52 protein-coding genes (1 of these 52 cut by a window edge) are annotated in these 56,514 nt (G+C 66.6%); 27 read left to right on the forward strand and 25 right to left on the reverse strand.

Annotated elements, in window-relative coordinates; translation table 11 throughout:
• Positions 1–582 carry the end of an FAD-binding and (Fe-S)-binding domain-containing protein gene (locus AUR65_RS17105; RefSeq protein WP_058568099.1) on the forward strand. It extends 2,559 nt beyond the left edge of the window, so the window shows 582 of its 3,141 coding nt (coding positions 2,560–3,141); the start codon falls outside the window, past its left edge; the stop codon is at positions 580–582.
• Between the two features lie 57 nt (positions 583–639).
• Here the strand turns inward: AUR65_RS17105 and gdhB are convergent, their stop codons facing one another.
• Positions 640–1,947, reverse strand: a complete 1,308-nt coding sequence (gene gdhB / locus AUR65_RS17110) for a glutamate dehydrogenase GdhB (RefSeq protein ID WP_058568100.1) — start codon at positions 1,945–1,947, stop codon at positions 640–642.
• Between the two features lie 26 nt (positions 1,948–1,973).
• Positions 1,974–3,152, reverse strand: a complete 1,179-nt coding sequence (locus tag AUR65_RS17115; RefSeq protein WP_058568101.1) for a M24 family metallopeptidase — start codon at positions 3,150–3,152, stop codon at positions 1,974–1,976.
• A gap of 356 nt (positions 3,153–3,508) precedes the next feature.
• On the opposite strand from AUR65_RS17115, the gene AUR65_RS17120 reads away from it, so the two are divergent.
• Together AUR65_RS17120 and AUR65_RS17125 are read left to right on the forward strand one after the other, a co-directional pair.
• The gene (locus AUR65_RS17120; RefSeq protein ID WP_058568102.1) at positions 3,509–4,531 is read left to right on the forward strand and encodes an LLM class flavin-dependent oxidoreductase; all 1,023 of its coding nucleotides are present in this window, start codon (positions 3,509–3,511) and stop codon (positions 4,529–4,531) included.
• A 66-nt stretch (positions 4,532–4,597) separates the two neighbouring features.
• Positions 4,598–4,954, forward strand: a complete 357-nt coding sequence (locus AUR65_RS17125) for a hypothetical protein (RefSeq protein WP_058568103.1) — start codon at positions 4,598–4,600, stop codon at positions 4,952–4,954.
• A gap of 27 nt (positions 4,955–4,981) precedes the next feature.
• Here AUR65_RS17125 and AUR65_RS17130 read toward each other — a convergent pair whose 3' ends face one another.
• The 5 genes from AUR65_RS17130 to AUR65_RS17150 form a co-directional block, all read right to left on the reverse strand.
• Complete coding sequence (locus tag AUR65_RS17130) at positions 4,982–6,868, reverse strand: hypothetical protein (RefSeq protein ID WP_058568104.1); 1,887 nt, start codon at positions 6,866–6,868, stop codon at positions 4,982–4,984.
• Between the two features lie 7 nt (positions 6,869–6,875).
• Positions 6,876–7,652 carry a signal peptidase I gene (locus AUR65_RS17135; protein ID WP_058568105.1) on the reverse strand — a complete coding sequence of 259 codons (777 nt, stop codon included), beginning with the start codon at positions 7,650–7,652 and terminating at the stop codon, positions 6,876–6,878.
• A complete protein-coding gene (locus AUR65_RS17140) occupies positions 7,649–9,295 on the reverse strand; it encodes a TasA family protein (RefSeq protein ID WP_058568106.1) in 1,647 nt (548 codons plus the stop codon). Before AUR65_RS17140 ends, AUR65_RS17135 begins: the two co-directional genes overlap by 4 nt.
• Before the next feature lie 106 nt (positions 9,296–9,401).
• Complete coding sequence (locus AUR65_RS17145) at positions 9,402–10,025, reverse strand: TasA family protein (protein WP_058568107.1); 624 nt, start codon at positions 10,023–10,025, stop codon at positions 9,402–9,404.
• Between the two features lie 208 nt (positions 10,026–10,233).
• Entirely contained in the window at positions 10,234–12,195 is a 1,962-nt protein-coding gene (locus tag AUR65_RS17150; protein WP_058568108.1) for a helix-turn-helix domain-containing protein, read from the reverse strand.
• 201 nt (positions 12,196–12,396) lie between these two features.
• Between AUR65_RS17150 and AUR65_RS17155 the strand changes: the two genes are divergently transcribed.
• From AUR65_RS17155 to AUR65_RS17160, 3 genes are read left to right on the forward strand one after another with little or no spacing between them, the layout of a single operon-like run.
• Positions 12,397–14,103, forward strand: a complete 1,707-nt coding sequence (locus AUR65_RS17155) for a histidine kinase N-terminal 7TM domain-containing protein (protein ID WP_058568109.1) — start codon at positions 12,397–12,399, stop codon at positions 14,101–14,103.
• A gap of 54 nt (positions 14,104–14,157) precedes the next feature.
• Positions 14,158–14,295 (forward strand): hypothetical protein, encoded by a 138-nt coding sequence (locus tag AUR65_RS20085; protein ID WP_199180632.1) that lies wholly within the window; start codon positions 14,158–14,160, stop codon positions 14,293–14,295.
• A complete protein-coding gene (locus AUR65_RS17160) occupies positions 14,292–14,690 on the forward strand; it encodes a hypothetical protein (RefSeq protein ID WP_058568110.1) in 399 nt (132 codons plus the stop codon). The genes AUR65_RS20085 and AUR65_RS17160 overlap by 4 nt, the downstream gene beginning before the upstream one ends.
• 257 nt (positions 14,691–14,947) lie before the next feature.
• Here AUR65_RS17160 and AUR65_RS17165 read toward each other — a convergent pair whose 3' ends face one another.
• Complete coding sequence (locus AUR65_RS17165) at positions 14,948–15,919, reverse strand: DMT family transporter (protein ID WP_058568111.1); 972 nt, start codon at positions 15,917–15,919, stop codon at positions 14,948–14,950.
• A gap of 200 nt (positions 15,920–16,119) precedes the next feature.
• Between AUR65_RS17165 and AUR65_RS17170 the strand changes: the two genes are divergently transcribed.
• Together AUR65_RS17170 and AUR65_RS17180 are read left to right on the forward strand one after the other, a co-directional pair.
• On the forward strand, positions 16,120–16,908 hold the full coding sequence (locus AUR65_RS17170) for a helix-turn-helix transcriptional regulator (RefSeq protein ID WP_058568112.1): 789 nt from the start codon (positions 16,120–16,122) through the stop codon (positions 16,906–16,908).
• A gap of 297 nt (positions 16,909–17,205) precedes the next feature.
• Positions 17,206–18,207 (forward strand): outer membrane protein assembly factor BamB family protein, encoded by a 1,002-nt coding sequence (locus AUR65_RS17180; protein ID WP_058568114.1) that lies wholly within the window; start codon positions 17,206–17,208, stop codon positions 18,205–18,207.
• 114 nt (positions 18,208–18,321) lie between these two features.
• On the opposite strand, the gene AUR65_RS20090 is transcribed toward AUR65_RS17180, so the two are convergent.
• The 3 genes from AUR65_RS20090 to AUR65_RS17190 all read right to left on the reverse strand — a co-directional run bounded on the left by AUR65_RS20090 (position 18,322) and on the right by AUR65_RS17190 (position 19,934).
• Positions 18,322–18,483, reverse strand: coding sequence for a hypothetical protein (locus AUR65_RS20090; protein ID WP_004971617.1), 162 nt, complete (start codon positions 18,481–18,483; stop codon positions 18,322–18,324).
• 68 nt (positions 18,484–18,551) lie between these two features.
• A complete protein-coding gene (locus AUR65_RS17185; protein WP_058568115.1) occupies positions 18,552–19,169 on the reverse strand; it encodes a class I SAM-dependent methyltransferase in 618 nt (205 codons plus the stop codon).
• A 363-nt stretch (positions 19,170–19,532) separates the two neighbouring features.
• Positions 19,533–19,934 (reverse strand): hypothetical protein, encoded by a 402-nt coding sequence (locus tag AUR65_RS17190; protein ID WP_058568116.1) that lies wholly within the window; start codon positions 19,932–19,934, stop codon positions 19,533–19,535.
• A gap of 442 nt (positions 19,935–20,376) precedes the next feature.
• Between AUR65_RS17190 and AUR65_RS17195 the strand changes: the two genes are divergently transcribed.
• From AUR65_RS17195 to AUR65_RS17230, 8 genes are all read left to right on the forward strand, one after another.
• A complete protein-coding gene (locus AUR65_RS17195; protein ID WP_058568117.1) occupies positions 20,377–21,951 on the forward strand; it encodes a helix-turn-helix transcriptional regulator in 1,575 nt (524 codons plus the stop codon).
• A gap of 109 nt (positions 21,952–22,060) precedes the next feature.
• The gene (locus AUR65_RS17200; RefSeq protein ID WP_004971611.1) at positions 22,061–22,834 is read left to right on the forward strand and encodes a helix-turn-helix domain-containing protein; all 774 of its coding nucleotides are present in this window, start codon (positions 22,061–22,063) and stop codon (positions 22,832–22,834) included.
• Positions 22,835–22,931: 97 nt separating this feature from the next.
• Positions 22,932–23,237 (forward strand): SUI1 family translation initiation factor, encoded by a 306-nt coding sequence (locus AUR65_RS17205; RefSeq protein ID WP_058568118.1) that lies wholly within the window; start codon positions 22,932–22,934, stop codon positions 23,235–23,237.
• A gap of 193 nt (positions 23,238–23,430) precedes the next feature.
• On the forward strand, positions 23,431–24,615 hold the full coding sequence (locus AUR65_RS17210) for a COG1361 S-layer family protein (protein ID WP_058568119.1): 1,185 nt from the start codon (positions 23,431–23,433) through the stop codon (positions 24,613–24,615).
• Positions 24,616–24,621: 6 nt separating this feature from the next.
• The gene (locus AUR65_RS17215; RefSeq protein WP_199180633.1) at positions 24,622–25,416 is read left to right on the forward strand and encodes an ABC transporter ATP-binding protein; all 795 of its coding nucleotides are present in this window, start codon (positions 24,622–24,624) and stop codon (positions 25,414–25,416) included.
• A gap of 49 nt (positions 25,417–25,465) precedes the next feature.
• Positions 25,466–26,662 (forward strand): ABC transporter permease, encoded by a 1,197-nt coding sequence (locus tag AUR65_RS17220; RefSeq protein WP_058568120.1) that lies wholly within the window; start codon positions 25,466–25,468, stop codon positions 26,660–26,662.
• Between the two features lie 22 nt (positions 26,663–26,684).
• The gene (locus tag AUR65_RS17225) at positions 26,685–27,857 is read left to right on the forward strand and encodes an ABC transporter permease (RefSeq protein WP_058568121.1); all 1,173 of its coding nucleotides are present in this window, start codon (positions 26,685–26,687) and stop codon (positions 27,855–27,857) included.
• 102 nt (positions 27,858–27,959) lie between these two features.
• Positions 27,960–28,988: a transcription initiation factor IIB gene (locus AUR65_RS17230; RefSeq protein ID WP_084816519.1), complete on the forward strand. Its 1,029-nt coding sequence runs from the start codon at positions 27,960–27,962 to the stop codon at positions 28,986–28,988.
• Positions 28,989–29,145: 157 nt separating this feature from the next.
• Here AUR65_RS17230 and AUR65_RS17235 read toward each other — a convergent pair whose 3' ends face one another.
• The gene (locus AUR65_RS17235) at positions 29,146–29,583 is read right to left on the reverse strand and encodes a hypothetical protein (RefSeq protein WP_058568122.1); all 438 of its coding nucleotides are present in this window, start codon (positions 29,581–29,583) and stop codon (positions 29,146–29,148) included.
• A 94-nt stretch (positions 29,584–29,677) separates the two neighbouring features.
• The gene (locus tag AUR65_RS17240; RefSeq protein ID WP_058568123.1) at positions 29,678–30,172 is read right to left on the reverse strand and encodes a TRAM domain-containing protein; all 495 of its coding nucleotides are present in this window, start codon (positions 30,170–30,172) and stop codon (positions 29,678–29,680) included.
• Positions 30,173–30,338: 166 nt separating this feature from the next.
• Here AUR65_RS17240 and AUR65_RS17245 point away from each other — a divergent pair, with 166 nt between their 5' ends.
• Both AUR65_RS17245 and AUR65_RS17250 read left to right on the forward strand, forming a co-directional pair.
• On the forward strand, positions 30,339–30,719 hold the full coding sequence (locus tag AUR65_RS17245; protein ID WP_058568124.1) for a cupin domain-containing protein: 381 nt from the start codon (positions 30,339–30,341) through the stop codon (positions 30,717–30,719).
• A gap of 196 nt (positions 30,720–30,915) precedes the next feature.
• The gene (locus AUR65_RS17250) at positions 30,916–31,113 is read left to right on the forward strand and encodes a hypothetical protein (RefSeq protein ID WP_058568125.1); all 198 of its coding nucleotides are present in this window, start codon (positions 30,916–30,918) and stop codon (positions 31,111–31,113) included.
• A 26-nt stretch (positions 31,114–31,139) separates the two neighbouring features.
• On the opposite strand, the gene AUR65_RS17255 is transcribed toward AUR65_RS17250, so the two are convergent.
• The 3 genes from AUR65_RS17255 to AUR65_RS17265 form a co-directional block, all read right to left on the reverse strand.
• Positions 31,140–31,667: a phage tail protein gene (locus AUR65_RS17255; protein WP_058568126.1), complete on the reverse strand. Its 528-nt coding sequence runs from the start codon at positions 31,665–31,667 to the stop codon at positions 31,140–31,142.
• Complete coding sequence (locus AUR65_RS17260; RefSeq protein ID WP_058568127.1) at positions 31,664–32,287, reverse strand: phage tail protein; 624 nt, start codon at positions 32,285–32,287, stop codon at positions 31,664–31,666. The genes AUR65_RS17255 and AUR65_RS17260 overlap by 4 nt, the downstream gene beginning before the upstream one ends.
• A gap of 199 nt (positions 32,288–32,486) precedes the next feature.
• A complete protein-coding gene (locus AUR65_RS17265; protein ID WP_058568128.1) occupies positions 32,487–34,619 on the reverse strand; it encodes a beta-glucosidase family protein in 2,133 nt (710 codons plus the stop codon).
• Between the two features lie 165 nt (positions 34,620–34,784).
• Between AUR65_RS17265 and bioB the strand changes: the two genes are divergently transcribed.
• Positions 34,785–35,843 (forward strand): biotin synthase BioB, encoded by a 1,059-nt coding sequence (bioB, locus tag AUR65_RS17270; RefSeq protein ID WP_058568129.1) that lies wholly within the window; start codon positions 34,785–34,787, stop codon positions 35,841–35,843.
• A gap of 87 nt (positions 35,844–35,930) precedes the next feature.
• Here bioB and AUR65_RS17280 read toward each other — a convergent pair whose 3' ends face one another.
• Positions 35,931–36,695: an inositol monophosphatase family protein gene (locus AUR65_RS17280; protein WP_058568130.1), complete on the reverse strand. Its 765-nt coding sequence runs from the start codon at positions 36,693–36,695 to the stop codon at positions 35,931–35,933.
• 114 nt (positions 36,696–36,809) lie between these two features.
• On the opposite strand from AUR65_RS17280, the gene AUR65_RS17285 reads away from it, so the two are divergent.
• From AUR65_RS17285 to AUR65_RS17305, 5 genes are all read left to right on the forward strand, one after another.
• The gene (locus tag AUR65_RS17285) at positions 36,810–37,487 is read left to right on the forward strand and encodes a glycerophosphodiester phosphodiesterase (RefSeq protein ID WP_058568131.1); all 678 of its coding nucleotides are present in this window, start codon (positions 36,810–36,812) and stop codon (positions 37,485–37,487) included.
• Positions 37,488–37,618: 131 nt separating this feature from the next.
• Positions 37,619–39,097, forward strand: coding sequence for an ABC transporter substrate-binding protein (locus AUR65_RS17290; RefSeq protein WP_058568152.1), 1,479 nt, complete (start codon positions 37,619–37,621; stop codon positions 39,095–39,097).
• A 22-nt stretch (positions 39,098–39,119) separates the two neighbouring features.
• Positions 39,120–40,013 (forward strand): carbohydrate ABC transporter permease, encoded by an 894-nt coding sequence (locus AUR65_RS17295; RefSeq protein WP_049904871.1) that lies wholly within the window; start codon positions 39,120–39,122, stop codon positions 40,011–40,013.
• Positions 40,014–40,017: 4 nt separating this feature from the next.
• Positions 40,018–40,884, forward strand: coding sequence for a carbohydrate ABC transporter permease (locus tag AUR65_RS17300; RefSeq protein ID WP_004971572.1), 867 nt, complete (start codon positions 40,018–40,020; stop codon positions 40,882–40,884).
• A gap of 10 nt (positions 40,885–40,894) precedes the next feature.
• A complete protein-coding gene (locus tag AUR65_RS17305; protein WP_058568132.1) occupies positions 40,895–42,028 on the forward strand; it encodes an ABC transporter ATP-binding protein in 1,134 nt (377 codons plus the stop codon).
• A 29-nt stretch (positions 42,029–42,057) separates the two neighbouring features.
• Here the strand turns inward: AUR65_RS17305 and AUR65_RS17310 are convergent, their stop codons facing one another.
• The 5 genes from AUR65_RS17310 to AUR65_RS17330 form a co-directional block, all read right to left on the reverse strand.
• Positions 42,058–42,459 carry a hypothetical protein gene (locus AUR65_RS17310; protein WP_058568133.1) on the reverse strand — a complete coding sequence of 134 codons (402 nt, stop codon included), beginning with the start codon at positions 42,457–42,459 and terminating at the stop codon, positions 42,058–42,060.
• Positions 42,460–42,574: 115 nt separating this feature from the next.
• The gene (locus AUR65_RS17315; protein ID WP_004971567.1) at positions 42,575–42,760 is read right to left on the reverse strand and encodes a hypothetical protein; all 186 of its coding nucleotides are present in this window, start codon (positions 42,758–42,760) and stop codon (positions 42,575–42,577) included.
• A 684-nt stretch (positions 42,761–43,444) separates the two neighbouring features.
• A complete protein-coding gene (locus tag AUR65_RS17320) occupies positions 43,445–44,212 on the reverse strand; it encodes an IclR family transcriptional regulator (protein ID WP_004971565.1) in 768 nt (255 codons plus the stop codon).
• Between the two features lie 99 nt (positions 44,213–44,311).
• Positions 44,312–45,418, reverse strand: coding sequence for a Gfo/Idh/MocA family protein (locus AUR65_RS17325; RefSeq protein ID WP_058568134.1), 1,107 nt, complete (start codon positions 45,416–45,418; stop codon positions 44,312–44,314).
• Positions 45,419–45,502: 84 nt separating this feature from the next.
• Positions 45,503–47,602 (reverse strand): DUF1349 domain-containing protein, encoded by a 2,100-nt coding sequence (locus AUR65_RS17330; RefSeq protein WP_199180634.1) that lies wholly within the window; start codon positions 47,600–47,602, stop codon positions 45,503–45,505.
• 377 nt (positions 47,603–47,979) lie between these two features.
• On the opposite strand from AUR65_RS17330, the gene AUR65_RS17335 reads away from it, so the two are divergent.
• Positions 47,980–49,128: a Gfo/Idh/MocA family protein gene (locus AUR65_RS17335; protein WP_058568135.1), complete on the forward strand. Its 1,149-nt coding sequence runs from the start codon at positions 47,980–47,982 to the stop codon at positions 49,126–49,128.
• A gap of 24 nt (positions 49,129–49,152) precedes the next feature.
• A complete protein-coding gene (locus AUR65_RS17340; protein WP_058568136.1) occupies positions 49,153–50,529 on the forward strand; it encodes a DUF362 domain-containing protein in 1,377 nt (458 codons plus the stop codon).
• Positions 50,530–50,577: 48 nt separating this feature from the next.
• Here AUR65_RS17340 and AUR65_RS17345 read toward each other — a convergent pair whose 3' ends face one another.
• The 3 genes from AUR65_RS17345 to AUR65_RS17355 all read right to left on the reverse strand — a co-directional run bounded on the left by AUR65_RS17345 (position 50,578) and on the right by AUR65_RS17355 (position 54,071).
• Positions 50,578–52,116: a glycoside hydrolase family 28 protein gene (locus AUR65_RS17345; protein WP_058568137.1), complete on the reverse strand. Its 1,539-nt coding sequence runs from the start codon at positions 52,114–52,116 to the stop codon at positions 50,578–50,580.
• 111 nt (positions 52,117–52,227) lie between these two features.
• Positions 52,228–53,292: an alpha/beta hydrolase family protein gene (locus tag AUR65_RS17350; protein WP_058568154.1), complete on the reverse strand. Its 1,065-nt coding sequence runs from the start codon at positions 53,290–53,292 to the stop codon at positions 52,228–52,230.
• Positions 53,293–53,828: 536 nt separating this feature from the next.
• Positions 53,829–54,071: a hypothetical protein gene (locus AUR65_RS17355; protein WP_233194414.1), complete on the reverse strand. Its 243-nt coding sequence runs from the start codon at positions 54,069–54,071 to the stop codon at positions 53,829–53,831.
• 163 nt (positions 54,072–54,234) lie between these two features.
• Between AUR65_RS17355 and AUR65_RS17360 the strand changes: the two genes are divergently transcribed.
• Entirely contained in the window at positions 54,235–56,325 is a 2,091-nt protein-coding gene (locus AUR65_RS17360) for an ABC transporter substrate-binding protein (RefSeq protein ID WP_058568139.1), read from the forward strand.
• Positions 56,326–56,514 lie beyond the last annotated feature (189 nt).

Raw genomic sequence — 56,514 nt, forward strand, 5'->3', positions numbered from 1 at the left:
CACTCGAAGGGCTTCCTCGACCGCTCGCGTTCGCGTGCCGAGACGAACGTCGACGCGCTCGCGCCCCGCGTCGAAGCCGGCTGGAGCGTCGTCCTCGTCGAGCCCTCCGACGCGGTCATGCTCCAGTCGGACTACCTCGACCTACTTTCGAGCGACGCGGCCGAGACTGTCGCCGCCGAGACCTACGGCATCATGGAGTACCTCGACGCGAAGCGTCTCGTGGAGGACCTCGACGCCGCAGCGTCGACGGGCGACGAGACGCTGACGTACCACGGTCACTGCCACCAGAAGGCGACGCGCAAGGACCACCACGCGGTGGGCGTCCTCCGGCGCGCCGGCTACGACGTGGACCCGCTCGACTCCGGCTGTTGCGGCATGGCCGGGAGCTTCGGCTACGAGGCCGAACACCACTCGCTGTCGAAGGCCATCGGCGGCATCCTGTCCGACCAACTCGGTGAAAGCCGCGGCGATACCGTCGTCGCGCCCGGCGCGTCCTGTCGGACGCAACTGGAGGACATGGACGGCGCGGCCGACGACCCGCCGCACCCGATAGAGAAGGTCGCCGAAGCGGTCGCTGACTGAGAAGCGCGCCGAAAAAGAACCGCGGGTCGCTTCGAATTTCGCCCGACGCTCAGCGACTCAGGGCCAGAGGCCCCGCGTCTCCTTCGCGCCGCCGATGCGAGAGAGCGCGACGACGTACGCCGCGTCGCGCCACGTCAGGTCGCGTTCTTCGACGTGTTCGCGGACCGCGTTCCACGCCTTGAGCATCTCCGCTTCGAGTTCCTCGTGGACGCGTTCGAGCGACCACTGACGGCGGTTGATGTCCTGCAGCCACTCGAAGTACGAGACGGTGACGCCGCCGGCGTTGGCGAGGATGTCGGGGACGACCGGAATCCCGCGCTCTTCGAGGACGGCGTCGGCCGCGAACGTCGTCGGCCCGTTCGCGCCCTCGACGACCATGTCCGCCGAGATGGCATCGACGTTCTCGGTCGTAATGACGTTCCCGATGGCCGCCGGGATGAGCACGTCCACGTCGAGTTCGAGCAGTTCCTCGTTCGAGAGCGACTCGGGGGCGTCGTAGCCCGACACCATGCCGGGGCGCTCGTCGTGGCCCTCGACGTCCTGCGTGTCGAGGCCGTCGGGGTCGTAGATGGCCCCGTCCACGTCGGAGACGGCGACCACCTTTGCGCCCCACTCGTCGAGGAGGCGGGCGGCGTTCGCACCGACGGAACCGAACCCCTGGACCGCGACGGTGGTGTCTTCGATGTCCCAGTCGTAGAAGTCGATGGCTTCGCGGGTGACGATGGCGACGGAGCGACCGGGGGCCTCCTCGCGGCCGTACGACCCGCCGATGACCGGCGGCTTGCCCGTCACGACGCCGGGCGTCGTCTCGCCCTGCTGCATCGAGTAGGCGTCCATGAACCACGCCATCTCCTGCGGACCGGTGCCCATGTCGGGCGCGGGAACGTCTTTCTTCGGTCCGACGACGTTGCGAATCTCCTCGGCGAAGCGGCGCGTGAGTCGCTCGCGCTCCTCGTCGGAGAGTGTCTTCGGGTCCACCGCGACGCCGCCCTTGCCGCCGCCGAAGGGCAGGTCCATCACGGCGCACTTCCACGTCATCCACATCGAGAGCCCGATGCACTCGTCGGCGGTCACTTCCGGGTGGTAGCGGAGACCGCCTTTGTACGGCCCGCGCACGTCGTCGTGCTGGGCGCGGAAGCCCGTGAACACGTCGAGGGAGCCGTCGTCGCGGCGGAGCGGAACCGACACCTGCTGGACTCGGGTCGGGTGCTTCAGACGCGCGACGACGCCGTCGTCCACGTCGGCGTGACTCGCCGCACGTTCGAGTTGCCTGCGCGCCGTCGCCAGCGCCGTCTCGGGTTCGGACCCCGACCCGCCGTCGGTGACCGCCTCGCCGTTTCGATTTTTGCCATCTTCGTTCATCATATGAGGGCTGTGACCCGGAGTCATAATTAGGTTGTGAATAGCCGGCGGGGGAAGTCGGCCAGCGGCTCCGCCCCGTCGGACGTGACGACGAACGTCTCGCTGAGTTCGACGCCGAAGTCGTCGAACCAGAGGCCGGGGATGGTGTGGAACGTCATGTTCTCTTCGAGGACGGTCTCGTCGCCTGGGCGGAGGCTCGCCGTGTGTTCGCCCCAGTCCGGCGGGTAGCCCAGCCCCATCGAGTAGCCGATGCGGTCTTTCTTCTCGATGCCGTACTCGGCGATGGTGTCGCGCCACGCCTTCTCGACGGCCTCGCAGGTCACGCCGGGTTCGACCGCGTCGAGCGCGGCTTCCATCCCCTCGACGACGATGTCTGCCCGCCGGGACAGCTCTTCGGGCGGGTCGCCGACGAACGTCGTCCGCGCGAGCGGCGAGTGGTAGCGGTGTCGACAGCCCGAGAGTTCGATGATGACCGGGTCGCCGTCCTCGAACTCGCGGTCGGTCCACGTGAGGTGCGGCGTGCCGGTGTGGTCGCCCGAGGGCATCAGCGGGACGATAGACGGGTAGTCGCCGCCGTAGTCGTCGGTGCCCTCGATGAGCGCCGAGTAGATGGCCTCGGCGGCCTCGTACTCGGGGACGCCCTCCTCGATAACGTCGAGGCCGGCCTGCATCGCGTTCTCGGAGATGCGGGCGGCCTCGCGCATGTAGTCGAGTTCGGCGTCGGACTTCTTGATGCGCACGCGGTTCACGAGGAGCGTCGTGTCCTCGAAACTCGCCTCGGGGAGGTTCTTTTGCAGGCGCGTGTAGGACTTCGCGGTGAAGTAGTACGCGTCCATCTCGAGGCCGACACGGGCGTCGTCGACGCCGAGGTCCTCCAGCACGGCCGCGACGAAGTCCATCGGGTGGAGGTCGTGCGGCGACTGGACGTGGTCGTCGCTGTACGGCCGAATGCTCTCCTCGCTCAACGTGGTTGTCGCGCGCGCGCCGTTGGCGTCCATGTCGCGGCCGACCCACACGGGTTCGTCGCGGTCCCGCGTGACCACGACGCCCTGATGGACGTAGAACGACCAGCCGTCGTAGCCGGTGAGATAGTTCATGTTCGCGGGGTCGCTCACGAAGAGCGCGTCCAGTCCCCGCTCGGCCATCCGCTCTTTCGTCCGGGCGATGCGTCTGTCGTACTCGGCGCTGTCGAACACGGCTCTTGGCATGGGAACCTCTATCGAACTATCGAATAGGGCCCGTAAAAATTTTTTGTGGACCTCGGGCACGGATACTGTGTACGCCGGCGAGAAAGAACAGACACAATAGTGTATAAATTGAGCAATACAAAGATCCATTAGAGCGAGAGAAAAGAATTGGATTTCGGTTCCGGTTGGCATATTCGTTCAGTACAGCAGATATGAGCAGAAGAAACACAAGCTATTTAGATTATTCAGGTTATTTGAATTGCTTAGATTATAGTAAAGTTAGATTATAACAATACTATCTGTTTTGGAAACCGCAGGAACAGTACGCGTCTGCTGGGAGCCCAACCGTTATTCCTCGCAGTCTCGGAGCGGGGGGCATGGAACTCTCCGTCGTCGACCTCTCTCCGGTTCCCCAAGGCGGGACCGCGACCGACGCGTACGCGAACACCGTCGAAGCCGCCAAGCAAGCCGAGCGACTGGGTTACTCGCGCTTCTGGGTCGCCGAGCACCACGGCATGGCGAGCACCCTCGCGGGGACGACGCCCGAGGTGTTGCTCGGCCACCTCGCCGCGGAGACGGACTCGATTCGACTCGGTTCCGGCGCGGTACTGCTCAACCACTACAGCCCGTTCAAGGTCGCAGAACAGTTCGGCGCGCTCGACGGACTCGCACCCGGTCGCATCGACGCCGGCCTCGGCCGGGCGAACGGGTCGCCCGCGTCGGACCAGGCGCTCGGGACGGACCGACACGTCGAGGACCCCGACGGCGACCACGCCGAGAAGGTCGAGGCCGTCGTCAACCACCTCTACGACGACTACCCCGACGAACACCCCTACGCCGACCTCGAAATCCCGCGGGGCGGCGGCGACCCACCGGTCCCGTGGGTGCTCGGGTCGAGTCCGTCGAGCGCGACTATCGCGGGCGAACTCGGGTTGCCCTACTGCTTCGCGGGCTTCATCAGACCGCAGTTCGCCGTCCACTCCTTCGAGGAGTACCGCGAGAGCTTCCAGCCGTCGCCGCTGGCCGGCGGCATCGACGAACCCCACGGCATGGTCGCGGTGAACGCCGTCTGCGCCGAGACCGACGAGGAGGCGGCGCGACTCCGCGCGGTGGCCGAGGCGACGTACAAGCGGATGCGCCGCGGCGAGGTCGGCACGAGACCGACCGTCGAGGAGGCGATTGACGAACTCGGCGGGGTTCCCGAGCCCACGCCCGCGACCCTCGGGGCGAAGGAGTGGCCGCGGGCGATTTCCGGCAGTCCCGAGACGATTTCGGGACTGTTGGACCAGCTCGCGGAGCGCGTCGGGGCCGACGAGATGATGATTCAGCACGTCGTCGGCGACCACGAAGACGGCCTCCGCTCGCACGAACTGCTTGCCGAGGGCGTCGGCCTCGTCTGACGCGTCGGCTTCCGCGACAGTCCGCCGGCCCGGATAATTCATATTCCGGACCCCGAAACGTAGGGTGTGTCACGCCTACGTCATCTCCGGCTCGAAGACACCCCCTTCGAAGCGAGAGAGTTCTCACTCCTCTGGCTCATCGCGCTCTCGACCTACGGCGTCGGCGACATCGTCACGACGCTCACCATCCTCTACTACGAGCGCCGGTTCGACGAGGCGAACGCCCTCCTCGTGGCGAGCACGGACGCCCTCGGGCGGTGGGGGCTCGTCCTCCCGAAGCTCGCGGTCTTCTTCCTCTGTCTCGGAATCTGCGTCTACGGCGCTCGCGTGGGCGATAAAGTACTGTACTACCTCCCGCCGGTCACGCTCTCCGTCATCGGGGCGTTCGCCACGGCGTTCAACCTCCGGCTCTTCGTCGGGTGAGCGGCGGAAAAACGGGCCGCAGAGCGCTCAGTCGGTGACCTGTTCGAGCGTGAAGACGAACTCCACGTCGACGCTGTCGGTCTGTATCTCGTTGCCCGCCGACTCCCGAATCCGCCACTCGACGACGAGCGACAGCGACTCCCCGCCGTCGAGTCGGCCGAGCGAGACGGACTCGTTCCACACGTCGGCGAAGTCGAGATACGTCGTCTCGTCGCCGAGCACGTAGGTACTCGTCCCGTTCGCCCGCTCGACGCGAAGCCGGACGGCGAGCGCCTCGTGGAGTTCGCCCTCGTCGGCTCCGCCGGTCGAATCGACCGACAGTTCGGGACCGGAACGACCGTTTTCGGCGGACTCGAACGGCATCGAATCCAGCGTCAACACGCCGGGGTCGCGCCCGCGGTTGGTGAGCGTCCCCGTCGAGTTGCCCGCGGAGCCGGGCGCGACCGACTGCGTGTCGAGGAGCGAGACGCCGGCCCCGCCGGACCCGAGTTCGAGGTCGACGCCTTCCGGGGCGCTCCCGGCGGTGTTCTCCACGGTCACGTCGAACGACGCGGTCTCCTCGGTTCGGGCGACCTCGGTCGAGTCGCGGAAGAACACCGCGGTCACGGAGACGTAGCCCGTCGTGACAGTCGTCTCGCCGTCGTCGGTGGCGGCGAAGCCGTCGGTGCGGTCACCGTCGGCGTAGGTCACGTCGGAACCGAGCGCGGTGGCGATGTCAACCGGACTCGACTCCCGGAGCGTGACGCGGCGCTCCTCCTGCCAGCCGTCGTCCGGTGCCCACGTGTTCACCACGAGAACCACGCTGTCGACCGCGCCGGACCACGAGAGCGTCCCGGTCACGGGGCCGCTGAGCGTTCCGACCGTCCCGTCGGCGCTTCGGACCGTCGGCGGGTCGGCGGCTTCGACCGTCAGCGTCGGGTCGGGCGCGGGTGACGATGCGGCCGTGGTCGTCGTCGTCGTTTGGCTGTCACCGCCGGAGCTACCGCCACCGGTTCCACCACCACCGCCACCACCGGACGAGCGCGCCGTAGTGGTCGGCTCGGGGGTGTTGGGCGTGCTCGTCGGCGTGGGCGTCGAGGCCGGTGCCGATGTCCGAGTCGGCGTCTCCGTCGAATCGGTGTCTGTCGTCGTAGCCGGCGTCGGCGTCGGCGTCGCAGTCGCTGTCGGCGTCGGTGTCGGTGTCGGTGTGTCGTCGGACTCGTTCGTCTCGTCCGGTGGGTCATCCGGGTTCGGTGGAGGCGGCGTCACGGTGACCTCCGGCGGCGACGGTTCGGGGTCGCCGTCGCCCCTGAGGTCGGAGAGAACGTCGTTGATGCCGGTGTCGTCGAGGAAGCGGTCGATGCTCCCGGGAGCGGCCAAACCGGTTCCGACCAGCACGATGCCGATGACGACGAAGACGATGACCAGCCGGCCGGCGACGTGCGAGAGTCGCGGCGAGAGCGTGCCGAGGAGTTTCGCCGAAAAGAGCGAGGCGAGCGACAGGGGAATCGGGAGCAGACCCGCCCGCGGCGGGCGGTACTCGACCACCAGCGCCGTCTCGGTGGGCCGGTCGCCGGGTTCGACCTCGTCGCCGACATCGACCGAGCGCTCGTCGGTACGCGGTTCGCCGTCCTCGTCAGTCGAGGCGCGCTCGACGGTCGTTGGGTCGGCGTCATCGACGAACGACGCCGACTGCGGGTCCCAGCGCCGGATTTCTCGCACGACGCCGTAGACGGGGAGGCGCTCGCCGGGGAGACAGAGCACGCGGTCGCCCCGTTCGAGACGCTCGAAGTCGACCTCGTCGAAGTCGTCTGCGTCGCGGTCGTCCGCTTCCTCGTCGACGAGGCGGCGGCACCGCGCCGCGTCGGCGAGTATCAGTTCGGGGGATTGCTCCGGCGACCAGTCGAGCGCGTCCGCGCCGTCCGGGCCGCTCACGGGAACATCACCGCCCGTCCTCGGAGGACTCGTCGGTCGTCGCCGCCGCGTCGCGGTCGGCGGGCGCGGTCACCCACTCCATGCCATCGGTCGAATCGGAGGGGACGGGGTCGGAGGCGGAAGACGAGGAGGACCGTTCGACGACTGCGACGGGGTCCGAGAGACGGACGCCGGTTCGCTCCGGGTAGAGCGTGACGCCGCCGTCCGAGGCGCTGACGTAGCCGGCGTCGATACCGTCAGACTCGTCGGGGTCGACCTCGACGAGCGCGTCGGTGTACAGCGAGTAGAGTTCGGTCACGACGAGGAGCGCGCCGGGGAGGATGACGAACAGGACCAACCCGAGTCGCGACTGCGCGAACTGCGAGGCGAGGCCGAGGTACGGCACGTGGAACCAGACGCGGCCGACGACGCGGTCAGCGGCGACGGGGTCCGAATCGACGTCCTCGTTGGCGTCGCCCTTCGTCCGGAACACCGGGCTATCGCCGCTTCGGTCCACCGCGACGACCCGGTGGGTCACGCGGTCGGTCCGCTCGTCGGTGATGGTGCTTCCGGCCTCCCGGTAGGTGATGATGTCGCCCTCCGAGATGTCCGCGGGCGGAACGTCGCGGACGACCACCACGTCGCCGGCGTCGAACGTCGGCGACATGCTCCCAGAGAGAACGGTGTAACTGGCCTCGGCACCGAAAGCCTGCGGCGCGGCGAGCACGACGACGAGCGCGACGGCGACGAGGAGGACGACGCCGCCGAGGACGCGGGCCGCCGCGGCGAGACGGGACCAGTTCATCGGTCAGTCGTCTCCGTCGTTTCCGTCGTCTCCGTCGTCATCGTCTGCTCACTGTCGTTGTCATCGCTATCGGCGACTTCGGTCTCCGTGCTACGTTCGTCGGTCTTCTCCTCGTCTCCGCCTGCTTCGGTGACCGTACCGCTCTGGTCAGCCTCGCCGTCCGCTTTTTCGGTCGTGCGACTGTTCTCAGCGTCGCCACCTGCTTCGCTCTCGTCAGCCTCGTCTGCGTCTTTGTGCTCCGTGTTACGCTCGTCGTCTCCGCCTGCTTCGGTGGTTTCGTCGCCCTCGTCGGATTTCTCGCCCCGCTCGCGTTCGTCCGTGTCGGCTTCGGCCGCGTCGACGTCGTCTTCGGCGCTGTTGGTGTGGTGATGGTGGCCGTTGTCCGTCTTGACGTCGACGCGCATCACGAGGTCGTCGGGGTCGGCGTGCGAGTAGTGGTGCCACGAGAACCGGAGTTTGCCGGTGAGCGAGAACGACCCGTCTATCTCGCGGGCGATGCGGACGTGGTTCGTCCCGGTCGCGTCGACCGAGACGTCGGCGAGCGTGCTCGTCCGGCCGTCGGCGGTGAGTTCGAGGTCCGAAACGGCGACCGACGACCCGGCGGCCGAGGCGGAAACCGTGACGCCGAGCGCGACCACGTCGTTCGCGCCGACGCCCTGTCCCTTCCACCCGTGTTTGTCCGGGTACTCGGTGTCGCCGACGGTCATCGTCACCTTACTGCCGTCGAAATCGACGCGGAACGACTCGGTTCGGCCCGACCACCACCCGTGTTGCCAGTCGTTGTTCTGCTTGTGGAGGCGAGTCTCGGAGCTTCCGGAGCGCTTCAGCACCGCGACTTCGTAGTTCTCTGGCTCCGAGTTGCCGTACGCGAAGCCGTCGTAGGGCTCGCCGTAGCGGGCGAGTGTCGCCCAGTCCCAGCCGCCCATCGCGTCGCGGGCGTCGCCGGAGCCGGACGATGAATCATCATCATCGTCGTCGTCTCCGTCGTCGTCGACCTCGCAGGTCGCGTCGCCGTCGTTGTCGGCCCGCTGGTCGAGCGCGAACCGGAGGTCGACGCCCGCGATGTCCGAGGCGACTTCGTTGCCGGCGCTCGACGGGAGTCGCCACGCGATGTAGAACTCCACCGACTCGCCGGAGGCGAGTTCGTAGTCGAGGTCGAACGTCTCGTCCGCGACGAAAATCGAATCGAGGGTCGCGTAGTCGGAACTGCCGCAGAGGAACGTCTTCGACCCGTCGGGGGCTTCGAGCCACGCGCGGACTTCGAGCACCTGCGCGAGTTCGCCGTCCCCGACGCGGGGGTCGTTCTGCGACGGGGGCTCGGACTGGCCGTTCTCGTCGTCGGTGACGCCGAGCACGTCGATGTCGAGGTATCCGGTGAGCGACCCGCGGTTACGGAGCGTCACCGACGCGGTGCCGCTGTCGCCGGGCGCGAGGCCGGACTCTTCGAGGAACGTGAGCCGCTCGTCGTCGCCATCGACCGTCAGGTCGAGCGTGCCGACGCCGAACGACGCGTCGGCGCGCTCGATGTCGGAAAACGCCGAGTAGGTGCCGACGCCCGCGGCGGCGCTTCCGGCGCTAATCGTGAAGAGTCCGCCGAGGAAGCGGCGTCGAGTGAGCGTCAGCGTTGGTGTCTGTTTCGGCATCGAGTGGCGTCATCGAGTGCGTCCGGACGGCCGTGACGAAAGAGGTGAACTCGGTCGGATGCGACCGGGTCGCGTCGTCTGCGTCGCCCGCGAACGCGAAGTGTGATTACTGGCTGTCCCGCTGGTTCAGTTCGAAGTCGAACTGGATGTCGAGGCCGTCGGCTTGGAACTCGTTGCCGGCGCTCTCCTGCATCTCCAGCGCGAACGAGAACGTCTTGGTCTCGCCGGATTCGAGCGCGATGTCCCGAACGTTGGAGTCGTCGTCCTCGCCGTCGTTGTTGGCGACCACGTCCGCGAGGGTTGCCGAGCCGCCGAAGCGGTCGGCGAGCACGTCGAGGCTCCCGACTTCGAACGTCGTCACGTCGAGGACGCCCGCGAGGTCCGCCACCGAGGCGTCCGCGTCGCCGTCGTCGCCGGCCGTGTCGTCGCTGTCGTTTTCGGTCAGCGTGAGGTCGATATCGAGGCTCCCGTCGAGCGTCCCGTCGTTTTCGAGGTCGACCTCGAAGGTGTCGGTCTCGTCGCCGGGCGCGAGGCCCGTGGCGCTGAAGCTCGCGGAACTGGCCCCGTCGGCGAGGCTCAGCGTCCCCGCCTGGAGCGTGTTCTCGGTGCTCGATTCGGTGTCGTTGAAGAGGGCGAACGTGCCCACCCCGGCTGCGGCGCTTCCCGCACCAATCGTGAGGAGTCCCCCGAGAGCGCGGCGTCGTGTGAGTTTGAATACTTTTTCTGCCATTGATTTCTCCGTGCGGCCCACCGTACACCCACTCCCTTCCGTGATGTTCTGGGTGGGGTGACCTTCAGTAATCTCTACTCGATTACTCGGGAATAACCCGATACCACCACTATGCGGTATCCGGCAAAAACCGAGCGGCGTGATAGCCTTCGTCACAGGGGCTCCGAGACGAGCGAGCGACCGGGCGCGTCGGCTCGGTTCGACCGGACTACGCGCCGTCTCGCTCGCCGTCGAACAGTTCGGCGAAGACCTTCCGCTGGGCCGCTCTGAGGTGTTGAGTGAACGTCGACCGCGAGACGCCGATAGCCTCGGCGACCTCGGCGGCGCTCCGGCGCTTCGGACGCTCGAAGTAGCCCGTCCGGTACGCGACTTCGAGCGACTCGCGCTGTCGGTCGGTGAGTCCGGCCAGCACGCTGGCACCGACATCGGACTCGACGGTCCGGTGGTGCCGCGCGGTCATGACGACGCTGTCGAAGGCGGCCGCGAGCGCCTCGACGAACGGCCCGGCGGGTCGCCGCCGGGGGAGGTCGACGACGACCGTCGCCTCGCCGGCGGCCACGACGATGCGGTGGAGGACGCCGCCCGCGTCGGCGATAGCCGTCCCCAGAGAGGGCGCGACCGTGTCGAACTGCGCCCGGACGACTCCCTCTCCAGCGGTCACGTCACCCGGCGTCACGCCGTCGAGACCGGCCAGCGCGTCGGTCACGGCGGCCTCGTCCGCGCCGCGGACCGTCACGAAGTAGCGCTCGCTGTCGCCGCGGGGCAACACCGTGTGGACGACGAGTTCCGCGTCGCGGCCGAGCGCGTCGCCGACCGCCAGAATCCCCGCGTCGTCGTCGCGGACGCTGAGGCGGACGCGGACGACCTCGTCGGCCACGAGCGCCTCGCGGCTCTCGGCGGTGCTGAGGGCGTAGCCGAGCGTCTCCGCCAGTTCTTCGAGCCGTCGGCGCTCCCGGTCGTCGTTCGCGCCCCGATTGTACACGCCGAGGACGCCGTAATCGACGCCGCCGTACCGAAGCGCGACTGCGACCGCGGTTTCGATACCGGCCGCGGCCGCGGCGGCCGTCCACCCATCGTCTGGAGCGCGCTCGTCCCCGACGGCGCGGACGACCGTCGCACCCTCGCGGAAGGCCGTCAGACTCGGTTCGGTCGAATCGTGTCGGGCCACCGCGTCGGCGTCGACGACGCCCGCGGCCCGGAGATACGACTCGTCGCCGACGACCGCGAGCGGGTCGAGACCGCCGCCCGCGGTCCGCTCGCCCACCCACGCCACGGCGGTCTCGGGGTCGCTCCCGATATACCCGCAGAACGCCTCCGCGACCTCCATGCGCGAGGAGTGTCGGACGAGAATCTCTCGCATCGCCTCCTTGGTGTCGCGCTCGCGTTCGAGTCGGCGCTGGTGGTGGACCTGCGCCGTGATGTCGCGGAGGACGCCGATGGTCCCGGGCAGGCCGTCGTCGACCACGTGGTCGATGTCGAGGATGCAATGTCGGGTCTCGCCGTCGCGGGTGCGGATGCGGATGTCGAGCGACTGCGGGGCCGACAGGTCGAGCGCGTCGCAGACGCGGCCCCGGTCGCCGGGGTGGACGACCGTCTCGGCGATGTCGCCGCCGGTGAGCGCCGCGCGGTCGTAGCCGGTGAGCGTCGTCGCCGCCTCGTTGACGAGGACGACCGCACCGTCCCGGGCGACGAAGATAGCGTCGCGGACGTTCTCGACGAGCGTCCGGTAACGCGCCTCGCTCTCCGCGAGCGCGCGCTCCGTTCGGTGCTTATCGACGGCCGTTCGGACCCGCGTGGCGAGCGCCGTGGCGCTGTCGTCGACGCTCGTCTTGACGATGTAATCGTCCGCGCCGGCCGACAGCGCGCTGCTGGCGAGCCCCTCGTTCCCGGCACCCGTAAAGAGGAGAAACGGGATGTCGGGTCGGTCCTCTCGGACCTCGGAAAGCAGTTCGATGCCCGTCCGCCCGGGCATGTAGTAGTCGCTGACGACGCACTCGACGTCGTCGGTGAGGCGGTCGAGGGCGTCCTCGGGGCTGTTTGCCTCCCGGACGTCGAAATCGGGGGCCTCCTCGCGGAGTCGCTGCACGACGAGCGTCAGCCAGTCGCGGTTGTCGTCGACGAGGAGGACCGCGAGGGGGTCCGCGCTCGTCTCGTCTGTCGTCTCGGTCACGGCGGTTCGGCCGTCCGTGGCACACCGACCGCGATAAACTGTTCGGGTGACGAGTCCGAGCGGCGCTCGGAAAACAGGGCCTGTGTGGAGAGTTTACGCCGAAGGCGAGTCGGCGAAGGCTTCTCGAACAGGTACTTCTAAATACCAGAACAGGTACAGAACACGCACCGATGGACGCGAGTAGCGGTCGGGTGCGGTGAGATGGGCTGGCAGTACACCGTCTTCGCGCTCCCGACCCTCTTTGCGATGATTACCGCGGTCCTGCTCGGAGCGTACAGTCTGCAGTACATGCGGGTTCACGGTCGGTCGTCCGACCTCGTCGCGTTCTTCGCCGTGAACGTCGGACTCGTCCTCTGGACCGGCTTTTCGGCTCTCAAACTCCTGCAGACCGACCCGTCGCTGAAACTGCTTTTCTACCGGTTACTCTACTTCGGCGTCGCGCCGCTCGGCGCGCTCGCGCTCCTCTTTACGCTCCTCCACACCGACCGGGTTCGACGAATCACGCCCGGCCTGGTCGGGGCGCTCACGGCCATTCCGGTCGTCTTTCTGGCGCTCCTGTTCACGAATCCGAACGGCCTCGCCATCGAGGCGACGCGCCTCGTCGAAACGAACGGCCTCGTCGTCCTCCGGGTGGACGTCGGCCTCGGTCACGTGGTGTTGCAGTTGCTCTACAACGCGGTGCTCTGCGCGCTGGCCGTCGCGCTCATCCTCTACGAGGCGGTTCGACTCGGCCGGTCGTACATCCCGCAGGCGGTGTTGGTGAGCGTCGGCCTCGTCGCCCCGTTCGTCTTCGTGGCCTGCGCCACGCTCGGAATCCCGCCGTTCAGTAGCGACGGCGTGAACCTCGTGCCGACCTCCGCCGCGGTCACGTCGGCCGCCATCGGCGTCGCGCTCTTTCGCTACCGGTTTCTCGACCTGCCGCCCATCGCCTACACGACCGCGATGGAGGAGTCGCCGGACGGCGTGTTCGTCCTCGACGCCGACGAGCGAATCGTCCACGTCAACGACCGCGGCGCGAGGCTCTTAGAGCGCTTCGACGCGGCCGTCGGCGACCCGGTCACGAGAGTCTCGCCGGACCTCGACCTGACGACCGAGAGCAACGACAGCGTCAGAACCACGCGAGAAGACGGCGAGGCGGTGTATCTCAGCGCCCGGTCCCAGCGGCTCGAACGGGGCGACGAGACCATCGGGTGGGTCATCGTCCTCCGCGACGTGACCGAGTTGCACCGGCAGAAACAGACGATTCTCTCCCAGAACGAGAAGCTCACGCTCCTCAACCAAATCGTCCGCCACGACATCCGCAACGACATGGCCGTCATCCTCGGCAACGCCCAGTTGGTCGAGGAGTCGGTGGACGACGAGGTGGTCCGCGAACGCCTCGAGACGATAATCAGGAACGGCGAGCACGCCACCGAACTCACCGAGAACGTCCGGAACCTCATGGCGACGATGCTCGACGACGAGGAGACGAACCGCCCGACGACGCTCGCCGGACCGCTCCGGGCCGAAGCGAGCGCGGTCCGCGACGGAACGCCCGAAGCCGCGGTCTCGCTCCCCGACGAGCCGTCGGGCGTGACCGTCGTCGCCGACGACATGCTGGGGACCGTCTTCCGCAACCTCCTCACGAACGCGGTGCGGCACAACGACGCCGACCGGGCAGAAATCGACGTGTCGGTCGAGGTCCGGGACGACGACGCGCTCGTCCGCATCGCCGACAACGGGCCGGGCATCCCCGACGAGCGCAAAGAGGAGGTGTTCGGCCGCGGCGAGAAGGGGCTCGAAAGCCCCGGAACCGGCCTCGGGCTCTACCTCGTTGACACCATCGTGAGCGGCTACGGCGGCGACGTGTGGGTCGAGGACAACGAGCCCCGCGGCGCGGTCTTCGTCGTCCGCCTGCAGAGAGCCTGACGGGACGAGCGAGCGCCCCAACACTCAAAAGGTCAGCACACCGATAGGAAAGCGATGCCCACCACCGTTCTCCCCGCCGGCGTCAGCCGGTGGCGACTCGCGGTGTTCGCGGTCCGCTCGACGCTCGGCGTCGTCGTCGAGGCGGACAACCACCGGCACGAAACGAGCTATCTCCGGCTCGATTTCGAATGACGAGGCTGAGCGAAACCGGCGTCGCCGGGGGGATAGCCGCCGTATCGGTTCTCGTGGGACTCGTCGTCGCCTTTGACGACCCGCAGGTCAACCTCGCGGCCGGGGTCGTCTGGACCGCTGCGACGGGCATGGTGCTCCTGCGAGTTCGCGGATGGGTCCGCGAGGCTCGGAGCGACGAGCCGCCCGAACCGGGACCGCTCCTGCGTCTGGCCGAACTCGACTACGACCCGCGGTACGACCGGTATCTCGGTGTCGTCCTGTTCGTCCTCGGCATCGCGGCGTTCGCGGCGCTCCTCGTCGTCGACACGTCCGACTCGAACGCGTTGTTCCTCGTTGGCGTCGGACACTTCTGTCTGATTGCGGCGCTCGGGGCGGTCGCGCTCTCGGAGAGATAGCACGAACAGCCGCTAGGGAACCGTCGCTGTCGGCTGATTTTTCAGAATCGGGCCAAAAAGACTACTTAGGGAGCTGGCAATTTCCACATGTCCGCTCGATGCTGTCTGGTCGGCGGACGGTGACATAACAGCACAGACAGGCGGCCCATCCCGTGCCAACGGTACTCCGACCCTGCCCCCTCGGACACCGCCCGATGGGTCCGCCCCTACATCTCTACCCCTCTCAGCGCTGGTCCCGCGAGCGCCGCGTCCGCGACTCAGTCGCGTCCCGGGGTACCAGCCCCGACGAGACCGGCCACGCGGGACTCGATTTTCCCGTAGACGCGCGCGACCTCCGAGAGGAGCGATTCCGTCGCGAGGACGGCGAACCCGGTGAAGATAGTCGCGAAGCCGACGACGGTGAGCGTCGAAATCGACTCGCCGAGGAGCACCGTCCCCCCGAGCGTCGCGACGATGGGCACGGCGTAGAAGACGAGGTTACCGCGAATCGGGCCCACGTCGTCGAGGAAGCCGAAGTAGGTGAGGTAGGCCACCGCACCGGCGAAGACGCCGACGTAGGCGAGCGCGAGGAGCGCCGTCGGCGACCACGTGGCCGCGGCGAGCGACTCGCCGGAGGCGACGCTCATGCCGTGAGTGAGCGCCGCGCTGACGGGGAGCGCCCACGCCGTGCGGACGGTGCTCGAAAGCGACGTGTCGGCCCAGCGGATGAGGACGGTCCCGAGCGCGCCGCTGACCGCGCCGAGGAAGACGACGCCCTTCCAGAGCGCCTCGCCGCCGAGCAGGTTCGCGGGGTCGACGCCGACGACGAGGCCGACGCCGAGGAGACCGATGAACATCCCGAGCGCGCCCCGGGTGGAGAGTCGTTCGTCGGCGAGGAGCGCCATGGCGAACACGGGCGTCAGAATCGGGTTGAGACTGAAGATAATCGACCCGACGCCGCTGGAGACGTGCTCCTGTCCGACGAACAGGAGCGCGTTGGCGAGGCCGATGACGAACACGCCGGTGGCGAGGATGCCGACCACGTCGCGGACCGACCGCGGGAGCAGTTCGGCGCGCGGCCGGGTGGCGACGACGTAGCCGACGAGCAGCACCGCCGCGATGTCGAACCGGAGCGCGACGAACAGGAGCGGCGGCAGGTAGTCGAGGCCCGCCTTCGCGGCGACGAACGTCCCGCCGAAGAAGAACGCCGTCAGCACGAACAGGACGAACCGCCGGCGCGTCGCCGTCACCGGACCACACCTCCGACCGATAACCAGAACGCAGAGTGAAGTGAACGCATCTTGGATACACGTACGACTCCCCCACGTATAGTTTGATTCAGAAATCAATTCACGGTAAGAAAAATCCGTGGCGGTCGAGCATGATTCATGGTGTGAAATTATTTCGAGACGCGAAAGATGTTTATCGGAGCGTACACAACCCCCGCCACATGGAGTCGGCACTAGACGAAATAGAGTTTCTCGCACTCTCGCAGAACCGGGTCGACGCGCTCAGGTACCTCGCCGAGCGGCCGCACTCCAGACGCGAACTGGTCGAGCGGACCGGGGCGTCACAGCCGACGATGGGCCGGATTCTCGGCGACTTCGAAGACCGGTCGTGGCTCGTCCGCGAGGACGGCGCGTACCGAGCGACGGTGACGGGCGAACTCGTCTCTCGGGGCTTCGACGACCTCGTCGACATCCTCGACACCGACGCCAAACTCCGGCCGGTCGTCGAGTGGCTCCCGACCGACGCCATCACGTTCGACCTCGAACACCTGACCGAGGCGACGATTACCACGCCGAGTCAGGTCCGACCGAACGCGCCGGTCAAGCGCGCCGTGACCCTCCTGAGCGAGGCCGAGGACGTGCGAATCTTCTCCTACGCGTTCAACGAGCAGAACCTCGACATCGTCCGGGAGCGGACCGCCGCCGGCGACCAGCGGTTCGAGGGCGTCTTCTCGTCGGACGCCATCGACGCGCTCGCCCACGACTCCCAACTGCGCGAACAGCTCCGCGACCTCCTCGACGCCGACGCGGCCGCCGTCCGCATCACCGACGAGCCGATTCCGATGGCGGCGACCATCGCCGACTCGACTGTCCACCTGTTCCTCCGCGACGACAGCGGCATCCTCCAAGCGTCTATCGACGTGACCGAACCGGAGGTGCTCGCGTGGGCCGACGACCTGTTCGAGCGCTACTGGGAGGCGGCGGAACCGCTCGACCTCGACCGACTGTAGGGCGGGTATCGCCGGAACCGCCACGCCGCCGCACCGCCACGCCGCCGCCCGTCAACCGACCCACGACACACCCACAATACCTATCAGCGACCTGCGAGAAGCCGACGTATGCCCTCGCCCTCACCCCCTTCCTCTCACGCTTCCGCTGACTCTCCCGCGAATTCCGACGCCGACTCCGACTCTCCGTCACGTCGCGCGTTTCTCGCCGCCGCCGGCACCGCCCTCGTCGGCGGGGTCGCCGGCTGTTCGTCGCTTCGGCGGTTCCGGTCGCCCGACGGGACGGACTGGTCCGCCTCCGTGCCCGAACCGAGCGTCCTCTCGCCGCCGTCGGCCACCGACGGGGTCGTCGCCGTCATCGGCCACCGGAGCGACGACATCGACGCGGGACGCGTCGTCGCCTTCGACCGAGAGAGCGGCGAGCGCCTGTGGGACATCGATTTCGGCCGGCCGACTGGCCTGCTCGCCGCTGACGGCTCGGTGTACGCGGGCGAGAGACTCGGGGCGGGTCGCGGGCGAATCTACGCGTTCGACGCCGCAGACGGGAGCCAGCGGTGGTCCCAGACCGTCGGGAACATCGGCTCTTCGATGGCCATCGCGGGCGATACCCTCTACACGGCGAACGGGACACTCGCCGCACTTTCGACCGACGACGGCGCGGTTCGGTGGGAACAGTCGGCAGTCGGCGGCATCGGTTTTACCATCGCCATCGCCCCGCAGGACCAACTGTTCGCCGACGAGCGGGCGGTCTACTACGGCGACGACGAGGGCGTCTTCGCGATGGCACCCGAAGACGGGAGCCTCCGGTGGGCGTGGCGACCGGACCGCTGGGACTGGGCCGACGTGGGACCGGTTCCGGCTGGCGATAGCGTCTATGCCGGTGGCGGCGGCGACATCGCCATGCTCGACGCGGACGACGGCGCGCTTCGGTGGCGCACTTCGTTCGGGGACGACGCGCAGGTCGTCGGTGTCCACGAGCGGGGGTCGACCGTCCTGGTCGCGGAGGGGACCGACGAGTCGCCGTCGGACACCTTCGGGACGCTGTACGAACTCGCGGTTCGCGACGGCTCGGAGCGGTACGAGGTCCGCTTCGACAGCCCGGTCGAACGGACCGCTTCGACCGACGAGGCGTTCGTCGTCGGGACCCGCGCGGGCCGGATTCGGTGGTCCCGCGGCGCGTCGTTTTTCGAGCCGTTCGAGACGACGCTCTCGGCGGACGGTTATCTCCTCGGCGCGGCCGGGACGCAGGCGTTCGCACAGACGAGCGAGGGGACGCTCTGGGCGCTCTCGCCGGACCAGTAAGTCACGGACGGCAGCGCTGTCGCCGTCAAAACCCCCGTCAGAACGAGCCGCGCCGTGCGCGCGGTGCGCCGGCGTCCGAAACCGCTACCGAACGATGCCCTCGCGCCCCACCCGTCACTCGAGTTCGTCGAACGAGTCGAACTCGTCCCAGCAGGAACACGGCAGGTCGTCCAGAGAGGTGACTTCGTCCGGGAGACTGGTGATGGGAATTCCGGAACCGGCCTCGTCGCAGTCGCGCAGGTGAACGCTGAAGTCGTCGCTGGACATCGTGTACATGGTCGGCACGCTCAGTTCGCCGGCTTGGTTGAAACAATTTGTGAGTGCGACAAGCGAGCGCGCCGGCGTCAGAGAACCCGGAAGACGCGAACCGTATCGCGCTTACCCGGTTCGCAGAGGAGTTGGGCGAGGCCGAGTTCGGAGAACTCGTCTTTCCAGTTGCGGTGATACAGCGGGAAGTCGTCGTTGACGTAGCTCACCTCGGATCCGGAGCGCCCGCGCGTCGGCCCGTTACCCTCGTTCTCGGCGGTTATCACGAGGTCGGAGGAGACGCGGGCGATTTCCTCGAACACCCACGTGTCGTCGGGGTGGACGTGCTGGAGCGTCTCGACGGAGTAGATAACGTCGAACTTGTCGTCGGGGAAATCGGGGAGGAGGTCCTCTATCGCGCCGGTGAGGAACGTGCCGGTGTCGACGAGTTCGGGGAAGTACTCGGCCATCACCTCGAAGGAGTCGTCGTTGATGTCGATGCCGGTGATGTCCTCGTAGCCGCGGTCGTGGAGGTGCGCGAGGTGGCGACCGGAGCTACAGCCGAGTTCGAGAATCGACGCGTCTTCCGCCGCGTAGTGCTCGAACACGGTCGCGAGCGTCTCGCTGACCTCGTTCGGGCCGATTTGGGCGTAGTACTCCGGCGAGAAGTCGCCGGAGCGCTCGGCCCATCCGCGGTGGTTGTCGTCTGCGTCCATACCCGGAGTAGCGAACGGGCGGGTAAATGTTCCGCGGAGTGCGCGCCACCGGGACGGCACGCGATGTGGGTCCGAAAAGTTGGTGACTGCACGTCGGTCGGGTGCGCTGGAGGGCGCAGGGAGCGTGCTGGAGGGCACAGGGGGAACGTGCTGGAGGGCACGTCGGGGAGGTGTGCGTCAGGGGGACCGAACGTGAAGGGTGCGTCAGGGGGATTCGGGCGTCCCGCGGGGGGACGGGGAGCGAGTGTGCCGTGGAGGGCTGGAGGGGTGAGCGCCGTCGCGGGCACGAGCAGTCGGGTGTACCAGTCGAGCGTGCCGTGCCTCGCTCGCGGCGCGTGCGTCAGCGGGTCATCGACCGCGGACTCACGCCGAGTCGTCGGTCGTCGTCTCGTTTTCGGTCGTCTCGTTCGTCGCGGTCCCGTTTTCGGTCGTCTCGTTCGCCGTCGTCGAGTTGTCGAGCGACGAATCGGTCGTTTCCATCTCCGTTGTCTCGTCCGCGGTCGTCATCTCGTCTTCGGTCGTTGTCTCGTCCTCGGTCGTTTCTTCCGTCGTCGTTTCTTCCGTCGTTGTCTCGTCCTCGGTCGTCGCCTCGATACCACCGGACTCCGCCGTCGTCTCGGTGCCGCCGACCGCTGGTTCGGCGTCCGTGCCGTTCGTTCCGTTCACGGGTCCACCACTACCGCCCGTGTCCGTACAGCCGGCGAGTGCGACGGTCGCTACGGCGACTCCGACACCGAACTGCCGTCGAGTGAGCGTTTCGCGCATCGCAGTCAGCAGTATCGCTCGGCGGATGATAATGGGGGAGAGTCGTCCCGACCGTTCTCCCCCTGAACAACCGTTTCAACTGACTGTTCCGACCGTTTCAGTCGGATTAACTGAACGTTTGGCGGTCGTCCGCGCGCCGGCAGAGACGGCACAGTACGGCGATTATCTCGCTTCTGCGGCGCGCCCCGGCGAGAAGCGACGGCGAGCAGTCACGAGCGGTGACGAGGGCCGTTCGACGACGCCGAGACGCGACGTAGCCGCCGCGAACCGCGGCGTCGGCGACCGGCGGTGACGACGCCCCCTCGCCCACGCCTGAGGGGGAAAAATTTCTGATTTTGAAACATTCATCGCAAATTGACAGTCAAAAGATTTGTAAAAATGCCTAACGAACAGATAAACAAAACATTATACACTAGCAGAGTCGACAAATAGAGAACGAACAATGGCTGTCAAACGCATCTCTCCGGTCGGGTGGGTGCTCGTCGCGGCGTTACTCGTCGTCGCGGGCGGCGTCTCACCGGTCGTCGCCGCGGACGGCGTCGAGGTGCGTGCGGTCGACCACAGCGGCGCGGGCGTCGTCGCAACCGAGAACGGCCGGACGTACGTCGCCTCGTGGCAACCCTCGACGGTTTCGGTGACTGTCGCGGCGGACAGCGGCGACTACGAGGTCTGCCTGCAGACCGGCCTCGACGACGGGTCGACGATGCAGTTGGGGTGCGAACCGCTCGAAAGCGCGGGGGCGAACGCGACCGGCGAACAGCGCGTCGACTTCGCGTTCACCGCGTGGCCGGTGAACGCGACCGGCGACCGGACCCTGACCGCCGTCGTCAGACCCGGAGGCGGCGGCGAACCGGTCGCGCAGGCGAGCCACGGCGTCACGGTGCTCGCGCCCGCCGGCGACGCCGACGGCGACAACCTCGGCAACCGGGACGAACTCGACCGCGGCACGGACGTGCTCGTCGCCGACACCGACACCGACGGCGTGCCCGACGGCGAGGAGGTGAACCGCTACGAGACCGACCCGACGAACACGGACACCGACGGCGACGACCTCAGCGACGGCGTCGAAATCAACGAACAGGGGAGCAACCCGACCGAGATAGACACGGACGGCGACGGCCTGGAAGACGGCGCGGAGGTGACGACCCACGGCACGGACCCGACGACCGCCGACACCGACGGCGACGGCCTCGACGACGGCGCGGAAGTCAACGACTACGAGACCAACCCGACAGCCACCGACACGGACGGCGACGGCCTCGAAGACGGGCCGGAGGTCAACGTCCACGAGACGAATCCCACCGCGGCCGACACGGACGGCGACGGCCTCGAAGACGGGCCCGAAGTCAACCGATACGAGACGAACCCGACCGAGGCGGACACGGACGGCGACGGCCTCGACGACGGGCGCGAAGTCAACGTCATCGGAACCGACCCGAACCGCGGCGACACCGACGGCGACGGGCGCGGGGACGGCGCGGAGGTCGAGGCGGGGTCCGACCCGAGCGCCGCACCGGGGTCGGTCGTCGGGTCGCTGGAACTCGACGGCGACGGCTGGTTGCTCGTGCTCGCGGTCGCGGCCGTCGCGGTCGCCCTGCTCGTCGTCGGCGTGCGAGTCCGGGGGAGCGACGCGAGGGCGCGACTGTCGGACGTCCGCTCTCGCGCGACCGACCGCGGCGACGAGACCGTCGCCAACGGGGCGTCGGCGGACGCGGTCCAGACCGGCGGGAGCGGCGGCGCGGCGCGCCCGGAGTCGGCCGCCGACGGCTACCCCGACGCCGAGGAGCTCCTCGACGACGAGACGCGCGTCCTCAGACTCCTCGACGGCAACGGCGGCCAACTCCGGCAGTCGAAGGTCGTCGAGGGCACCGGGTGGTCGAAGTCGAAGGTGAGCCGCGTCCTCTCGCGGATGGCCGAGGAGGGAACCGTCACGAAGATAAATCTCGGCCGGGAGAACCTCATCGCCCGCCCGGAGAACGTGCCCGAACACGCCCGGTCGCCGTTCGACGAGTCCTGAACGGGTCGCGTCGCGAGCGGTACGGCCCGCGAGTTGGCAGCCCGAGTCGCGCGACGAAGTTGGAACATACCAACCAAGGCTATAGGCCTCGGGGGACTAGGTGAGACCCATGCGCGAATTCGTCTTCACCGTCGAGTACGAGCGGGGTGCCGACGAGGTGATGGACCTCTTCATCGAGAACCCGGACTTACACTCCAAGACCATGGCGATACACGCCACGAGCGAGTCGATGTGGCGACTCGACCGTCTCACCGGTCCGACGGAGGCGCTCGAAGCGTTCGACGAGGTCATCGAGCAGGCCACCCGGTGTAACGGCGTCCTCGGGATGTGCGGCGCGCCGGTCGTCGAGTGGGACTACGAGGTGCTCTCGGAGACGCCCAACGGGCGCATCGTCTACTCCTGTCGCGAGGAGGGCGACGGGATTCAGTCGATTCCCCACGTCGCCGCGAAGCACATCGGCGACGGCCTCCTGATGCAGGCCGAGCGCCGGGGCGCGCAAAACCAGTGGCGACTGCTCATCTCCGACGACGACACGGTGAGCGAGATTTACGAGGAGGTCAAAGACAGCCTCAGCGACGGCCTCTCGCTGAGCGTCCAGCGCATCAGCGAACCCGAGTGCTGGCTCGAAGAGGGCGTCTCCGCCGACGGCCTCCCGCCGGAACAGCAGGCCGCGCTCGAAGCCGCCGTCGAGTTCGGCTACTACGAGACGCCGCGTCAGCACACCGTCCAAGAGATTTCTGAGGAACTCGACATCCCGAACTCGACGCTCCAGTACCGCCTGACTCGCGCTGAGGCGTGGTTGGCCCGGCAGTTCGTCACCGGCACGCTCGGCACCGAAGTCGAAGAGCGCGTCGACCCCGAAAAGCTCGAAGCGAGCGCGTGACCGACGAGTCGGGTCGAACGCCCCGCGAGACACGCTCACAAAAGAGTTGGAATATTCCAACCACATCCTGATACGCTGCGGACGCGTACTCGAATACGTGGGAAAGGACACTTTCAGCGACATCACCGGCCTGCCGGACGACCTCGGAATCGGCGACGACCTCGCGCGCGCGGACCAGCGCGCGTCGATTCGCGTCGATACCCGACGGTACGGCAAGCCCGTGACGGTGGTCGACGGCCTCGACCTTCCGGCGGACGAACTGGACGCCCTCGCATCGACGCTGAAGCGACGGCTCGCGGTCGGCGGGACCGTGACCGACGACGGACGCATCGAGCTACAGGGCGAACACGGCGAGCGCCTCGAAGCCGCGCTCCGCGACGAGGGCTTCGGCGTCGAGACCTGACTGTTCGACCGGGAGCGCCGCCAGCGCGACCGCCTGCGTGATCACGTTTTCTACCGAGAGCAGCGGGAGTGCGACCCGCCGAAGGGAGACCACTCTGATGACAGACATGTAAACCAAGGAACTTATGTGGGGCTGGTCAGTCCGACTAGCCAATGATGGCAACGAAACAACATTATTGCGTGAGGAGAAACAGATGAGTCCGCGGGAACCGAACGACGGCGTCGGCTCGGTTCTCTCGTGGCTCTTCGTCGCGGTCGTCGTGCTCTCCGCGGTCACCGTCCCGCTGGCGACGGGGCCGGCGAAAGCGGCCGAGGCGCACATCGGAATCTCCGACGTGACAGTCGCGCCGGCGGAACCGACGCCCGGCGAACAGACCGACCTCGAAGTGACGATTCGGAACGGCGAGAACAGTCCGAGCGTCGTCGACGTCACCGACGTCTACGTCCGCCGACAGGGAAGCCCCACCGACATCACGCGCATCGAGGACGTGGGGACGATAACCATCGGGTCGAGCATCACCATCCCGGTCGCCGTCTCGTTCGACGACCCCGGGTCGAAAAACCTCCGCGTCGTGCTGGTCGGCAGACAAAACGACGGCTCGCACGTCCGAGTTCGGTACCCGGTGACCGTCGACGTGAAGGAGGTCTCCCGCCCGCAGATAGAGCTCTCGACGGAGGAGGCGGTGCCCGGTGCCACCCGGTCGGTCAACGTCACCGTCTCGAACGGGCTCACCGAGGGAATCCGGCAACTGCGGGTCGTCTCGTCCTCGCCGGAGGTGAACTTCAGCGTCACGGAGCGCGTGCTGCCGCGACTGGAGGCGGGGAACTCGACGACGTTCACCTTCCCCGCGCGGGTCGACGAGGCCGGGTCGTACCCGGTGAACGTCACGCTCCAGTACTCGAACCGCGGCGAGCAACACGAACTCACCCGCACGTACCGACCCGCGTTCAGTTCGCCGACGAACCCCGGACAGGTCATCCTGACCGACGTGCAGGCGACGCAGGCCGGCGGCACGCTCGAAATCTCGGCGACCGCCGGAAACGTCGGGTCTGACGCCGTCGAGGGCGTCGTCGTCTCCGTCGCGGACTCGTCGAGCGTCGACCGGAGCAACTACTTCATCGGGAGCATCGACGGGAGCGACTTCTCGTCGTTCACCCTCCGAACCCCCGCACAGGGCAACGTCTCTTCGGTTCCCGTCGAGGTTCGGTACAGCGTCGGCGGCGTTGAGAAGTCGGTCACTACGTCGGTCAGCGTCGACCGTCAGATGATGCGTCGCCCCGTGCCGGACTCGGGGTCGGGCGGGTTCCCGCTTCTCCCGGTGGGCGGTGCCGCCGCGCTCCTCCTCGTGGGTGCGGTCGTCTATCGCTGGCGGAGCTGACGACAGATGACACGGGACACCTCCGACTCCGAGGGGGCGGAGCCGACGGAGACCGACCGCGAGGACCAACCGAGTGACGCGGCAAGCGCCACCACCGGCGTGATACTCCGCGGCGAAGACGTGACCAAGGAGTATCAGACGGGGACCCAGACCGTCCGGGCGCTGAAAGGTATCGACTTCGGCATCGCGCCGTCCGACTTCGTCGCCATCGTCGGCCCCTCGGGGAGCGGGAAATCCACGCTCCTCAATCTGCTTGGCTTACTCGACGTGCCGACCGACGGCGCGGTCAGCCTTCGGGGACAGGACGTGTCGACGTTCTCCGACGCGGACCGAACCCGAAATCGGAAGCGCGCCATCGGCTTCGTGTTCCAGAGTTTCTACCTGATTCCGACGCTGACGGCGCTGGAGAACGTCGAGATGCCGCGGATGCTCGATAAGACCCCGGTGAAGACGCGCGAGCGGGCGAAAACGCTGCTTCAGCGAGTCGGTCTCGGCGACCGGCTCGACCACTACCCCGACGAGCTGTCGGGGGGGCAGAAACAGCGCGTCGCCATCGCGCGGTCGCTCATCAACGACCCCGCGCTCTTGTTGGCCGACGAACCGACGGGGAACCTCGACCGCGACACCGGCGACGAAATCCTCGCCCTGTTCGACGAACTCCGAGCCGAGGAGGACGTGGCCATCGTCACGGTCACCCACGACGCCTACGTCGCCGAGGAGGCCGACCGCGTGGTGAACCTCGTCGACGGCGTCATCGAGGACACGGGTGAGACGGCCGCTGACGGAGGGCACGGAGCGTGAGCGTCGCGGAATCCCGACCGCGCGCCGTTCTCGTTCGAGGTGCGTCCCCGTGAGTTGGCTCCGCCGGGTGACCGCTCGGTTCCCGACGGTCGTGCTGGCTCGCCGAAATCTGTCACGCGCCACCGCGCGGACCACGCTGGCCGTCGTCGCCATCGTCATCGGCGTCGTCGCCATCGGAACCATCGGTGCGGGCGGCGAGGCGTTCAAGCAGGACCAGATGGAGGCGTACGAGGGATTCGGGGGGACCGCCACCGTCAGCCCCGTCTACCACATGAACGACGACGGGGACATCGTCGGCGGCATCTCGGACCAAGACGTCAGTCGGATGCGACAGGTGACATCGGGAGCGACGGTTCACCCCGTCATCCAGCGCTGGGACACCGTCGTCCGTACGTCGTCGGGAGAGACCTCCCCCTCGGCCCAGGTGAAGGGACTGGCTTCCCTTGGGACGTTCTACGAGGCGCAATCGGGGTCGATACCCGATAGCTGGCGACAGCAGGTCGTCGTCGGCTCCCGATTCGCCGACAACAACGACGTGGAGACGGGCGACCAGCTGACGGTGACGATAAACGGGAGCTTCGAGCGGACGTTCCGCGTCGCGGCGGTGCTCGAACCGCAGGGGTTCGCCGACCAGCTACAGGCCGACCGCTCCGTGTTCCTCCCGTTCGACCGACTCAGCCAGCTCGAAGACTCCGACTCGGAGTACGGTTCGGTCATCGTCAGGGTCGACCCGCAGACGGGGTCGATAAGCGAGGCGGCCGAGAGCCTCGAAACGGAGTTCAACACCCGACGGCGGACCATCTCCGTCTCAGAGGTCCAAGAACAGCGGGAGCGCTTCAGTCAGACGTTCGAACTGATAAACCAGTTCCTCATCGGCGTCGGCTCGATTTCGCTCCTCGTCGCCGCGGTCACCATCGCGAACACCATGTTGATGACGGCGATAGAGCGCGAGCGCGAAATCGGCGTCATGCGGGCGGTCGGCTATCCAAAGCGGGCGGTCGTGAGCCTGCTTCTCGCCGAGGCGACCATCCTCGGCCTCGTCGGTGCCGCAACCGGTGTCCCGCTCGCGCTCGGCATCGGCATGGTGCTCAACCAGTTCCTCGTCGGGGACCCGCTGGCGTTCACGGCCGCGGGGCTTCGATACGTCGGTCTCGGGGCGCTGTTCGGCGTCCTCACGTCGCTGTTCGCCGGCGTGTACCCCGCGTGGAAATCCGCGAACAAGCGGCCCGTGGAGGCGTTAGAATGACGCGAACGTGGGGCGAGGGACGATGAGCCTGCGCCATCGAATCGCCGGGCGGTTCCCGCGGCTCGTCATCGCCCGGCGGAACATCTCGCGGGCGAAGGTCCGGTCGATACTCGCGGCGGCCTCGATACTCATCGGCGTCGTCGCAATCGGCGCAATCGGCGCGGGCGGCGCGGCGTTCAAGCAGAGCCAACTGCAGAGCATTCAGGCCCAAGGCGCGACGAGCGTCTACGTCTCGCCGGGGACCGACATGGAAGCGTCGCACTTCGACAGAGAAGACGTCAAAGCGATAGACGAGACGGTCGGGGCAGCCACAATCGTAGCGACGGAACCGGGAAGCATGGAGCTGATAACGAGCGACGGCACCCGCGAGGGGGTGTCGGTCACCTACATCGACGACCCCCGGCAGTTACACGAGGTAGAACGGGGCGGAATTCCCGACAACTGGCGACAGAGCGTCGTCGTCTCCCACGAGTTCGCGGCTGACCGCGGCGTCGAACTCGGCGAGCGCCTCAAACTCGTCTCCGAGACGGAGACGGAGACCGGAACCGTCGAGACAGAACACACCTACCGCGTCGTCGCCGTGCTGGCCGAGAGTCAGTCGTTCGGAGGGGGCGGACTGTTCCTCCCCATCGAGGAGACCGGAGAGCGACAGTACAGCCGTGTCGAGGTGATGACGGAGTCGACCGACAGGGCCGAAGCCGTCGCCGAGGCGCTCCGCGACCGCTTCAACGACCGGAAAGACAGGCTGTTGGTGTTCGAACTCACCTCGCTCGTCCGCCTGCTCAAGACGCTCGTGAACGGAATCAACGCGTTCCTCGCGGGCCTCGGCTCTATCTCGCTTCTCGTCGCCGGCGTCTCGATTGCGAACACGATGCTGATGGCCGTCATCAAGCGCCGCGAAGAGATCGGCGTCCTGCGGGCGGTCGGCTACGGCAAAGCCGACATCGTTCGGATTCTCCTCGTCGAGGCGGTGCTCCTCGGCGCGCTCGGCTCGGCGGTCGGTCTCGCCATCGCCGTCGCCGTGGCGATGGTGGCGAACGCGCTGTTCCTCGGTGACCCCTTCGCCTTCACGCAGTCGGCGCTCCTGTACTTGGCCGGGGCGGTCGCGTTCGGTATCCTGACCAGCCTGCTCGCCGGCGCGTACCCCGCGTGGCGGGCGGCGAACGAGCGGCCTATCGACGCGCTCCGAGGCTGAGCGGGCGGAATCGCTCTCCGGCCGTCACCCCTCGAATCGAAGGTGTTTGGCATATTCCAAACGAGGGACCATTACCCTCTGTACGGAACACGTAGGTACTCAATGGACACGAAACACGTCGACTGGCATTCGATGCGGGACGAGTCGGCACCGACGGCGGAGCCCGAGGTCCGGCAGTCCGGCGACGAGCGCGACGAAGGCGAGGCCGAGGCGTCCGACGCGGCGGTCGCGGAGCGGACCGACCTCGTCTACGACGAGCAACACGGCGAGTGGGTCGACCCCGAGACGGGCGAAATCCTCCGCGAGGACGAAATCGACCGCGGCCCGGAGTGGCGCGCGTTCGACGCCGCGGAGCGCGACCAGAAGTCCCGCGTCGGGTCGCCGACGACGACGATGATGCACGACAAGGGGCTGTCGACCAACATCGGTTGGCAGAACAAGGACGCCTACGGCAACTCCCTGTCGTCGGGACAGCGCCAGAAGATGCAACGGCTCCGCACGTGGAACGAGCGGTTCCGCACCCGCGACTCAAAGGAGCGTAATCTCAAGCAGGCGCTCGGCGAGGTCGAGCGGATGGGCTCGGCGCTCGGGCTTCCGGACACCGTCCGCGAGACCGCCTCGGTCATCTACCGCCGCGCGCTCAACGACGACCTGCTCCCGGGTCGCTCCATCGAGGGCGTCGCCACGGCCGCGATCTACGCCGCGGCCCGGCAGGCCGGCGTTCCGCGCTCGCTCGACGAGGTGCGGCGCGTCTCACGCGTCGACAAGATGGAACTCACCCGGACGTACCGCTACGTCTCCCGCGAGCTGGGACTCGACATGAAGCCGGCCGACCCCGCGCAGTACCTCCCGCGGTTCGTCTCCGAACTCGACGTGAGCGACGACGTGGAGCGCCGCGCTCGGTCGCTTCTCGACAACGCGAAGCGGCAGGGCATCCACAGCGGCAAGAGCCCGGTCGGCCTCGCGGCGGCGGCCATCTACGCCGGCGCGCTCCTCGCCGACGAGGAACTGACGCAGTCCGAGGTGAGCGAGGTGACCGACATCAGCGAAGTGACCATCAGGAACCGCTACCGCGAACTCCTCGAAGCGACGCAGAAGTCGGGCGAGAGAGCCGTCGGCACGACCGCCTAACGCGAAGTTCCGGGCGCAAAACGCAGTTTTTCTCTTCGGTCCGGTTCGTTTTCACCGAGTGCGTTCGGACTGTCCAGTCCATTCAGTCCGTTCGGTCCGCGGTCCGTTCGGACCGTTCGGTTCGACCGCGAGCGACGCGGTGACGCTCTCACACGCGTCAGCGGTTGCAGGAACACGACGAGCGAGTCGCACCGCCGCGTCCCGGGCGGACGCTGCGAACGCGGTCGGCGAGTTCGCTCGCAGTCTCGGAGACGGCTCGGCCGGCGCTCGACTCGGGGCGTCGCTCTCGGTAGTCGAAGTAGAGCGCCGTCGGCAGGAGGAGCGAGGCGTACACGCCGCTGACGGCGACGGCAATCTGTAGCGGATGGTCGGCGGGAACGACCGCCCAGCCGACCGCGATGAGCGCCCACAGCGCGATTCCCTGTCGGACGGTCGGACGCCATCGGTCCGTGCGCGCCGCCCGCGCCTGCACGTCGGGGGCGGCCGAAACGTCGGCGTCGCCGCTCGGCTCGGACGCCGAACGACCGACTCGGCGGGATTCGGTTCGCGTATCGTCACGTGGAGAAGAGGCGTGACGGAACGTTCGTTCGGACATATGGTGGTAGCGACGGCTACGGTTCCGAACCTAATGGGGCCTCGGTTGGAATATACCAACACCGACGTCGAACGCGGCGGGCGGTCTCGACGAGTCAGTTAGCGCCCGCGCCGTCCACCGGTTCCGCGAACGCGACGGTCTGTTTCACGTCGGTGACTTCGACCTCGACGCGGTCGCCGGGCTCCGTGCCGGGGACGATGATGACGAAGCCGCGTTCGACCTTCGCGATGCCGTCGCCCTGGTCGCCGAGCGTGTCGATGATGACGGCTCGGACGTCGCCCTCCGCGACGGGCGGTTGTCGCGGCTGTGAACGCGCCTCGTGGGAATCCGACGCCGAGGCCTCCGGTTCCCGCTCGCCGTCCGAACTGACGCCGCGACCGTCGGTCGTCTTCGCTGCCGTCGGTTCGGCCGACGCCTCGGTCGTCGACGCCGTGCCCGGACTGGTCAACAGCGCGACGCGGTACAGTTCCTCCGTCGAAATCGACCCGCTCTCGACGAGTTCGCTGGGAATCGACACCACGTAACGGTCGCCGTCTCGCTCGACCGAAGTCTCGAAAAGGAGCCGAAGAGAATCTGAGATATCAGTCACTTCCCCCTACTTCGCGTCAAACCAAATAAAAGGTGGTGACTCTGTCGAAACCCTTGACCGCTGGTGAATTGCTGAGGCCGTGCTGAGTACAGCGCGCGAATCTACTGGTGATGCCCTCGAGAGAGCGATTATCTCGTTGCCAGTCGTAGGTAGACGGGGTACTGGCATGGAAGCAGTTACAGTCGTTACACGAGCCCGTTTGGGAGAGTCAGGCGACACCACCGACGTTTCACGACAGGAGATATTCGAAACCGAGGACACCATCGTGGTTCAGTCGCGGGTCGCCGGCGGAATCACAACCGGATGGCATCACAACGGTGACCGCCACGTCTACGGGTACGTCGTGGCCGGCCACGCCGTTCTGGAGTACGGACCGGCTGGTCAGGAATCGGTCGAACTCGACGCGGGTGACTTCGTATACGTCCCTCCGCACACGATCAGGCGAGTGGTGAACCCGACTACTGAGGACTGGGTTATCGCCATCAGTTTCGTCGGCTCTGGGCCGCCTGCCGTATCCGTTGATGGCCCTCAGTCAGGTGTCGAATAGCAGAAGCGCTCTGCTGCATAACCCTCTATTCAACACGCGACACCCATCAGATTTTGAGGATTTCAACACAGCCAAGGTGGTGAAAATACCGCGCTCGTTTCGGCCGACACCGATCGATAGAACTGACCGAGACCCGACCTGTCTACGACCGCAGGTGCGCCCGAAAGCACATGACAACCGGACATGATTTTTAGCTATGGCACGCGACACGCTCGTTTCGTGGCAGACGTTCGCGCTGTTCGTCCTGTTTCCGCCGGCGGCGCTCGTCGCACTCGTGTTCTTTCCCGTGACGTTGCTCGTCTTCGGGTGGCTGTACTACCGCGGCAAGCACGAGGCGATGCTGGAGTCCGACGACGAGGAGACGCGTGGAGAGCCGAGTGACGCCACCCCGTGAGGCGACACATCCACGAGCCAGCCGGTTCAGTCGGCGCACTCGTCGAGGTCGGTGACGGCGTCGATTCCTTCGTGCGTCAGTTCGAGTGACTCCGTCGCCACGGCGGCCGCGTCGGCGACGAGGTGCGGCCCGGTCCACCTGACCGGCGTCGCCGCCCGACAGACCCACCCGCGGACCGGCTCGCCGGTCGCGTCGAGCAGGCAGATTCGAACGTCCTGCGGGGTGGTCTCGCCGTCGGCCCACGCACGGAACCACGCCCACAGCGACCGGTCGTCGGTGACGCCTCGGCGGAGTTCGAGCGGCGGCGAACTGATTTCTCGGCGGGACGGCGAAGGTGGGCGCGGTCGCGGACCCGGCCGCTTCCGCGTGCGGCGGCCGTAGCGGTCGCGGCGGTCGGTCTCGGACGGCGGCGGTTCGGACCGCGACTCGTCTCCGTTCGCGGACTCGACCGCCACCGAGAGCCCGCGAACCTCGGAGAACCCCAGTTTCGGGAGCGCGTCGCATCGAACCCGAAACCGATGTGCGCCGTAGGGGCGAGAGTCGGCCGCGGTCACGTCTCGTCCGACTCCTCGTCGCCGGCGCGACTCACCTTCAGTCGCGGTTCGTCGATGCCCTGCGGCAGTCCCTCGCCGACCGGGAAGTCGAGGTCCGGGAGCGACGGGGTGGAACCGCCGTCGCTCTCGGTGTCCTCGGTATCGTTCTCACTCTCGTCGTCCTCGTCGTCACCGGTTTCGACCGCGACGCGGGCGAAGCCCTCGTGGACGACGACGAGGCGCTCGACGGCGACTTCGGAGGCCATCGCGTCCAATCGGGGCGCGTCGTACTTCGAGGGCCACGCCTCGCGGAAGACCCAGCGAGCGGCGGGGTTGCCCGTCGCGTCCAGCAACACGACCGCGGCGTCCCGCCGTGCCTCGTCCATCCGGCCCTGTTCGACGAGCGTCCGCCACTCGGACAGTTCGAGCGAGCGGTCGGTCACGCCGACTTCGAGCACGAGCGGCCCGTACTCGTTCAGTCCGGGGAGTTTCCGCGGCGTCGGCGGATCCGCCCCCTCGCGGTACTCGACGACCGCCGAGGTCGCAGATGGGAGGTCACAGCGGCTGAAGCCGGCGGTCACGAGTCCTCCGATTTCGAGGATGAACCGTAGCTGTCTGTACGGGTCTGTCCGAGTGGCCATCGTCAGCGACCTCCGAGGAGAACGAGCGCCGGTGACCGGGGCGCGACCGTCTGTGTGCCAATGTCACGTGAGAACATAGCAATCGAGACTCGCGGTGGCGGTTAATGAACGTGTACCCTACGTGTGAAAACGCGCAGGCGGCGTCGAAGGGAACCAATAGCTGGGAGCGACGGCCTTGCGCGGCCCAACAGGAGACAGCCTACCGCGACACCGTCGTCTCGGCCCGAACGTCGCGGGACGAGCGACCGACCTCGACGACGTACTCACCCGCGTCGACGGTCCACCCCTCGGAGTCGTCGTATCTGCGGAACGCGTGTTCGGACAGCGAGAGTTCGACCGTCTCGGTCTCGCCGGCGGCGACTTCGACGGCCGCGTAGCCGGCGAGTTCTCGCATCGGGCGCTCGACGCCCGCGACGGCCGGCGGGCGGACGTACGCCTGCACGACTTCTCTCCCGTCGCGGTCGGACGCGTTCGTCACCTCGACTGCAACCGCGTCGTCGCCGCGCACCTCCGCGTCGCCGTACTCGAAGGTCGCATACGAGAGGCCGTGTCCGAAGGGGTAGGTCGGCTCGTCGTCCGCGTCGGCGGCGTCGAAGTGCCGGTAGCCGACGAAGACGCCCTCGTCGTACTGCGCCTCCTCGCCGACACCCGGGAATCGCTCCTCGGCGGCCGTGGGGTACGAGTCCTCGGGTGCGAACGTGACCGGGAGGCGACCCGAGGGGTCGGCGTCGCCGTAGAGGACCGACGCGAGCGCGTCGCCGTCGGCCTGTCCGGGGTACCACGACTCGACGATAGCATCGACCGAGTCGCGCCACGGCAGTTCGACCGGGCCGCCGGACTGGACGACGACGACGGTTCGGGCGGCGGCGTCGGCGACGGCGGCGACGAGTTCGTCCTGCTCGCCGGGGAGCCGGAGCGTCTCGCGGTCCGCGCCCTCCGTGGTCGCGTCCCTGACGACGACGACCGCGACGTCGGCCTCGCGGGCGCAGTCGGCCGCCGCGTCGATGTCGGGCGTCTTCCCGCCGGGGAAGTCGTCGGCGTGGTCGTCGCCGTCCGCGGGTCCGTCGTCGAAGAACGAGGGCGTGACGACGCGTTCGACGCCGGGTTCGAACGCGACCGAGCCGTCGGTTCGGGCGCGGATTCCTTCGAGCGCCGAGACCTCGCGGGCGGGAGTGACTTCGGAGGAGCCGCCGCCGCCGAGCATCGCCTCCGCGACGCCGGGGCCGACGAGCGCGACGTCGGCGTCGTCAGAGAGCGGGAGCGACCCGTCGTCGTTCTTCAGGAGGACGGTGCCGCGGGCGGCGAGCGTCTCGGCGAGGTCGCGGTGGTCGGGCGTGTCGAGCGCGCCGCCGTCGCCCCAGTCGCCGTCGAGGAGGCCGATTCGGGCCATCTGTCCGAGGATTCGCGCGACCATGTCGTCGAGGCGGTCGGCCGGGACCGCGCCGGACTCGACCGCGGATTTCAGTTCGGTCGCGAACCTGGGCGTCGTCGTCTCGCCGGCCGGGATGCTCTCGTCGTCGCCCTCCTCAAGCATCTCGGCGTCGGGGTCGAGCCCGAACGCCTCGTGGAGCGCTTCGAGCGAGATACCCGGCATTTCGAGGTCGAGGCCGGCGGTGGCCGCGCCGACGGCGCTTTCGGTGCCGAACCAGTCGGAGACGACGTAGCCGTCGAAGCCCCACTCGTCTTTCAGCACCTCGGTGACGAGTCGCCGGTGGTCGCTCATGTGGGTCCCGTTGACGCGGTTGTACGCGGTCATGACCGACCCCGCGCCCGCCTCGACGGCCGCCTCGAACCCGGGGAGGTAGAGCTCTCGGAGCGCCCGCTCGCCGACTTCGGCGCTGACGACGAGTCGCTTCGTCTCCTGGTTGTTGGCGACGTAGTGCTTCGGCGTGGCGAGGACGTCCTCGGACTGGATTCCCTCCACGACCGCGGCGGCGAAGTCGGCCGTCACGACCGGGTCCTCGGCGTAATACTCGAAGTTACGCCCGCAGTTGGGGACGCGAATGAGGTTCAGCCCGGGGCCGAGAACCGCGTGCTGGCCGCTGGCTTTGGCCTCGCGGGCCATCGCGACGCCCTGTCGCCGCGCGAGTTCGGGGTCGAACGTCGACGCCACGGCGATGGAAGCCGGAAAGGCGGTCGACGAGCGGCCGGGGATGCGAATCCCGAGCGGCCCGTCGGCGAGCCTGAACTCGGGGATGTCGAGTCGGGGGACGCCGGGCACGTAGCCCGTCGCCGTCCCCTCGGGGTCGGCCGCCCCGCGCACGAGCGAGCACTTCTCGTCGAGGGAGAGCGAGTCGACCAAGTCGGAGACGTCGGTGTCCGGGGAAGCCATAGGACTGGCTATGGGTTTCGCCAGTAGCTCGAATAGTGTTGTGATGCCAGCAGAGCAGGAACCCTCTCGGAGCGGTCAGCGCGGGGGACACGGACCGACGGACGCGACCGCACAAACTGTCGGCGGGTCAACGGGTTTTTGAACTCGTCAACCAAGAATGAAAGTATGGTTTACGAGACGGGGAATTCGACAGTCGACGACGCGGTGCGGCGAGTGCTCGACGGCGAGGAACTCGACCGAACCGACGGCGTGGCGCTCATCGCCCAACCGGTCGAGGCGCTCGCGGCGGGGGCTGATTACGTCCGCTCGGTTCGCTCCGACGGGACCGTGGACGCCTGTTCCATCGTCAACGCGAAGGCCGGCGACTGCGCCGAGGACTGCGGCTTCTGCGCGCAGTCGGCGCACTTCGACACCGGTATCGAGACGCACGGATTCCTCGGACCGGAGGCGGTGTTGGACGCCGCGCGGCGCGCCGAGCGCGACGGCGCACAGCGGTTCGGCATCGTCGTCGCCGAGAAGGGCGTCTCGAAGGAGCGCCGCCCCGACGAGTGGGCGGAGGTGCTGGAGGCGGTTCGACTCGTCCGCGACGAGACGAGCGTCGAAATCGACGCCTCGCTCGGCCTGCTCACCGAGGAGGAAGCGAGAATCCTCTCTGAGGAGGGCGTGAACCACTACAACCACAACATCGAGACCTCGCCGCGGTACTTCGACGAGGTGGTCGGAACCCACGACTTCGAGGACCGACTCGTGACGCTCCGCCGGGCCAAAGACGCGGGGATGGACCTCTGTGCCGGCGTCATCCTCGGGATGGGTGAGACACCCGCGGACCGCGTCGACGCCGCTATCGAACTCCAGAAAATCGGCGTCGAGTCGCTCCCGGTGAACGTGCTCAACCCCGTCCCCGGCACGCCGCTCGGCGACGCCGACCACGCGGATATCACGACGACGGAACTCGTCAAGACCGTCGCCGTCTACCGACTGCTCCACCCCGACGCGCGCGTCCGACTGACCGGTGGCCGGGAGGCGAATCTCGCGCCCGACGAGCAACACCTGCCGTTCGAGGCCGGCGCGGACGGCGTCCTCACCGGCGACTACCTGACGACCGACGGCCAGTCGCCGGCGGCCGACATCGAGGTCGTCGAGCGGGCGGGCCTCGAACCGAACCGCGCGGTCAACGACTTCGACGTGGACGCCGTCAAGCGCCGAGAAGCGAGAGACGGCTGAGGGGGCGGACGAACCGCCGAGCCGTCGAATCGTTGAATCGCCAAACCGCCAAACCGCCAAACCGCTGAACCGCCCGAGACGCGTCGCTCACCCGAGGGCGCTGTGTCGAGACATGAGCGAGATGACCTGCCGGTGGAGCGCCTGATTGGACGCGACGACGGTGTCGCCGGTCACGTCGTCTATCGCTTCGACGTGCGTCACCTCGCCGCCGGCCTCGCGGACGAGGAGCGGGCCGGTCCTCGTGTCCCACATATCGAGGTTCTGCTCGAAGTACACGTCGAACCGGCCGGCGGCGACGAGCGCCAACTCCGCGGCGGCCGACCCCATCCGGCGAACGCCTCGGGTCGACTCGCAGAGCGCTTCGAGATACGCGCCGTCGCCGTTCGCTCGGGCCAGCGAGTCGAAGCCGGTCACGACGAGCGCGTCCGATAGCTCCGCGGCGTTCGAGACCGAGAGTTCCCGGCCGTTGACGAACGCGCCTTCGCCCTCGATTGCGACGTACAACTGGTCCGCCGGAACGTAGTTGACGACGCCGACGTCGGGCCGCGTCGCGCCCTCGTACATGATAGAGACGGAGAAGTGCGGCACGCCGTTGTGGAAGTTGACCGTGCCGTCGAGCGGGTCGATGACCCAGCGCGGCTTCGGGCGGAACTCCGGAGAAGCCTCCTCGGAGACGACGTTGTCGTCCGGGAACGCGGCGGCTATCACGTCGATGATGCGCTCTTCGGCGGCCTCGTCCGCCGGGCGGTCGCGGGACCGCCCGCGAGACCTCGACTCGAAGCGGGCCCGTAACTCGTCGCCGGCGACCTCGGCCGCCCGAATCGCGGTCCACAGGTAACGGTCGTCAACCATACACCGGCTTGGCCGGGGCTCGTATATTGTGACTGCTATGTTGTCTCAATAGTAATCTGTTCAGTACGTTGCAATCATAGTACAGTTGATAAGTCTTCGTCGGTGACGTGTCGTATGCTCACTATCGGGCATCGAGGCTGTGCGGGCCAGTATCCAGAGAACACGATTCCCGCAATCGAGGGGTCCGCGCCCCACGTCGACCTCGTCGAGGTGGACGTGATGCGCTGTGGCACCGGGGAACTGGTGGCGTTCCACGACGACGACCTGTCGCGGCTGACGACGGCCTCGGGTCGACTCGCCGAAACCGCCGTCGACGACCTCACGACGCTTCGCATCGACGGCTCGGAGGCGACGATTCCGCGGTTCGACCGCGTAGTCGAGGCGTGGCCCGCGGGCACCGGCATGAACCTCGATACCCGCGACCCGGAACTCGTCGAAGACGCCTTAGCGGCCATCGAGGCGCTCGACGAACGGGTCATCCTCTCGTCGCCGTCGCGCGAAGCGGTCGGTATCGCGCTGGAGACGCCGACGTCGGCCGAGGTCGGCTACTCGTTCCGCGACGACGTTTCCGCGGAGTTGGCGTGGGCGACAGAACGGGGCTGTGATTTCGTCCACGTCGAACACGGCCTGTGCACCTCCACGGATCTCGTGGAGCGCGCGCACGACGCCGGTCTACTCGTCGACGCGTGGACCGTGGACGACGAGGCGACCGCGATGGCCCTCGAATCGCTCGGCGTCGACGCCCTCACGGTCGACCGATGGGACGTCGTCGCCGCGGAGTCACACTCGTGAACCCGACTCGACGCCCGAGGCCGTCGGTCGCCTTTTTATACCCCAATCAGAGCGGTACGAGCCACACCAGAGAACAACATATGTCTAATTATTTCCGATATAATAGTAAAATTTAAATTATGTGTTCGGATATGTTCCGGTACATGCCTGAAAATGGCCCTGTCGGCGAGCGAGCCGAAACGACGAACCGAGCTATCGGACGCACAACCAGTCGACGCGGATTCCTCGCGACGGCGGGGGCCGTCGGCGTCGCGGGACTCGCGGGCTGTTCCGGTGGGAGCAACTCGCCAACTGAAACCGAGGGTGGGAGCGGGAGCGCCGAACAGTCGGGAACGACGGCCGGCTCGTCCGGCGCACAAGACGTGAGCGTCTCGTTCTGGCATATCTTCGGGGGTGAACTCGGCCAGACGCTGGGAGACATGGCCAGCGAGTTCTCACAACAGCACGACGGAATCACCATCGAGGCGGTCAACAACGGCGGTTACCGACAGAACCTCAATCAGTCGCTGCAAGCGTCGCGGGCCGGCGACCCGCCGGGAATCGTCCAGATATTCGAGGTCGGGACGCGACTCGCGCTCGACAGCGGTTCGTTCACGCCGGTCGAGGAGATTCTCCCGGAAGACAAAATCGACCTCGACGACTTCCTGCCGTCGGTCTTGAACTACTACCGCATGGACGGGACGCTGAACTCGATGCCGTTCAACTCCTCGAACACCATCATGCTGTACAACAAGAGCGCGTTCGAGGCGGCCGGACTCGACCCCGAAAGCCCGCCGCGGAGCCTCGCGGAAGTCCGGCAGGCCGCACAGACCATCGTCGACCAGACCGACATGGAAAGCGGAATCAGCTGGCCGAACCACACGTGGATGCAGATCGAACAGCAGTTCGCGAAGCAGGACCAGGTGCTCGTGAACCAGGAAAACGGCCGCGCCGGTCGCCCCGACCAGACGTTCTTCAACTCCGAGGCGGGGCGTAGCGTCTACTCCTGGTGGAAGCAGATGGCCCAAGACGGGCTCTATCTCAACCCCGGTATCGAGGCGTGGGGAGAGGCGCGGCAGGCGTTTCTCACCCAGAAGGTGCCGATGCTGTGGGACTCCACGTCGAACATCGTCTCGATGCAGTCCGGGGCGAAGGAGAACGGCTTCGAACTCGGTTCCGGCTACCTTCCGACCCCCGACGGCGCGAACACCGGCGTCGTCATCGGCGGGGGGTCGCTGTGGGTTCCCGACGCCCTCGCCGACGAGAAGAAGCAGGCCGCGGGCGAGTTCATCGCCTACGTCACGCAGACCGAACAACAGGCGCGCTGGCACCGCAACAGCGGCTATTTCCCGGTTCGGCAGAGCGCCATCGACCAGCTCACGAACGACGGCTGGTTCGAGAACAACCCCAACTTCAGCACGGCGTTCGACCAGCTTCAGGACACCGAGGATACGCCCGCGACGCGCGGCGCGGTGATGGGCGTCTTCCCCAAGACCCGGTCCATCAACGAGGAGATATCGGTCAGCATCATCAACGACCAACTCGGCGTCGAGGAGGGGCTATCGCGGATGGACACGCAGGTCGGCGAGGCGCTCGCCGGCTACAACGGCAACTACGACGGGAGCGAGTAGGCTCCCCCGACACGTTATTTACATGTCTACTGCCACAAAACCGTACGATTCGACGCTTCAGGCGGCGCTGTTGTTACTCCCGACGGCGGCGGTCCTCGTCGCGTTTCTGTACTACCCCGCGCTCGAGACGTTCCGCCTCAGCCTCTACGAGACGCTGTTTCTCGGACAGCGACAGACGTGGACCGGGCTCGGGAACTTCGTCAGCCTGCTCACCTCGGACGTCTACCGGTACAGCTTCCTCATCACGGTCGCGTTCGCGGCGGTCGTCGTCTTCGGAACGCTCGGCGTCTCGCTGCTGATAGGCTACCTGATATTCTCCGTCGACGTCCGGTCGTCCGTGTATCTCGTCGCCGCGATTTGGCCGTACGCGCTCCCGCCGGCGGTCGCCGCGATTCTCCTGAACTTCATCCTGCACCCGAACCTCGGCATCTTCACCCACTACCTCGAGCTTCTGACGCCCTTTACGCTGGACTGGTTCAACGACGGCCCGCAGGCGTTTGCGATACTCGCGGTCGTCGCGGTCTGGAAGCAGCTCGGCTACAACATCATCTTCATCGTCGCCGCGCTGAACAACATCCCCGAGATACTGACTGAGAACGCCCGTATCGACGGTGTCGGTCGGTTCAGGATGCTGTACAAGGTGTACGTGCCGATGATCGCACCGACCATGACGTTCCTCGTCATCATGAACACGATATACGCGTTCTTCTCGACGTTCCCGCTCGTGGACCTGATGACGAGCGGCGGTCCCAGCGACGCCACGAACTTCCTGATATTCAAGCTCTACCGCGACGCCTTCCAGTTCAACAGCCTCGGGCTGGCGTCCGCGCAGTCCGTGATTCTGTTCGTCGTCGTGTCGATTCTGATGTACCTCCAGCTTCGGTTCGCGTCGGGGTACGGGCGGTACGGAGGATAACGAGATGGCAACAGAAACAGACACCACGAACATCGACGCGAGACGGCTCGTCCACCGACTACCCGACGACGTGCTGCTGCACGGCGGCATCGTCTTCTCGATTCTCCTGATGGCGTCGCCGCTGTTGCTCGCGGTTATCATGAGCACGCAGTCGACGACGGAGGTGTATCAGGTGACGAACCTCGGCCTCGGGTCGAAGGGGCTTTCGAACTACTCGGACGCGCTCGTGAACTACGACTTCAGCACGTACATGCTGAACTCGTTCGTGATGAGCGTCATCGTCGTCGTCGGCAAGGTCACGCTCTCGCTGTTCGCGGCGCTCGCGCTCGTCTACTACCGCTTCCCGTACGAGCGGGCGGTGTTCATGTTCATCCTGCTGACGCTGTTGTTGCCGGTGCCGGTTCGAATCGTCCCGCTGTTCCAGTTGATGGCCGACCTCGGCTGGACGAACTCTCTCCTGGCGTTGACCGGGCCGTACGTCGCGAGCGCGACGGCCGTCTTCCTCTTTCGCCAGCAGTTCATGGGAATCTCGGCCTCGCTCGTCGAGGTCGCACGCCTCGACGGCGTCGGGCCGCTCACCTTCCTGTTTAGGGTGCTCATCCCGATGTCGAGGGGGATGATAGCCGGGGTGTGCGTTATCACGTTCATCTACACGTGGAACCAGTTCCTCTGGCCGCTGGTCGTCGTGACCGACAAGAGCAGTCAGGTCGTCCAGGTCGGGATTCGGTACCTCCAGGGTTCCGCGCAGGCGGGGCTGACGCAGTGGGGGCTCATCATGGCCGGCGCGGTCCTCGCGTTGCTCCCGCCGCTCGTCGTGCTCATCGTGCTTCACCGACCGCTCCTGCGGACACTCACAATCCAACAGAAATAGCGAACTCACCATGTCAGACATCACGATTCAGAACCTGCGGAAGACGTACGACGACGTGCGCGCCGTGAAGGGTATCGACCTCGAAATCGACGACGGCGAGTTCCTCGTCGTCGTCGGCCCCTCGGGGTGCGGGAAATCGACGACGCTCCGGATGCTCGCCGGCCTCGAGTCGGTGACGGACGGCTCTATCGCCATCGGCGACCGCGTCGTCAACGAGGTACCGCCGAAGGACCGAAGCATCGCGATGGTGTTTCAGAACTACGCGCTGTACCCCCATATGACGGCGGCCGAGAACATGAAGTTCGGCATGAAGTCTGCGAGCGAGTTCTCCGGCGACGAAATCGAGCGACGCGTCGAAGAGGCCACCGAGACGCTCGACATCGCGCATCTCCGCGACCGGAAACCGAAGGAACTCTCGGGCGGGGAGCGACAGCGAGTCGCTATCGGCCGCGCGCTCGTCCGCGAACCGGACGTGTTCCTGATGGACGAGCCGCTTTCGAACCTCGACGCGAAACTGCGGGTCCAGATGCGCGCCGAGTTGCTCAAGCTCCACCGCGACCTCGAAACGACGACTGTCTACGTCACCCACGACCAGACGGAGGCGATGACGCTCGGCGACAGGGTCGCCGTGCTCGAAGACGGGAGGCTCCAGCAGGTCGCTGCGCCCCAGGAGCTGTACGACTACCCGTCGAACCAGTTCGTCGCGGGGTTCGTCGGCGAGCCCGCGATGAACTTCATCCCCGCGTCGGTCCGACAGCGAGGGGATGAACACGTCGCAACGGCACCGGGGCTTTCGCTCACACTTCCCGCCGGCTCCGGACTCGACGGCATCGACGACGACGGACTCACGCTCGGGGTCAGGCCCGAAGACGTGTCCCTCGTCTCGAACCGTGCCGGGGCGTCAGAGTCGTTCACCGCCGAGGTGACGGTCACCGAACCGCTCGGAGAGCTACTGCTTTTGCACTGTCGCCTCGGCGACGAGGAGATTCGAGTCAAGGTCGAGCCGCGGAGCCGAATTGCGGCCGGGGACATCGTCGAACTCGCCGTCGATACGGACCGACTCCACCTGTTCGATTCGGACGGCGACGCCGTGTACCACTCGTCAGTACCCGAGCAGGTGACTGAGAGCGCCCTAGCTGATTGACGAGGGCGAGGCAGGCACGGGCCCCGTCACTACCGTCCGTCGAAGGAGTCAGGCGACAGGTCCAGCCCCGTCCGCTCCTCGTCGGTGAGTTCTTCGAGGACGCTCGTCCCGGAACCCGGCTTCGAGTCCCACGACCAGTCCTCGTGGAGGCGGAGACGGCCGTCTTCCAGTCGTTCGATTCGGTCCGTCGAGTGGCCGGTCGCGGTCGTCCCGTCTTCGGTGACGTGGGAGTATCGGAAGTCGAGCGTGTCGTCGAGGCGGAGGCCGACGAGGTGGCCCAGCCTGACGGTTCCGCCGCGGTACGTCGCGTGAATCAGGTCGTCGGACTGGTCGAACCAGAAGTAGGTGTCGCCGCCGACGTCGCCACCCTCGGCGTTGGCGACCGATTTGAAGACTCGCCCGTCGAGCGACGGCGTGCGAGATTCGGGCATAACCCGTGTGCGCGGCCGAACGGTATGAGTGGTTCGCCGAAACGCGTGCAGGTGCGGGCACCCTCCCGGCCGGCCGCCCGTCACGGCTCGTCACGACTCGTCACGCCACCGTCGGTCAGTAGCTACTCCGGTCTCCCGAGCCGCCGTCAGAACCGCTTTCGACCGCGTCAGTCGCCTTCTCGATGCCTTTCTTGGCCTTCTCCTCGCTCACCTTCGTTCGCTTTCCGATCTGTTTGGCGACGTCGTCTTCGTGTCCCTCTACGAGGCCGAGCAGCCGTCGAAGCTTGCTCATCACGCCCATAGCATCGGTGGTAACGACTCCTCGGAAGAAAAGGTGGCGGCCGTCGAGCGAACACGGCGGATTTCGAGAGCGGACACCGAAAGAATAGTAAAATGTTCGATATACATATAGAAGTGTTATTTCACGAGACGATATCTCGAACCTCGATTCGTGGTTCCGAAGTACAGGGAGACAACGAAGAGAGACGAACGAGCCGTAATGACCGTTTATTCGGCGTTCACGGATTGTTCTCGGTGGCGATCCGAGCCGTGGCGGTTCGGGGCAGTGTCGACCGGTGCCGAGAGCCCGAGCCGAAAATCGGTCCGGGCGGGTTATCTGCTAGCCTTCGCCGTTTCAGCGACCGAGTAGTGGTTTCTCGGATGCCGTCGGACGCGAGTCGATAGATAACGCCTCGGTGTTCAGAAATTACTGAATTCTGATGGAATTGTTAATAAGTAAATTGTCCGATAGTGAGATTGCGCCGGGCGTAATCGAGCACGTGCAGTCACTGCGTCCGAACGCTCGCTCAGCACGGCGGCGCGTTACGAAAATATATTACAGACGTACGAGCGTAATTTGTTGATTCGCAGTAATAATCCAGCGGGGAGAGCGGCTGTAACTATCGCAGATATATAATGTTCGACAGTCCCGAACGGCCGGAGAGCGGTCGGCGGCGGCGAGCGACCCGGGTCGGTCCCGCCCGAGTCACGCGAGCGCGAGTTCCAGTTCGAACTCGCTGACGATGTCTTTGACCGTGTGCGCGAGCTCGGCTTTCCTGTCCTCGCCGGTCACCGAGTGGGCCGGCCCCGTGACGCTGAACCCGCCGATAACGTCGCCCGAGCGGCGCGTCGCGGCGACGCCGATAGCGTAGAGTTCGTTGAAGTTCTCGGCGCGGTTGACGGCGTAGCCCTGGTCGCGGACGCGCTCTAACTCCTCGAACAGCGCCTCGCGGTCGGTGGTGGTGTTTTCCGTCTCCTGCGGGAGGCCCCACCGGTCGACTATCTGTTCGATGCGCGGCTCCGGGAGTTCCGCGAGAATCGCCTTTCCGACGGCGGTGTTGTGCAGGAACAGTCGGTTGCCGAGTTGCTCGTGGGACCACCCCATCTTACTCCCCGACGCGGTGTGCAGGAAGACGGCCTTTCCCCCCATCTCGACGGTGAAAATCGACCGGAGGCGGGTCTCTTCGAACAGTCGCTCGGTGAACTGCCGCGCGAGGACGAACGCCGGTTCCCGCGTCCGGACTTGGTTCCCCAACCGGAGCAGTTCCGGGCCGATGAAGTAGAAATCGCCCTCCTTGATGACGAACTGCTCCTGCTTGAGCGTCGCGAGGTGGCCGTGAATCGTGCTCTTGGGCTTGTCCATCCGCTCGGCGATTTCGGAGACTCGCGCGCCGTCTATCGCTTCGAGTTGCTTCAGAATCTCTATCGAGGTGGCGGTCGTCCGGAGCGTCTTGGGCGAGTCATCCGTTGGCATACCTCAATATTTTCGGCTATGTATTTAAAGTTCAGGATGGTCGAACGACTAAGCGGACGCGGTCTCGGCGAGACGGTGTCTGGGCGGCGGCGACCGGGGTTACCCCTCGACTTCGACCCAACCGCCGCGCTCGCCGGACTCGTACGCCGCGTCGAGGACGCGGAGGAGTTGCACGGCGTCGTCGACGGTCGCGGGCACGTCGCCGGTCTCGTAGCCTGCGAAGTAGTCCTCGAAGTAGTCCTGCACGAAGTCGCCCCACGCCGGGAACCGGTCGTAGGTGAACTCGAACTCGACGGTCCGCTTCGGCGCGGCGGTCCAGTCGGGATGCTCCGAGGTGATGTCCAGCGGGACCGTGGGTTCGTGCTGCAGCGAGTCGTGGTGCAGCGGCGTCAGCGCCTGTCCCTCGGTGCCGTAGAGTCCGAGGTGCGTGTCCTTGCCGCGGTCGCTCAGGTAGTAGCCGGTGTGGTACGTGCCGAGCGTCCCGCTTTCGGTCTCGAACTGGAGGACGGCCCCGGCTTCCACGTCCGTCTCGACCGCGTCGTGGAACCGGGCGTTCACCCGCGCGATGGGGTCGTCGAGAATCCACGGCATCACGTCGACCCAGTGCGGGCCAATCCACTGGAGCGCGCCGCCGCGACTCGTCTCCCGGTCGTAGAGGTAGTGGTCGGTGTCCCGGTAGGAGAGCTGGCTGGCGTTGAAGCGGCCGTCGAGCGTCCACACGTCGCCGAAGAAGCCCTCGGAGACCCGGTCTCGGAGCGCCATCGCGACGGGGTTGCGCCGGTAGTACATCGTCGGCGAGACGGTCACGCCGAGCTCGTTGGCTCGGTCGGCGATATCTTCGAGGTCGGCGGCGGTCCGAGCGATGGGTTTCTCGCTGACGACGTGAACGCCGTTCTCGACGGCGCTCTCGATGATTGCCGGCGTCTCGTCGCTCCGGTAGGTTATCCACGCCACGTCGATGTCGGCGTCGGAGACGAGTTCGTGGGGGTCCTCGTAAACCGCCGCGCCGCCGACGAGGTCCGCCATGTCCTGTCCCTCGGTCGTGATTTCGTCGGGGCGGTCGTCCATCGCCGCGATGTTCTCCACGTCGACCCGTCGTCCGGGTTCGCAGACCGCGGTAATCGTCGCGTCTAACTCGCTCGCGACGGCGAAGTAGGGGTCCCGGTGGTGGTGGTCAATACCGATGTATCCGATGTTCGCACCCATACATGTAGTTCACCGAAAATAGTGTAAAAAGATGCGGGTACAAGCAATATAGTCGGCGGCGGACGGTGCGTCGGTCCCGCGCAGTCAGCGCCGCGGCGTTTCGACCCGCCGAGACCACGACCGAAGCCACGGTCGGGTCCCGCCGTTAGGGACGTTCAGCTCGTGGCTATTGACCGGGAGGTCCGGGTAGCCGCCGACCTGTTCCTGACTGTCGACGAGGTAGCTCTCTCCGCCTTCGACGTTTTCGAGGATGCGTTCGTCGGTCGGCGTCCGGTCGGCCGGGCGCGCGCCGACGTTGGCGAGGTCGTGCTTGAACGTTCGGTCCGACGGCATCGCCGTGAGTCCCTCGGGCCAGAGCGGTCGCTCGTCGACCACGGTCACGTTCTCATCGACCATCGCCACGTCGCCGCCGGTGACGTTGTCTTCGAGGTACGCCACGGCCGTGTCCACGTCGTCCTCGGTGAAGACGTTCGCCTTGTCCGAGTTGGGTCGGCGGTAGGCGTTGCCGACGATGCTCGCCTCGGTGTCGGGGTCCAACCAGGTGCCGTCTTCGAAGTCGTACATCACGTTGTTGACGACGACGCTCTCGGTTCCCTCCTTGAGTCTGGGGTGGCGGTCGGTGTTGAACGCCCAAACGTTCCCCAGCATGGCGACGTTCTTCGCGTCGTTGCCGATGAGCGAGCCGTAGCCGTGTTCGCCCTTCGGGTGGACCGAGTCGTCGAGCGCCTCGGCGACGAGGCAGTTCGAGACGGTCGTGTCCGCGGTCTCGTAGCCGACCGAGAGACACTCGTCGACGCTCCACGAGGCGGAGACGTGGTCGATGACGTTGTTCTCCGTCTCGTCGGCCGTGTTGACCGTGTCGAGCGCCCAGTCCTCGGTCGGCTCCTCGATTCCCGCGTCGCCGAGGCGGACCCGGACGTGCTGGAGGACGCAGTCGCTCGCCGCGACGTTCACGCGGCCCCTGACCAAGGTGACGCCCGGCGAGGGCGCGGTCTGCCCCGCGATGTAGCACTTGTCGTACGGAATCGGGAGGTCGCGCACGCCGAGGTCGACCGTTCCGCTGGTCTCGAAGACGACCAATCGCTCGCCGTCGATGGTGACCGCCTTTTCGAGTTGACGGCGCGTCGGTTCGGTTATCACGATAACCGGCGTGTCGTCGTCGAGCCACGGTGCCGCGTCCGCGAACCCGTCGCTCGGTCCGAAGTGCGACGCGCTGTCCGGACCGGCGTGAGATGGGACCTTGCTGTTCGACGGGTTCGGCGTGCTGAACGTGGAGACCGCGCCTCGCGCGGTGTCTCCGTCGGCCGTGTCGGCCACCGCGCGCACCTCGTAGTAGCGGCGTTCCGTGAGGTCGTCCGCCTCGACGCTGAACGCACCCGGCGAGGAGCGTTCGGTCGACTCCGTGGTGGTCCACGCTTCGGTCGGGACCTCCCGGTACTCGAAGTAGCACTCCGCGGAATCGGCACCGCCGAGGTCGCTCAGTTCGCCGGTGAGCGTCGCCGAGTCGGAGGCGATGCCGGTCACGTCGCCGGTCGAGACGAGCGGGACGCCCGCCGTACTCTCCACGCTTCCCGCGACTTCGACGTCGCCGACGTCTCGGTTCCGGTCGGGGTCGACCCCCGAGAGGTTCTGGAACGTCGCCGTCGCGAGCGTCCCAGAGAGGTGGCTGGTGACGGCCAGACCGACGTAGACGCTGTCACCCAGCGAGATGTCGTCGGCGCCGAGCGTGTTAATCGAGGTCCACGTCTCGCCGTCCGTGGAGCGGTACGTCTCTATCGTGTCACCGCTTCGCTTGAGACGGAGCCAGTCGGCCGGTGTGCCGCCGACGCTGTTCGTCTCGGCCCCGTCTTCTGGTCGGTACTGCATCGACGCCTCGCCGTTGGGGCGGCGGCGGACCATGACGTTCTTCGAGTCGGGGTCGAGCGACTCGCGGACCATCGGGCCCGCCTTCGTCCAACTTTCGACGTTGTCGATGCCGGTGTTCTGGACGGCGACGTCGAAGTCGCCGCTCAGTTCCGTGTAGTGGTAGTGGAACGCGTCGGCCGTGCCCCAGATGTCGTCGCCGCCGCCCTGCATCGAAATCACGGTCGCGGCCGCAGCGCCGCCACCGAAGAGGCCAGCAGTCGTCGCGCCGATACTCCCGGCTCCGAGCACGCGGAGGAACGTTCTCCTGTCAGGTTTCATGAGCGTATCACTCGACCAGACAACATATTCAACGATTGTTATGATTTATGGCAGTCCCGAATTGGGGAGCGGATGTATATAAAGTTCGAGAGTGGCGAACGAGTGAGACGGTGTCTGCGACGAAATCGCGGGGTGAAAACCAATATATTACAAGCATATGTTTGTAATACATCGGATAGTGCTTATAAAATTCGGCATGCTCGAATCGAGGTCGCCCGAGTCACGCACGTCGTCGAGTCCGCGCTCTCATTCGGCGTCGAACCGGCGGTTCACGGGTGCGGGCGACGGTCAGACGCGCGAATCGTTCACGGCGGAAACCGAAACCATGCAAAAGGTTATTACACTCCGACCAGCAGATTGGTGCAACGAGTCAGCCCATGCAAGAGCTAGGTATCATCATGAACGGCGTGACCGGCCGGATGGGAACGAATCAGCATCTCATCCGCTCTATCGTCGCGCTACGCGAGGAGGGCGGCGTGGAACTCCCCAGCGGGGAGCGAGTCATGCCGGACCCGATTCTCGTCGGCCGCAACGAGCGCAAACTCCGCGAACTGAGCGAGGAACACGGCATCGACCGCTGGACCGTCGACCCCGACCTCGAGACGTGTCTCGACGGCGACGACGAGGTGTACTTCGACTCCCAGATAACCCCCCGCCGCCCGGACAGCGTCATGAAGGCCATGGACGCCGGGAAGCACGTCTACTGCGAGAAACCGCTCGCGAGCGACCTCAGCGCCGCGCTCGACGTGGCCGGGATGGCCGAGGAGAGCGACGTGAAACACGGTATCGTCCAAGACAAACTCTGGCTGCCGGGGCTGTTGAAGCTCCAGCGGCTCATCGAACAGGACTTCTTCGGCGACATCCTCTCGGTGCGCGTCGAGTTCGGCTACTGGGTGTTCACCGGCCACGGGCAAGAGGCACAGCGCCCCTCGTGGAACTACCGCGCCGAGGACGGCGGCGGCATCGTCGACGACATGTTCTCTCATTGGAGCTACGTGCTGGAGAACCTGTTCGGCGAGGTGGAGTCCGTCCGCTGTCTCCAGAAGACCCACATCGACGAGCGAATCGACGAGGACGGCGAGCCGTACGAGGCGACCGCGGACGACGCCGCCTACGCCATCATGGAACTGGAAGACGACATCGTCGCCCAGCTCAACTCCTCGTGGGCCGTCCGCGTCAACCGCGACGACCTCCTCGAAATTCAGGTCGACGGGACCGACGGAAGCGCGGTCGCCGGCCTGCGCGACTGCAAGACGCAGGGCCACGCGAACACGCCGAAACCGGAGTGGAACCCGGACACGCCCAAGGAACACGACTTCTACGAAGACTGGACGGACGTCCCGAACAACCGGGTGTTCGAGAACGCGTTCAAACTCCAGTGGGAGAAGTTCATCCGCCACGTCGTCGCCGACGAGCCGTTCCCGTGGGACTTCACCGCCGGGGCGCGCGGCGTCCAACTCACCGAGGCGAGCTATCGGTCCTCTGAGGAGGGTCGCCGGGTCGTCCTTGACGACTTCAGCGTGTAGAAAAGCCCCCCGACGAACAGTTTTATGTCGAACTCGGCCGTCGAGTTTCGCATGCACACAGATGACGGCGAGAACCCCGTAGACTGGCTCTCAGTCCCGGAAGACGTTATCCTCGAAGCGTGCGGCAACCCGCCGCTCCCCGAGTTAGGTATCATCGAACAGGTCTGGGAGACGAACCCGATTCCGACAGACGAGGTGGCGGAGGCGGCCGCGACGGCCGTCGGCGCGCTGTCGTTCGCGGACGTTCCCGACGGCGGCGAAGTCGCACTCGGCGTCGGAAGCCGCGGTATCGCGAACATACCCGACATCGTCGCGGGCGTCGTCGACGCCGTCTCCGAGGCGGGCTACGAGCCGTTCATTTTCCCCGCGATGGGAAGCCACGGCGGCGCGACCGGCGAGGGACAGCGGGAGATGCTGAACGAACTCGGCGTCACCGAGGAGCGAATCGGTTGCGAGATTCGGTCCAGCATGGAGGTCGTTGAGGTCGGGCGCACGCCGGACCGCGACGTGCCCGTCGTCGCCGACGCCAACGCCGCGGCTGCGGACGCCATCATCCCCATCAACCGCGTCAAGCCCCACACCGACTTCGACGGCGAGGTCGAAAGCGGGCTGTCGAAGATGCTCGTCATCGGCATGGGCAAACAGCGCGGCGCGCAAATCGCCCACAAGTGGGCCGTCGACTGGTCGTTCCGGCGGATGATTCCCGAGATAACCGAGCAACTGCTCGACTCGCTTCCCATCGTCGGCGGCGTCGCCATCGTGGAAGACCAGCACGACGACACCACGCTCATCGAGGGCGTCCCCCCGTCGGGCTTCCTCGACCGCGAGCGCGAACTGCTCGAAACCGCGTACGACCTGATGCCGAAGCTCCCGTTCGAGGAGCTCGATTTGGTCGTGTTCGACCGGCAGGGCAAGGAGATTAGCGGGCAGGGGATGGACACGAACGTCATCGGCCGCCGGCCGTTCTCCATCAACGAGCCCGCCCCCGAGAAGCCGAACATCAAGCGCATCTACACCCATGGGCTGACCGAGAAGACCCACGGCAACGCGATGGGCGTCGGGTCGGCAGACGTGATTCACGAGGACATCGTCGCCGAGTTGGACGCGCAGACGACGCTCATCAACGCGCTCACCGCGAGTACCATCCGCGGCGTGAAGCTCCCTCCCGTCGTCGAGACCGACCGTGCGGGCGTCGTCGCCGCGCTGTCGACCATCGGCGTCGTCGACCCCGACACGGTCCGGGTCGTCCGCGCGGCCGACACCATGCACCTCCACCGGCTGTACGCCTCGCCGGCGCTCGTCGAGGAGGCCCGCGACCGCGACGACCTCCGCGTGGTCGAAGAGGCCTCGCCGATTGCGTTCGAAGACGGGCAGTTCGCCGCGCCGTCGCTCCGGGACTGAAGCGCACAGAAGCGTCTTTTTCGGAAAAACGAGTTCGTCGGGCGTCGCCTACCGCTCGACCGTCTCTGGCTGTACTGAGACGACGGCTTCGGCCATGTCGCCGTAGTTGCCCGCGAGGAGCACCGAGGACTCGCCGTCGCCCTCGTCGCGGACGTGAGCGAACGCTTCGCCGTCGTCGGGGGCGACGCAACCGCCGATTCGGAGGTTCTCGACGCCGTCTGCCACGACTGCCGGCCCCTCGTCGGACGCGGCCTCGAAGCCGTCGAGGACGACGGTCGAACTCGCTTCCGCGGTCAGCGGGGTCCCGCTCCCGTCGGGGACCGTCACGCGAACGTCGTTGAACGAGACGCTGCCGAGCGACTTACAGAAGACGCCGTGTCGCTGGTCGTAGCCTTTCGCCATCGCGGGCGAGAGGTCCGAGGCGTCGAACGGGCGGGTCGCGTCGATGTCCACGTCGGTGAAGGAGATGCCCTCGAACCGCTGTTCGGGGAGGCCCGCGAGGAACGCCGCCGACTCGACCTCCTCGGCGGTGATGTGGTGGAAGTCGACGTTGCGGACGTTCGGCGTCGCCTCGGTGACGGGCTTGGGGTCGCTGTCGATGTCCGTCTGGTAGTAGCCGTTGATGACGAACGGGCAGGCGACGCGGCGCATGATGATGGTGTCGAACCGGAGGTCCTCGACCGTCCCGCCGCGGCCGCGCTTGGACTTGATGCGGATGCCGCGGTCGGTGTCGGTGAAGGTGCAGTTCGTGACGGTGACGTGCCGCACGTCGCCGGCCGTCTCGCTGCCGATGACGACGCCTCCGTGGCCGTGTTCGACCGTGCAGTTGGTCACGACGACGTTCTCGGTCGGGCGTCCGACCTCGCGGCCCTGTTCGTCCTTGCCGGACTTCAGGCAGATGGCGTCGTCGCCGGCGTCGATGTGGGTGTCGCTGACCCTGACAAAGCGCGAGGAGTCGATGTCGATGCCGTCGCCGTTCGGGGCGTCCGGCGGGTTCTGAATCGAGACGTCGTGAATCGTCACGTCGTCGGAGTAGACCACGTGCGTGTTCCAGAACGGGGAGTTCCGGAGCGTCACGCCGGAGACGGTCACGTTCTCACAGCCGTCTATCTGGAGCAGCGGCGGGCGCACCGTGAACGTGCTCACCTCGTCCTGCTGGTTGCCGCGTCGAATCTCCTCGAGTCGCTCGGTGAGTTCGGAGGGGTACTGCTCGGGCGGTAACGACACGAACTCCCACCAGTAGGAGCCGCCGCCGTCGATGACGCCCTCGCCGGTGATGGTGACGTTCTCGGCGTCGGCCACGTGGAGACACGGGTGGAAGCCGTCCTGGTCCCACCCCTCCCAGCGGCTCTCGACCGTCGGGAACTCGGTGAAGTCCTGAACGAACCGGAGTTCCGCGCCGTTAGCCAGTCTGAACGTCGTGTCGTCGCCGACGCGGAGCGGGGCGCTTCGGTACGTCCCCGGTGGGAGGTACACCTCGCCGCCCTCGCCGGCGCAGTCGTCGAGCGCCGCCTGAATCGCCGCCGTGTCGAGCGAATCGTCGTCGTCGATACCGTAGTCGCGCACGTTTCGCTGTTCGAGAGTCACGCCTCAAGCATCCGCGAGCGCGTTGATAAACGTTGTGCCGGGGTACCACGATGCACCGGTATCGGCGGCGCGAGGCGAGAGACGGAAACGGGGGCGGGGACAGCGCGCGGCTCAGAGTCGGTCGCGCAGGAAGGGCCACGCGCCGGCCTCGAAGAAGCGATGACCGCCGTCGCCGACGAAGAGACTGCACTCGCTTTCGGCGTCCGCGGCGCAGTACCGCCCGCGGATTCGGTCGAACGCCTGTCTCGTCCCTGCTATCGGGAAGATGGGGTCGGATTCACCCGCAACGACGCGGAGCGGCCGCGGGGCGACGAGACCGGCGACGTCCCACACCTCGCCGAGGCGTCGGAGGCCGGGGACGTAGTTGCACAGGCAGTGGTCGATGGGGACGATGGAGTCCTCGAACGGGCAGACCGACGCGCAGGCGACGGCGCATCCGATTCGCTGGTCGAGCGCACTCGCGAGGAGCGCGACCGTCCCACCGCCGGAGTGACCGCAGACGGCCAGTCGGTCCGCGTCGAGGTCGGGGCGGTCCGCGACGAAGTCGACCAGACGGCCCACGTCCCAGACGCGCTCGCCGACGAGCGACCGGCCGACGAGTTGGGCGCGCTTCTGCCAGTACGTACACGCGCTGACGGCGTCGAACGCGTTCGATTCGTCGGCCGCGCCGGGGGATAGCTCACCGAAGGCGCGCATGTCGGGGGCGACGACGGCGAAGCCACGGCGGACCGCCTGCCGCGCGATGTCCCGTCGGTCGTCGGCGATGTGACGGCGAGCAGCCTCGTCATCGGCGACCCCGGCGGCGAGGTCCTTGCCGTGTTCGGTGTGGCCGTGAAGCGCGACGACGACGGGATACGGCGGGTCCACCGAATCGGGGACGAGCAGGTAGAACGGAACGCGGAACCCCCGTTCCGTACGGACGCTCCACGTCTGTCGCTCGTAACTCGGATGTTGAACCGTCGCTCCCGGGCGCTCCCGTCGCCTCGCGTCAATGCTCTCGGCGGCGCGGTCACGCATCGCCGGAAACCCGAGCACGTCGCGCAGTTCGTCGCGGAACGACGCCTGCCACGCCGCGAACGTCCTGCCGGGTTCGCCCGCGGACGCGACCGAGCCGTCGCTCCTGTCGCTGGCTCGGAGGACGCCGTCGAACCAGTCGTCGTAGTCGAAGCCAGTCATTCGGTGTCGTTCCGACGAACGCGACGAGTTCACAAGTGCGTGTCGACGCCGCAAACTGGGTGAATTGTTCCCCCTAGGCGAACAGAATTGGAGAAATAGATAACTCGGGTTTGAGGCGCTCTACAGCTCTTTTTCAGCCATCTCGGACAGGTGACGAAACGATTAGAACGCGGGGTGACGAGCATTACGGTTGTAGCGGCGTCACGGCAAGCGACAGATTCCCACCGACCTCATTTCCACCGATAGAAGCCCTGAGAACGGGATTATCAGGTACGGGGCGCTGACAGACCGTCGGTTCGGTGAGGACGCCCGCTCGGTCGAGGGTTCTGAGTTCCCCGTACGCGAACGAAAACGGCCGTCTCGGACGTGTACTCGACGCTGAAATCGACGGACAGCGGTGTGTTAGCGCCGAAAATGACAGCGTGATATGAAAAACGGCGGCGACGCGAGTCGAGAGCGGCGGCGAGAAGGAAACGAGACCGGTCGGGACGAATCGGACCAGACTAGACCGGGCCGAGAGTCAGTCAGTCAGTCAGTCAGTCGAGGGCGTCGCTCAGATAGCCGCATCGCCAGAAGACGACGCCGACGGTCACGAGGAGGATGCCGGCGAGGGCGAAGTCCATCATGAGAACGACGTACGAGGCGGTCCCGCGCTCGATACCCGTCATCGCGAGGAGTCCGAGCACGACGATGAGAAGCGTGAACGAGAGCACGCTGGTCCACAGCATCTTCTTTCGGCAAATCCAACATTTGAAGTACGACTGTTCTGAGGTTCCCATTACCGGCGATTTCGCAAAACGGGATAATAGTCCTTTGGGGGCCACCGCCTCGCGTTTCGCCCGGAGGGGCTCGCGGGGGCGGCCACGCAATCAAGGTAAGTGTCATTAAATAATTACCATTATCGATGGGTATATATAGAATAGTCGTAATGGGTACTGTGTGATGGATTCGCAAAGCAGCGCTGAGTCCGACAAGTGGATCAGCGACGACGAGTGGGAAGACGTATCGCCACAGACGCGCCGTCGTCTGCTTCGAAACGCGTTCGGTGCCACGGCCGGTGCCGCCGCGCTGGCCGGTTGTAGTAGTAGCAGTAACGAGGACACGCCGACCCCCCTCGAAAACGAGGGTGGCGGCGGGAGCACGACGACCGACGGCGAATCGACAAGCCAGTCGTCGGGCCAGACGCTCGACCACATCATCTCGCTCGCGCCGACGAACGCCCGGTTCAACCCCTACGGCAACGCCGCGAACTTCTCGTTCCGATGGTACTGGGCGATGTTCGACCAGTTGGCCGTCCACGACAAGGTGTCGAACAAGACGAAAGGGATGGTCGTCGAGGACTGGGAGTACGCCGACAGCGGCCAGGTCGCGTGGAACATCCGCGACACCTACACGTGGCACAACGGCGACGACCTGACCGCGGAGGACGTGGCGACCCAGCTCAAAATCGGCAAGCTGATGCAGACCGTCCACAAGGGCTACGGCGCGCAACCGCTGTACGAGAACGTGGAGCAGACCGGGAAGTACGAACTCACGTTCGACCTGGTCGAACCCGACATCAGCCGGGAGATATTCGAGTTCGGCCACATGAAGCGCCGCGCGTGGCTCTGGGCGCACCGGGACATCTGGGGGCAGTACGCCGAGATGTTCGACGACGCCACCACCGACTCGGAGCGGACCGCCGCCCAACAGGAGATGATGCAGGCGGTTCAGCAGGACGTCTGGGACAACGCGAACGTCCCCGGAAACTCCGTCTGGGAGTTCGTCAGCGGGGAGGAGAACGTCGCGCACTTCGAACCCTACGACGACTACGTCAGCCCCTTCAGCGACGCCGAGTGGTCGAACGGCGAAATCACGGGCGACATGATAGACTACAGCCTCGACTGGCACCGCTACCCGAACCAGCAACAGCGGACCAAGGCGATGCAGGAGGGCGTCATCGACGTGAGCTACCCGCCGGAGTCGCAGTCCGCCCGCGACCGACTCAAGGAGAACGGGTGGGGGCCGGCCGACAGCCTCTCCGAGGACCAGATCACGCCGCAGATGCGCAGCGGGGCGATGGGCGTCCTGCTCAACTGTCAAAGCGACATCACCGGCGACCCGCGCGTCCGGAAGGCGATTCACCACATCGTCCCCCGGAAGCCGCTCGTCGAGTGGGTGCCTGACTACGGCACCTACTGGGTCGAAGACCGCATTCCGTCCGGCATCGGGCAGGACAAGGAAGTGCCATGGTTCGGCGGGAACTCGAACTGGCCGAGCGGCGACCTCGCAAAGCTCGAACGGTACGCCCACACGGAAGACGACGTGGACGAACAGCGGGCGACCGAACTCCTCGAGGCCGCGGGCTTCTCGAAGTCGGGCAACCGCTGGAAGGACCCGAACGGCGAGAACGTCACCCTGCGGTTCTACACGGCGACGTCCGACGAGGAACCGATGGCCCTGCGGTTCGCGCAGATCGCGAAGTCCTACCTGGACAGTTTCGGTCTCCAGACCGAAGTGACCGCACAGGAGGCGACCATCCGCGCCGGGAAGACGATGGAGTCCGGCGACTGGGAGTTGCTGTTCGACAACTGGGGCGGCGCGAAGTCCGGCCCGCCGTTCCTCGGCTTCTCGAACTCCTTCAGGGTCCAAGAGTCGCTGTCCGGACAGCCGCTTCCGAGCAACGACAGCTGGGCGATGGACCGCGTGGTCGAGGTGCCGTACCCCATCGGCGACCCGACCGGCGACCTCCAGGAAGTCGACGTCATCGACAAGCTCAACGAGCTTCGGACGCAGATGTCGGACGAAGAGCGCAGACAGAAGGTCGCGGAAGTCTCGTGGATATTCAACCAGTCGCTCCCGATGATGCTCATCAACGAGGAGGGCGGCACGGGCGGCTACTGGCTGAATCATGACAACTGGGCGACGAAGCCGCCGAACAACAACCTGAACCCGGCGTACCGCTACGAGATCGTCGAAATCGGTCAGTACTCCTACTGCCAGTACATGGCCAAGATGGGAACCGAGTACTTCCACCCGGCGGGAGGGCAGTAACCACGCCGAGCGCCGCCGCCTGAACGAGATTCCGTCGTCTCACCGAGACAGCCATACGTACCAACCATGCGGTGAACTCCCCGTCCGGAGGCCGACGCGAACGCCTCCGGACGAGACGACGGTGAGACAGTTCGGTCGATTGCGGTCGAAAGTAGCCCTATTCATAATGATTAAGTACCCACATGAGAG

Origin of the sequence: Haloferax marisrubri, from assembly GCF_001469875.2 — an archaeon.
Lineage (GTDB): Archaea > Halobacteriota > Halobacteria > Halobacteriales > Haloferacaceae > Haloferax > Haloferax marisrubri.

What these genes read in the sequence shown, in the direction of transcription:
- AUR65_RS17215 (WP_199180633.1), top strand. Translation starts at nt 24,622, where the DNA reads ATGACACGGGACACCTCCGACTCCGAGGGGGCGGAGCCGACGGAGACC.
- AUR65_RS17235 (WP_058568122.1), bottom strand. Translation starts at nt 29,583, where the DNA reads ATGTCCGAACGAACGTTCCGTCACGCCTCTTCTCCACGTGACGATACG.
- AUR65_RS17115 (WP_058568101.1), bottom strand. Translation starts at nt 3,152, where the DNA reads ATGCCAAGAGCCGTGTTCGACAGCGCCGAGTACGACAGACGCATCGCC.
- AUR65_RS17170 (WP_058568112.1), top strand. Translation starts at nt 16,120, where the DNA reads ATGGAGTCGGCACTAGACGAAATAGAGTTTCTCGCACTCTCGCAGAAC.
- AUR65_RS20085 (WP_199180632.1), top strand. Translation starts at nt 14,158, where the DNA reads ATGCCCACCACCGTTCTCCCCGCCGGCGTCAGCCGGTGGCGACTCGCG.
- AUR65_RS17295 (WP_049904871.1), top strand. Translation starts at nt 39,120, where the DNA reads ATGTCTACTGCCACAAAACCGTACGATTCGACGCTTCAGGCGGCGCTG.
- AUR65_RS17330 (WP_199180634.1), bottom strand. Translation starts at nt 47,602, where the DNA reads ATGAAACCTGACAGGAGAACGTTCCTCCGCGTGCTCGGAGCCGGGAGT.
- AUR65_RS17155 (WP_058568109.1), top strand. Translation starts at nt 12,397, where the DNA reads ATGGGCTGGCAGTACACCGTCTTCGCGCTCCCGACCCTCTTTGCGATG.
- AUR65_RS17325 (WP_058568134.1), bottom strand. Translation starts at nt 45,418, where the DNA reads ATGGGTGCGAACATCGGATACATCGGTATTGACCACCACCACCGGGAC.
- AUR65_RS17245 (WP_058568124.1), top strand. Translation starts at nt 30,339, where the DNA reads ATGGAAGCAGTTACAGTCGTTACACGAGCCCGTTTGGGAGAGTCAGGC.
- bioB (WP_058568129.1), top strand. Translation starts at nt 34,785, where the DNA reads ATGGTTTACGAGACGGGGAATTCGACAGTCGACGACGCGGTGCGGCGA.
- AUR65_RS17120 (WP_058568102.1), top strand. Translation starts at nt 3,509, where the DNA reads ATGGAACTCTCCGTCGTCGACCTCTCTCCGGTTCCCCAAGGCGGGACC.
- AUR65_RS17320 (WP_004971565.1), bottom strand. Translation starts at nt 44,212, where the DNA reads ATGCCAACGGATGACTCGCCCAAGACGCTCCGGACGACCGCCACCTCG.
- AUR65_RS17195 (WP_058568117.1), top strand. Translation starts at nt 20,377, where the DNA reads ATGGCTGTCAAACGCATCTCTCCGGTCGGGTGGGTGCTCGTCGCGGCG.
- AUR65_RS17230 (WP_084816519.1), top strand. Translation starts at nt 27,960, where the DNA reads ATGGACACGAAACACGTCGACTGGCATTCGATGCGGGACGAGTCGGCA.
- AUR65_RS17310 (WP_058568133.1), bottom strand. Translation starts at nt 42,459, where the DNA reads ATGCCCGAATCTCGCACGCCGTCGCTCGACGGGCGAGTCTTCAAATCG.
- AUR65_RS17335 (WP_058568135.1), top strand. Translation starts at nt 47,980, where the DNA reads ATGCAAGAGCTAGGTATCATCATGAACGGCGTGACCGGCCGGATGGGA.
- AUR65_RS17265 (WP_058568128.1), bottom strand. Translation starts at nt 34,619, where the DNA reads ATGGCTTCCCCGGACACCGACGTCTCCGACTTGGTCGACTCGCTCTCC.
- AUR65_RS17315 (WP_004971567.1), bottom strand. Translation starts at nt 42,760, where the DNA reads ATGGGCGTGATGAGCAAGCTTCGACGGCTGCTCGGCCTCGTAGAGGGA.
- AUR65_RS17285 (WP_058568131.1), top strand. Translation starts at nt 36,810, where the DNA reads ATGCTCACTATCGGGCATCGAGGCTGTGCGGGCCAGTATCCAGAGAAC.
- AUR65_RS17225 (WP_058568121.1), top strand. Translation starts at nt 26,685, where the DNA reads ATGAGCCTGCGCCATCGAATCGCCGGGCGGTTCCCGCGGCTCGTCATC.
- AUR65_RS17140 (WP_058568106.1), bottom strand. Translation starts at nt 9,295, where the DNA reads ATGCCGAAACAGACACCAACGCTGACGCTCACTCGACGCCGCTTCCTC.
- AUR65_RS17185 (WP_058568115.1), bottom strand. Translation starts at nt 19,169, where the DNA reads ATGGACGCAGACGACAACCACCGCGGATGGGCCGAGCGCTCCGGCGAC.
- AUR65_RS17305 (WP_058568132.1), top strand. Translation starts at nt 40,895, where the DNA reads ATGTCAGACATCACGATTCAGAACCTGCGGAAGACGTACGACGACGTG.
- AUR65_RS17300 (WP_004971572.1), top strand. Translation starts at nt 40,018, where the DNA reads ATGGCAACAGAAACAGACACCACGAACATCGACGCGAGACGGCTCGTC.
- AUR65_RS20090 (WP_004971617.1), bottom strand. Translation starts at nt 18,483, where the DNA reads ATGTACACGATGTCCAGCGACGACTTCAGCGTTCACCTGCGCGACTGC.
- AUR65_RS17210 (WP_058568119.1), top strand. Translation starts at nt 23,431, where the DNA reads ATGAGTCCGCGGGAACCGAACGACGGCGTCGGCTCGGTTCTCTCGTGG.
- AUR65_RS17260 (WP_058568127.1), bottom strand. Translation starts at nt 32,287, where the DNA reads ATGGCCACTCGGACAGACCCGTACAGACAGCTACGGTTCATCCTCGAA.
- AUR65_RS17350 (WP_058568154.1), bottom strand. Translation starts at nt 53,292, where the DNA reads ATGACTGGCTTCGACTACGACGACTGGTTCGACGGCGTCCTCCGAGCC.
- AUR65_RS17160 (WP_058568110.1), top strand. Translation starts at nt 14,292, where the DNA reads ATGACGAGGCTGAGCGAAACCGGCGTCGCCGGGGGGATAGCCGCCGTA.
- AUR65_RS17250 (WP_058568125.1), top strand. Translation starts at nt 30,916, where the DNA reads ATGGCACGCGACACGCTCGTTTCGTGGCAGACGTTCGCGCTGTTCGTC.
- AUR65_RS17340 (WP_058568136.1), top strand. Translation starts at nt 49,153, where the DNA reads ATGTCGAACTCGGCCGTCGAGTTTCGCATGCACACAGATGACGGCGAG.
- AUR65_RS17135 (WP_058568105.1), bottom strand. Translation starts at nt 7,652, where the DNA reads ATGAACTGGTCCCGTCTCGCCGCGGCGGCCCGCGTCCTCGGCGGCGTC.
- AUR65_RS17190 (WP_058568116.1), bottom strand. Translation starts at nt 19,934, where the DNA reads ATGCGCGAAACGCTCACTCGACGGCAGTTCGGTGTCGGAGTCGCCGTA.
- AUR65_RS17360 (WP_058568139.1), top strand. Translation starts at nt 54,235, where the DNA reads ATGGATTCGCAAAGCAGCGCTGAGTCCGACAAGTGGATCAGCGACGAC.
- AUR65_RS17200 (WP_004971611.1), top strand. Translation starts at nt 22,061, where the DNA reads ATGCGCGAATTCGTCTTCACCGTCGAGTACGAGCGGGGTGCCGACGAG.
- AUR65_RS17290 (WP_058568152.1), top strand. Translation starts at nt 37,619, where the DNA reads ATGTTCCGGTACATGCCTGAAAATGGCCCTGTCGGCGAGCGAGCCGAA.
- gdhB (WP_058568100.1), bottom strand. Translation starts at nt 1,947, where the DNA reads ATGATGAACGAAGATGGCAAAAATCGAAACGGCGAGGCGGTCACCGAC.
- AUR65_RS17355 (WP_233194414.1), bottom strand. Translation starts at nt 54,071, where the DNA reads ATGGGAACCTCAGAACAGTCGTACTTCAAATGTTGGATTTGCCGAAAG.
- AUR65_RS17145 (WP_058568107.1), bottom strand. Translation starts at nt 10,025, where the DNA reads ATGGCAGAAAAAGTATTCAAACTCACACGACGCCGCGCTCTCGGGGGA.
- AUR65_RS17280 (WP_058568130.1), bottom strand. Translation starts at nt 36,695, where the DNA reads ATGGTTGACGACCGTTACCTGTGGACCGCGATTCGGGCGGCCGAGGTC.